The organism is Pantoea sp. GbtcB22, from assembly GCF_019091025.1.
In the GTDB taxonomy this organism is placed as follows: domain Bacteria; phylum Pseudomonadota; class Gammaproteobacteria; order Enterobacterales; family Enterobacteriaceae; genus Pantoea; species Pantoea leporis.
Map to the genome: position 1 here is coordinate 56,440 of NZ_JAGXKB010000008.1, position 57,163 is coordinate 113,602.

At 55.4% G+C, this 57,163-nt stretch carries 55 protein-coding genes and 1 pseudogene (2 of these 56 running past the window's edge); 34 read left to right on the top strand and 22 right to left on the bottom strand.

The genetic code is table 11. From position 1 onward, the window contains the following. Positions 1–217, bottom strand: the start of a protein-coding gene (locus KVT28_RS20420) for a sugar ABC transporter substrate-binding protein (protein ID WP_217549851.1). Its footprint begins 698 nt before the window's first position; 217 of the gene's 915 nt are visible here — the first part of the coding sequence; it begins with the start codon at positions 215–217; its stop codon lies off the left edge, out of view. 410 nt (positions 218–627) lie between these two features. Here KVT28_RS20420 and KVT28_RS20425 point away from each other — a divergent pair, with 410 nt between their 5' ends. From KVT28_RS20425 to KVT28_RS20470, 10 genes are all read left to right on the top strand, one after another. Beyond that, positions 628–2,019 (top strand): MFS transporter, encoded by a 1,392-nt coding sequence (locus tag KVT28_RS20425; protein ID WP_217549853.1) that lies wholly within the window; start codon positions 628–630, stop codon positions 2,017–2,019. A gap of 123 nt (positions 2,020–2,142) precedes the next feature. Continuing rightward, positions 2,143–2,451 (top strand): type II toxin-antitoxin system RelE/ParE family toxin, encoded by a 309-nt coding sequence (locus KVT28_RS20430; RefSeq protein ID WP_101762747.1) that lies wholly within the window; start codon positions 2,143–2,145, stop codon positions 2,449–2,451. Between the two features lie 43 nt (positions 2,452–2,494). Then, positions 2,495–2,827, top strand: coding sequence for a HigA family addiction module antitoxin (locus tag KVT28_RS20435; RefSeq protein WP_101762746.1), 333 nt, complete (start codon positions 2,495–2,497; stop codon positions 2,825–2,827). Positions 2,828–2,983: 156 nt separating this feature from the next. Continuing rightward, positions 2,984–4,147, top strand: a complete 1,164-nt coding sequence (locus tag KVT28_RS20440; RefSeq protein WP_217549855.1) for an HD-GYP domain-containing protein — start codon at positions 2,984–2,986, stop codon at positions 4,145–4,147. 109 nt (positions 4,148–4,256) lie between these two features. Next, positions 4,257–4,346 carry a K(+)-transporting ATPase subunit F gene (kdpF, locus tag KVT28_RS28230; RefSeq protein WP_081113208.1) on the top strand — a complete coding sequence of 30 codons (90 nt, stop codon included), beginning with the start codon at positions 4,257–4,259 and terminating at the stop codon, positions 4,344–4,346. Continuing rightward, positions 4,346–6,025, top strand: a complete 1,680-nt coding sequence (gene kdpA, locus KVT28_RS20450) for a potassium-transporting ATPase subunit KdpA (RefSeq protein ID WP_217549857.1) — start codon at positions 4,346–4,348, stop codon at positions 6,023–6,025. The genes kdpF and kdpA overlap by 1 nt, the downstream gene beginning before the upstream one ends. A gap of 7 nt (positions 6,026–6,032) precedes the next feature. After that, the gene (gene kdpB / locus KVT28_RS20455; RefSeq protein WP_137386708.1) at positions 6,033–8,081 is read left to right on the top strand and encodes a potassium-transporting ATPase subunit KdpB; all 2,049 of its coding nucleotides are present in this window, start codon (positions 6,033–6,035) and stop codon (positions 8,079–8,081) included. An 11-nt stretch (positions 8,082–8,092) separates the two neighbouring features. Then, complete coding sequence (gene kdpC, locus KVT28_RS20460) at positions 8,093–8,665, top strand: potassium-transporting ATPase subunit KdpC (RefSeq protein ID WP_217549859.1); 573 nt, start codon at positions 8,093–8,095, stop codon at positions 8,663–8,665. 89 nt (positions 8,666–8,754) lie between these two features. Next, the gene (kdpD, locus tag KVT28_RS20465) at positions 8,755–11,427 is read left to right on the top strand and encodes a two-component system sensor histidine kinase KdpD (protein ID WP_217549861.1); all 2,673 of its coding nucleotides are present in this window, start codon (positions 8,755–8,757) and stop codon (positions 11,425–11,427) included. A gap of 54 nt (positions 11,428–11,481) precedes the next feature. Next, positions 11,482–11,991, top strand: a complete 510-nt coding sequence (locus KVT28_RS20470) for a TIGR00645 family protein (protein ID WP_101762740.1) — start codon at positions 11,482–11,484, stop codon at positions 11,989–11,991. Positions 11,992–12,141: 150 nt separating this feature from the next. Here the strand turns inward: KVT28_RS20470 and KVT28_RS20475 are convergent, their stop codons facing one another. Next, positions 12,142–13,074, bottom strand: a complete 933-nt coding sequence (locus KVT28_RS20475) for a LysR family transcriptional regulator (RefSeq protein ID WP_137386705.1) — start codon at positions 13,072–13,074, stop codon at positions 12,142–12,144. Between the two features lie 92 nt (positions 13,075–13,166). Between KVT28_RS20475 and KVT28_RS20480 the strand changes: the two genes are divergently transcribed. From KVT28_RS20480 to KVT28_RS20495, 4 genes are all read left to right on the top strand, one after another. Further along, on the top strand, positions 13,167–14,372 hold the full coding sequence (locus tag KVT28_RS20480) for an MFS transporter (protein ID WP_101762738.1): 1,206 nt from the start codon (positions 13,167–13,169) through the stop codon (positions 14,370–14,372). Between the two features lie 53 nt (positions 14,373–14,425). Then, entirely contained in the window at positions 14,426–15,775 is a 1,350-nt protein-coding gene (locus tag KVT28_RS20485) for a sodium:proton antiporter (RefSeq protein ID WP_192236938.1), read from the top strand. Positions 15,776–15,801: 26 nt separating this feature from the next. Continuing rightward, complete coding sequence (locus KVT28_RS20490) at positions 15,802–16,149, top strand: hypothetical protein (protein ID WP_101762791.1); 348 nt, start codon at positions 15,802–15,804, stop codon at positions 16,147–16,149. Between the two features lie 264 nt (positions 16,150–16,413). After that, positions 16,414–17,310: an alpha/beta hydrolase gene (locus KVT28_RS20495; RefSeq protein ID WP_110867672.1), complete on the top strand. Its 897-nt coding sequence runs from the start codon at positions 16,414–16,416 to the stop codon at positions 17,308–17,310. Here KVT28_RS20495 and KVT28_RS20500 read toward each other — a convergent pair. Together KVT28_RS20500 and KVT28_RS20505 are read right to left on the bottom strand one after the other, a co-directional pair. Further along, positions 17,311–17,520, bottom strand: a pseudogene (locus KVT28_RS20500) (bestrophin family ion channel); the annotation flags it as partial. Between the two features lie 207 nt (positions 17,521–17,727). After that, positions 17,728–18,630 carry a LysR family transcriptional regulator gene (locus KVT28_RS20505; RefSeq protein ID WP_101762735.1) on the bottom strand — a complete coding sequence of 301 codons (903 nt, stop codon included), beginning with the start codon at positions 18,628–18,630 and terminating at the stop codon, positions 17,728–17,730. A 95-nt stretch (positions 18,631–18,725) separates the two neighbouring features. Here KVT28_RS20505 and KVT28_RS20510 point away from each other — a divergent pair, with 95 nt between their 5' ends. After that, entirely contained in the window at positions 18,726–19,547 is an 822-nt protein-coding gene (locus KVT28_RS20510) for an SDR family oxidoreductase (protein ID WP_217549863.1), read from the top strand. A 75-nt stretch (positions 19,548–19,622) separates the two neighbouring features. On the opposite strand, the gene KVT28_RS20515 is transcribed toward KVT28_RS20510, so the two are convergent. From KVT28_RS20515 to gorA, 4 genes are all read right to left on the bottom strand, one after another. Further along, positions 19,623–19,991: a helix-turn-helix domain-containing protein gene (locus tag KVT28_RS20515; RefSeq protein ID WP_110867668.1), complete on the bottom strand. Its 369-nt coding sequence runs from the start codon at positions 19,989–19,991 to the stop codon at positions 19,623–19,625. Positions 19,992–20,078: 87 nt separating this feature from the next. Then, entirely contained in the window at positions 20,079–20,354 is a 276-nt protein-coding gene (locus KVT28_RS20520; RefSeq protein WP_101762732.1) for a type II toxin-antitoxin system RelE/ParE family toxin, read from the bottom strand. Between the two features lie 163 nt (positions 20,355–20,517). After that, positions 20,518–21,450: a nucleoside recognition domain-containing protein gene (locus tag KVT28_RS20525; RefSeq protein ID WP_101762731.1), complete on the bottom strand. Its 933-nt coding sequence runs from the start codon at positions 21,448–21,450 to the stop codon at positions 20,518–20,520. Between the two features lie 221 nt (positions 21,451–21,671). Next, entirely contained in the window at positions 21,672–23,024 is a 1,353-nt protein-coding gene (gene gorA, locus KVT28_RS20530) for a glutathione-disulfide reductase (RefSeq protein ID WP_210081399.1), read from the bottom strand. 126 nt (positions 23,025–23,150) lie between these two features. Between gorA and rnz the strand changes: the two genes are divergently transcribed. Then, a complete protein-coding gene (rnz, locus tag KVT28_RS20535; RefSeq protein ID WP_217549865.1) occupies positions 23,151–24,062 on the top strand; it encodes a ribonuclease Z in 912 nt (303 codons plus the stop codon). Here the strand turns inward: rnz and KVT28_RS20540 are convergent. Together KVT28_RS20540 and KVT28_RS20545 are read right to left on the bottom strand one after the other, a co-directional pair. Beyond that, complete coding sequence (locus KVT28_RS20540; RefSeq protein WP_217549867.1) at positions 24,059–24,871, bottom strand: CPBP family intramembrane glutamic endopeptidase; 813 nt, start codon at positions 24,869–24,871, stop codon at positions 24,059–24,061. The genes rnz and KVT28_RS20540 overlap by 4 nt on opposite strands. A gap of 40 nt (positions 24,872–24,911) precedes the next feature. After that, on the bottom strand, positions 24,912–25,754 hold the full coding sequence (locus KVT28_RS20545; protein WP_101762727.1) for a 23S rRNA (adenine(2030)-N(6))-methyltransferase RlmJ: 843 nt from the start codon (positions 25,752–25,754) through the stop codon (positions 24,912–24,914). 330 nt (positions 25,755–26,084) lie between these two features. Between KVT28_RS20545 and KVT28_RS27850 the strand changes: the two genes are divergently transcribed. From KVT28_RS27850 to rsmJ, 4 genes are all read left to right on the top strand, one after another. Further along, the gene (locus tag KVT28_RS27850; RefSeq protein ID WP_254633598.1) at positions 26,085–26,534 is read left to right on the top strand and encodes a hypothetical protein; all 450 of its coding nucleotides are present in this window, start codon (positions 26,085–26,087) and stop codon (positions 26,532–26,534) included. Between the two features lie 127 nt (positions 26,535–26,661). Further along, a complete protein-coding gene (locus KVT28_RS20555; RefSeq protein WP_217549869.1) occupies positions 26,662–27,927 on the top strand; it encodes a hypothetical protein in 1,266 nt (421 codons plus the stop codon). 140 nt (positions 27,928–28,067) lie between these two features. Next, positions 28,068–30,110, top strand: a complete 2,043-nt coding sequence (prlC, locus tag KVT28_RS20560; protein ID WP_217549871.1) for an oligopeptidase A — start codon at positions 28,068–28,070, stop codon at positions 30,108–30,110. 8 nt (positions 30,111–30,118) lie between these two features. After that, positions 30,119–30,868: a 16S rRNA (guanine(1516)-N(2))-methyltransferase RsmJ gene (gene rsmJ, locus KVT28_RS20565; RefSeq protein ID WP_210081396.1), complete on the top strand. Its 750-nt coding sequence runs from the start codon at positions 30,119–30,121 to the stop codon at positions 30,866–30,868. 65 nt (positions 30,869–30,933) lie between these two features. Here the strand turns inward: rsmJ and uspA are convergent, their stop codons facing one another. Then, positions 30,934–31,371, bottom strand: coding sequence for a universal stress protein UspA (uspA, locus tag KVT28_RS20570; protein WP_007889892.1), 438 nt, complete (start codon positions 31,369–31,371; stop codon positions 30,934–30,936). A 418-nt stretch (positions 31,372–31,789) separates the two neighbouring features. On the opposite strand from uspA, the gene uspB reads away from it, so the two are divergent. Continuing rightward, entirely contained in the window at positions 31,790–32,125 is a 336-nt protein-coding gene (uspB, locus tag KVT28_RS20575) for a universal stress protein UspB (protein ID WP_008108136.1), read from the top strand. 69 nt (positions 32,126–32,194) lie between these two features. Here uspB and pitA read toward each other — a convergent pair whose 3' ends face one another. Beyond that, positions 32,195–33,694, bottom strand: coding sequence for an inorganic phosphate transporter PitA (gene pitA / locus KVT28_RS20580; RefSeq protein WP_137386695.1), 1,500 nt, complete (start codon positions 33,692–33,694; stop codon positions 32,195–32,197). A 242-nt stretch (positions 33,695–33,936) separates the two neighbouring features. Here pitA and KVT28_RS20585 point away from each other — a divergent pair, with 242 nt between their 5' ends. The 7 genes from KVT28_RS20585 (at position 33,937) to yfaU (ending at position 40,648) form a co-directional block, all read left to right on the top strand. Further along, a complete protein-coding gene (locus KVT28_RS20585) occupies positions 33,937–35,121 on the top strand; it encodes an NAD(P)/FAD-dependent oxidoreductase (RefSeq protein ID WP_217549873.1) in 1,185 nt (394 codons plus the stop codon). A gap of 51 nt (positions 35,122–35,172) precedes the next feature. After that, positions 35,173–35,520: a hypothetical protein gene (locus tag KVT28_RS20590; protein ID WP_217549876.1), complete on the top strand. Its 348-nt coding sequence runs from the start codon at positions 35,173–35,175 to the stop codon at positions 35,518–35,520. Positions 35,521–35,787: 267 nt separating this feature from the next. Beyond that, positions 35,788–36,324, top strand: a complete 537-nt coding sequence (locus KVT28_RS20595; RefSeq protein WP_192414773.1) for a DUF1640 domain-containing protein — start codon at positions 35,788–35,790, stop codon at positions 36,322–36,324. Between the two features lie 177 nt (positions 36,325–36,501). Continuing rightward, on the top strand, positions 36,502–37,284 hold the full coding sequence (locus KVT28_RS20600) for an IclR family transcriptional regulator (RefSeq protein WP_101762719.1): 783 nt from the start codon (positions 36,502–36,504) through the stop codon (positions 37,282–37,284). Positions 37,285–37,297: 13 nt separating this feature from the next. Beyond that, a complete protein-coding gene (rhmD, locus tag KVT28_RS20605; RefSeq protein WP_217549878.1) occupies positions 37,298–38,500 on the top strand; it encodes an L-rhamnonate dehydratase in 1,203 nt (400 codons plus the stop codon). 47 nt (positions 38,501–38,547) lie between these two features. Further along, entirely contained in the window at positions 38,548–39,834 is a 1,287-nt protein-coding gene (locus KVT28_RS20610) for an MFS transporter (RefSeq protein WP_101762717.1), read from the top strand. 13 nt (positions 39,835–39,847) lie between these two features. Beyond that, the gene (yfaU, locus tag KVT28_RS20615; protein WP_101762716.1) at positions 39,848–40,648 is read left to right on the top strand and encodes a 2-keto-3-deoxy-L-rhamnonate aldolase; all 801 of its coding nucleotides are present in this window, start codon (positions 39,848–39,850) and stop codon (positions 40,646–40,648) included. 110 nt (positions 40,649–40,758) lie between these two features. Here the strand turns inward: yfaU and KVT28_RS20620 are convergent, their stop codons facing one another. Beyond that, positions 40,759–41,250: a helix-turn-helix domain-containing protein gene (locus tag KVT28_RS20620; RefSeq protein WP_101762715.1), complete on the bottom strand. Its 492-nt coding sequence runs from the start codon at positions 41,248–41,250 to the stop codon at positions 40,759–40,761. Positions 41,251–41,567: 317 nt separating this feature from the next. Here KVT28_RS20620 and KVT28_RS20625 point away from each other — a divergent pair, with 317 nt between their 5' ends. Beyond that, complete coding sequence (locus tag KVT28_RS20625; protein ID WP_101762714.1) at positions 41,568–42,590, top strand: alpha/beta fold hydrolase; 1,023 nt, start codon at positions 41,568–41,570, stop codon at positions 42,588–42,590. Positions 42,591–42,620: 30 nt separating this feature from the next. On the opposite strand, the gene KVT28_RS20630 is transcribed toward KVT28_RS20625, so the two are convergent. The 3 genes from KVT28_RS20630 to proP form a co-directional block, all read right to left on the bottom strand. Continuing rightward, positions 42,621–43,592, bottom strand: a complete 972-nt coding sequence (locus KVT28_RS20630; protein ID WP_101762713.1) for a diguanylate cyclase — start codon at positions 43,590–43,592, stop codon at positions 42,621–42,623. Between the two features lie 109 nt (positions 43,593–43,701). After that, a complete protein-coding gene (hemB, locus tag KVT28_RS20635; protein WP_101762712.1) occupies positions 43,702–44,679 on the bottom strand; it encodes a porphobilinogen synthase in 978 nt (325 codons plus the stop codon). A gap of 116 nt (positions 44,680–44,795) precedes the next feature. Continuing rightward, the gene (proP, locus tag KVT28_RS20640; RefSeq protein ID WP_101762711.1) at positions 44,796–46,301 is read right to left on the bottom strand and encodes a glycine betaine/L-proline transporter ProP; all 1,506 of its coding nucleotides are present in this window, start codon (positions 46,299–46,301) and stop codon (positions 44,796–44,798) included. Between the two features lie 360 nt (positions 46,302–46,661). Between proP and KVT28_RS20645 the strand changes: the two genes are divergently transcribed. The 3 genes from KVT28_RS20645 to KVT28_RS20655 all read left to right on the top strand — a co-directional run bounded on the left by KVT28_RS20645 (position 46,662) and on the right by KVT28_RS20655 (position 48,540). Continuing rightward, the gene (locus KVT28_RS20645) at positions 46,662–47,462 is read left to right on the top strand and encodes a hypothetical protein (RefSeq protein WP_217549880.1); all 801 of its coding nucleotides are present in this window, start codon (positions 46,662–46,664) and stop codon (positions 47,460–47,462) included. Next, positions 47,455–47,925 carry a hypothetical protein gene (locus tag KVT28_RS20650; RefSeq protein ID WP_101762709.1) on the top strand — a complete coding sequence of 157 codons (471 nt, stop codon included), beginning with the start codon at positions 47,455–47,457 and terminating at the stop codon, positions 47,923–47,925. The genes KVT28_RS20645 and KVT28_RS20650 overlap by 8 nt, the downstream gene beginning before the upstream one ends. Positions 47,926–48,036: 111 nt before the next feature. Next, entirely contained in the window at positions 48,037–48,540 is a 504-nt protein-coding gene (locus KVT28_RS20655) for a hypothetical protein (RefSeq protein ID WP_217549882.1), read from the top strand. On the opposite strand, the gene KVT28_RS20660 is transcribed toward KVT28_RS20655, so the two are convergent. Together KVT28_RS20660 and KVT28_RS20665 are read right to left on the bottom strand one after the other, a co-directional pair. Next, a complete protein-coding gene (locus KVT28_RS20660; protein WP_217549884.1) occupies positions 48,508–49,467 on the bottom strand; it encodes a D-2-hydroxyacid dehydrogenase family protein in 960 nt (319 codons plus the stop codon). The genes KVT28_RS20655 and KVT28_RS20660 overlap by 33 nt on opposite strands. Then, positions 49,442–51,046: an EAL domain-containing protein gene (locus KVT28_RS20665; RefSeq protein WP_217549886.1), complete on the bottom strand. Its 1,605-nt coding sequence runs from the start codon at positions 51,044–51,046 to the stop codon at positions 49,442–49,444. The genes KVT28_RS20660 and KVT28_RS20665 overlap by 26 nt, the downstream gene beginning before the upstream one ends. Before the next feature lie 227 nt (positions 51,047–51,273). Between KVT28_RS20665 and KVT28_RS20670 the strand changes: the two genes are divergently transcribed. Both KVT28_RS20670 and KVT28_RS20675 read left to right on the top strand, forming a co-directional pair. Then, the gene (locus KVT28_RS20670; RefSeq protein ID WP_101762706.1) at positions 51,274–52,038 is read left to right on the top strand and encodes a class II aldolase/adducin family protein; all 765 of its coding nucleotides are present in this window, start codon (positions 51,274–51,276) and stop codon (positions 52,036–52,038) included. Positions 52,039–52,121: 83 nt separating this feature from the next. Beyond that, positions 52,122–53,000, top strand: coding sequence for an ABC transporter substrate-binding protein (locus tag KVT28_RS20675; RefSeq protein ID WP_254633600.1), 879 nt, complete (start codon positions 52,122–52,124; stop codon positions 52,998–53,000). Between the two features lie 76 nt (positions 53,001–53,076). Here KVT28_RS20675 and KVT28_RS20680 read toward each other — a convergent pair whose 3' ends face one another. The 4 genes from KVT28_RS20680 to KVT28_RS20695 form a co-directional block, all read right to left on the bottom strand. Next, entirely contained in the window at positions 53,077–54,123 is a 1,047-nt protein-coding gene (locus KVT28_RS20680; protein WP_101762704.1) for an AI-2E family transporter, read from the bottom strand. 229 nt (positions 54,124–54,352) lie between these two features. Further along, entirely contained in the window at positions 54,353–54,832 is a 480-nt protein-coding gene (locus KVT28_RS20685) for a type VI secretion system tube protein TssD (RefSeq protein WP_101762703.1), read from the bottom strand. 213 nt (positions 54,833–55,045) lie between these two features. Then, positions 55,046–55,720: a hypothetical protein gene (locus KVT28_RS20690; protein WP_101762701.1), complete on the bottom strand. Its 675-nt coding sequence runs from the start codon at positions 55,718–55,720 to the stop codon at positions 55,046–55,048. A 199-nt stretch (positions 55,721–55,919) separates the two neighbouring features. After that, positions 55,920–57,163, bottom strand: partial view of an iron ABC transporter permease gene (locus tag KVT28_RS20695; protein WP_217549888.1) — the 3' portion only. The gene runs 406 nt beyond the window's last position; only the last 1,244 of its 1,650 coding nucleotides appear in the window; its start codon lies off the right edge, out of view; it ends in the stop codon at positions 55,920–55,922.

The window sequence follows — 57,163 nt, forward strand, 5'->3', positions numbered from 1 at the left end:
AACTCTGCACCTGATCGGTCTGACGTCCCACGTCACCGCGTGCATCTTCAAACTGGATATCAAGCCCACGCGCTTTGGCTTCTTTATCAATCGACTGGCGAATAATGGTGAGGAAGTTTTGATCGAAGTAGGCCATCGACACGCCAATTTTTTCCGCCAGCGCCGAGGCTGACGTTGAGAGCAGGCCGAGCAACACAATCGCCTTGAGGGTTTTCATCGCAGACTCCAGAGTAAGCTTGTTATTAGAATGAATGTTTCATTGAGTTTAAAAATGGCTCAATGAAATCATTTTCAGCCTACGAGCGCGCCACCCGGCTGACAATCGGCAAGGTTGGATTTTGCAGCTAAGCGCACACTTTGCTCTCGGGTGCCTCTTACTTTGCGCGCTCATAGTTGCACTGCGAAGGATTTTCTTAGAGTTGGCGCACATTGCGGTGCAACAGCCTGCTGATTTTTGAGGTTCTGTGCAGCGCCGCACCTTGCTTTGTGCTGGCTGCCAATTCTGGCGCTAATTAGCACTGTCGATTCCGCCATTCGCCCAATGACCACGCCTGAAACCGCTTCCTATAGTTGCTGAACAGGGAAATAAAGCGGTATTCCGGCACGTTCATTTGAGGAATTCAGCCCATGCTAAAAGCCAATCATCGTCCACAGAACAGCCACGTACGCGTTGGGATCCTTTGCCTGATCCTGTTTCTTTCCGTGGTGGCATATGCCGACCGCTCGATCCTGTCGATCTCAGGATCGGCGATCAAAGATGAGTTTGGACTTTCGGCGATCCAGCTTGGTCTGATCCTCTCGGCATTTAGCTGGGCCTATGTGATCGGCCAGATCCCCGGCGGCCTGTTTCTCGATCGCTTCGGCACCAAAAAAGTGTATGGCGTGACGCTGGCGCTGTGGTCGATCTCCACGTTGCTGATGGGCTTTGTCGGCGAGTTCTCCAGCGGCATGACCATGGCGCTCACGCTGATGTTTGCGCTGCGTTTCGCGCTGGGCCTGATTGAAGCACCGAGTTTTCCCGCCAATGCGCGCGCGGTGATCATGTGGTTCCCCAGCGCTGAACGCGGCCGTGCTTCTTCACTCTTTGCCTCGGCGCAATATTTTGCCGTCGCCATCTTTTCGCCGCTTTCCGGCTGGCTGGTGTCGCGCTTCGGCTGGGAATGGCCGTTCTTTGTGCTGGGCGGCATTGGCGTGCTGGCAGTGTTTGTCTGGATGGGCTTTATGCGCAGCCCGCGCCATCATCCGCAGGTCTCGGAAAATGAATTGCGCTACATTGAGCAGGGCGGCGCGCTGGTTGATATCGATTCGGCACAAACGCTAAAAGCGCGTCCGCCGTTGAGCAAAGCGATGTTCAGGAAGCTGCTCAGCAACCGCATGCTGTGGTGCGCCTATATCGGCCAATACTGCATCATCGCGTTGAGCTACTTCTTCATCACCTGGTTCCCGATCTATCTGGTGCAGGCGCGCGGCATGAATATTCTTGATGCCGGTTTTGCCACCATCGCACCAGCGGTATTTGGTTTCCTCGGCGGCATCAGCGGTGGCTATATCTCCGACAAACTGCTGGCAAGCGGCTGGAGTTTATCCTGGGCGCGTAAAACGCCGTATATTGTCGGCATGCTGATGGCGGCATCGCTGGTTCTGGCGGCGGTGATCCCCAGCAACGTCGGCATTATCGCCATGATGTCGTTCGCCTTCTTTGGTAAAGGCGTGGCGGCGGGCGCCGGAACCTGGACGATTGTCAGCGATACCGCACCGAAAGAAGCGGTTGGCCTTGCGGGCGCGATTTTTAACGGCATCGGCAATATGGCGGGTTTTATCACGCCGCTGCTGTTCGGCATCATCGTCGGCTTAACCGGCAGCTACAGCATCGGGCTGGTGTTTGTCGGCGCGCACTGCGTGGTTGCTGCACTGCTGTTTCTGCTGGTGATGGGACCGATTGAACGCGTTGGTGCGGAGCAGAATCTCGTAGCCTCTTATGAAAATCCTGAGAAAGCGCGCGGCATTAAAGCGGTTTAATCATCGGCTCATAAATTTTTGGAATCCCGATCTGAAATTCGTTATGATGTTAAAAAATGCACTTGAGCACAGTGCGTTAGTGCAATAAGTTGCCCACCATGTTTACATCAGGTGTGGTAGTAGATGAAGGGTTCAATTCACAGTTTCAGGGACGATTGGCTGCGATTATTTTTTGTTTATGCAACACCGCATAAGCATATCCCGGCCATGATTGAGTCCGCATTGGCGCGCAAGCTCGACATCATCCATGCCGCAACATCGCATCATGATTTGCGTTCACCACCGGGTAATCGCTTTGAGGCCTTAAGACCTCCGCTATTGGGGTATTATTCAATACGGATAAATGAGCAGTATCGACTAATTTTTCAATGGGTTAATGGCACGGCAAGAGATCTCTATCTCGATCCACACACTTATCGTAAACACCGCTAGCAGCCACTTGTGGCCAACTGCTAACCGTTAAAGAGAAGCAATAATGAAACAGGCGATGCGTAAACCGACCAGCGTTGGCGATGTTCTGCAGTACGAGTTCCTCGAGCCGCTTAACCTCAAAGTGAATGACCTGGCAGAGATGTTGAACGTGCACCGCAATACAGTCAGTGCATTGGTGAATAACAACCGTAAACTGACCACCGAAATGGCCTATAGGCTGGCAGCTGTTTTCGATACTTCAGTCGATTTTTGGCTGAATCTGCAGCGCCATTTGGATCTATGGGAAGTGGAAAACGATGCCAGAACACAGGAAGAGTTGAGCAGGGTAACGCCGTTAAGTGCCTTTCTGGCGCAGCGTTCAGCGGTTGTAGCCTAAAATCATGGTCGCCATAAATGGCGATCCAACGACGTAAAATTCGCATTTATACGTACCTCGCGCGCAAACCTCACCGATCGCACAAATCCACTCTGAAGATTTTTTGCTCAGCTGCCGATACCTCCTTACCACCCACTGATATTAAGGAGCGATATCGTGATAAAGCTGATTAATGTTGACGAACTGCGGCAGGGAATGTTTATCCACAAACTGGAGGTTTGGTGGGTCAAAGATAAGCGCATTCGCAACCAAATGCTGATCACTGATAAACGCCAGATCGCGATGATCCGCAATGAGGGGATCCTGCAGTTATGGATCGATCTCGACAAATCGGTACAGGCACCCGTCACGCCTGCGCCGAAAAAAGAGATTCCTCAAACTTCGTTTTTCCAGGAGATGGATCAGGCGCAAAGCATCTTCAATCAGGGGAAACCGCAGGTGCTGGCGATGTTTAACGAGGCGCGCATGGGGCAAGGCCTCGACCTCGATTACACCCTTGATCTGGTTGATCAAATTGCCGGTTCGATCACCCGCGAACCCACGGCGCTGCTGAGCGTGGCGCGCCTGAAGAATCACGACGATTACACCTATCTGCACTCAATGGCGGTGTGCGGTTTGATGATCTCGCTCGGCAAAAAAATGGGCCTCGATGAGCATCAGCTGCGGCGCGTTGGTATGGGCGGTTTGCTGCATGATGTGGGTAAAGCCGCGGTGCCGCTGGAGATTCTCAACAAACCCGGCAAGCTCAGCGATGAAGAGTTCACCGTGATGCGTCAGCATCCGATTGTGGGCGCGCAGATGCTAATGGAAGCCAATGCCGGTGAAGATCTGCTGGATATCGCGCTGCATCACCATGAAAAGTATGACGGCAACGGTTATCCGCACGGACTGAAAGGCGACGAAATCTCACTGTATGCGCGCATGGCATCGGTATGCGACGTCTATGATGCCGTCACCTCGAATCGTCCTTATCGCAAAGGCTGGACGCCTGCCGAAGCGATGCACAACATGTTGATCTGGCGTGGCCACTTCGATAACACGCTGTTGCACGCCTTCGTACGCACCATCGGCATTTATCCGGTGGGATCGCTGGTGCGACTGGCTTCCGGGCGCGTGGCGCTGGTGGTACAGGCGGGCGAAAAATCGCTGCTCAAGCCCAAAGTACATGTGTTCTGGTCGCTGCACGCGCAGCGCGAAGTGAAACCGGAAGCGCTCGATCTCGGCGACAGCTTCTGCACCGACAGCATCACCGGCGCGGAAGACAGCGGCTTATGGCAGAACATCGATCTGAACCGCATCTGGGCGTTAGAAAGCGCTTAATTCTTCACCATTTTTATACTTTATTTACGCCCGCTTCCCGCCTTTTTACCTCTTCTTTATGCCGCGCCGCGCATGCTTGCAGCACTACCTAAATCCTTTGGAGGTTGCTGTGAGCGTGGGCGTGATAGCCGGCATCGTGCTGGTGTTTGTTCTTCTGGGCTACCTGATTTATGCCCTACTTAATGCGGAGGCATTCTGATGGCGGCGAATGCATTCATGCTAATTGCGGTGTTTCTGCTGGTACTGATGGTGCTGGCACAACCGCTGGGACGTTATCTCGCCCTGTTTGTCGCTGACAAGCCGCTGCTGCCGCGCACCGAAGGCACGCTGTGGCGACTGGCCGGTGCCGACGGCGATGCCATGCGCTGGCCGCACTATCTGCTGGCGATTCTGCTGTTTAACGCGCTGGGTTTTGCCTTGCTGCTGCTGATGTTGATGACGCAGGCTGCGCTGCCGCTGAACCCGCAGCATCTGCCTAATCTCAGCTGGGATCTGGCGCTCAATACCGCTATCAGCTTCGTCACCAACACCAACTGGCAATCCTACGCCGGGGAAAGCACGCTGAGCTATTTCAGTCAGATGGCGGGCCTCACGGTGCAGAACTTCCTGTCGGCGGCGACCGGTATCGCCGTGGCGTTTGCGCTGATTCGTGGTTTTGCCAACCGTTCGCTGGATACGCTCGGCAACGCATGGCGTGACCTGACGCGCATTACCCTTTACGTGCTGCTGCCGATCAGCCTGGTTATCGCGTTGTTCTTCGTCAGCCAGGGCAGTATTCAAACCTTCGAACCGTACCATGCGCTCACCACGCTGGAAGGCGCGCAGCAGACGCTGCCGCTCGGGCCGGTGGCATCGCAGGAAGCGATCAAAATGCTCGGCACCAACGGCGGCGGTTTCTTCAACGTTAACTCGGCGCATCCGTTCGAAAACCCGACGGCGCTAACCAACTTCGTACAGATGCTGAGCATCTTCCTGATCCCGGCGGCGCTCTGTTTCACCTTTGGTCAGCATCTGGGCGATCGTCGTCAGGGCCACATGCTGCTGTGGGCGATGACCATCATGTTTGTGCTGGCGGTGATCACCGTGATGTGGGCCGAACTGCGTGGTAATCCGCACTTCCTCGCGCTCGGCGCAGACAGCGCCATCAACATGGAAGGCAAGGAGACGCGCTTCGGCATTCTCAACTCCAGCTTGTTTGCGGTGATCACCACGGCGGCGTCGTGCGGTGCGGTCAACGCCATGCATGACTCCTTCACCGCGCTCGGCGGCATGGTGCCGATGTGGTTGATGCAGCTGGGTGAAGTGGTGTTCGGCGGCGTCGGTGCTGGCCTGTACGGCATGCTGCTGTTCGTGCTGCTCGGCGTGTTTATCTCCGGGTTGATGATCGGTCGCACGCCAGAGTACATGGGCAAAAAAATCGACGTATGGGAGATGAAGATGACCGCGCTGGCGATCCTGGTGACGCCAACGCTGGTGCTGCTCGGCACCGCGCTGGCGATGATGACCGACACCGGTCGCGCCGGTATGGCCAATCCTGGTATTCATGGCTTCAGCGAAGTGCTGTACGCGGTTTCCTCGGCATCCAATAACAACGGCAGCGCCTTTGCCGGACTGAGCGCTAACACGCCGTTCTGGAACCTGCTGCTGGGCTTCTGCATGTTGGTGGGCCGCTTCGGCATCATCATTCCGGTGCTGGCGATTGCCGGTTCGCTGGCGGCGAAGAAAATTCAGCCAGTCGGCAACGGCACGCTGCCAACGCACGGCCCGCTGTTTATCGCGCTGCTGATTGGCACCGTCTTGCTGGTGGGCGCATTGACGTTCATCCCCGCGCTGGCATTGGGCCCGGTCGCGGAACATCTGCAATTAATTCAGGGATAACGGAATCATGAGTCGTCAACAACTGGCGCTGTTTGATGCGGCGCTAACCCGCGTTGCCATGCTGGATGCGCTGAAAAAACTCGATCCACGCGTGCAGTTCCGCAACCCGGTGATGTTTTTGGTGTGGATCGGCAGCGTGCTGACCTCGGTATTGGCGGTGGGCATGGCCAGCGGCGCGCTCAGCGGTAACGCGGGCTTTACCGCCGGCGTCGCCATCTGGCTGTGGTTCACCGTGCTGTTCGCCAACTTCGCCGAAGCGCTGGCGGAAGGGCGCAGCAAGGCGCAGGCCAACAGCCTGAAAGGCATCAGTAAAACCAGCGATGCGAAAAAACTGGCCGAAGCGCGCTACGGCGCAGCCTGGCACAACGTGGCGGCCGATACGCTGCGCAAAGGCGATGTGGTGCTGGTGGAAGCCGGTGACATCATTCCGTGCGACGGCGAGGTGCTGGAGGGCGGCGCATCGGTGGATGAGAGCGCCATCACCGGTGAATCCGCGCCGGTGATCCGTGAATCGGGCGGGGATTTCTCCTCGGTGACCGGCGGTACGCGCATTCTTTCCGACTGGCTGGTAATTCAGTGCAGCGTCAATCCGGGCGAAACCTTCCTTGACCGCATGATTGCGATGGTGGAAGGCGCGAAACGCCGTAAAACGCCGAACGAAGTGGCGCTGACCATTCTGCTGGTGTCGCTGACAATTGTGTTCCTGCTGGCGACCGCCACGCTGTGGCCGTTCTCAGCGTATGGCGGCACGCCGGTCAGCATCACGGTGCTGGTGGCGCTGCTGGTGTGTTTGATCCCGACCACCATCGGCGGCCTGCTGTCGGCCATCGGTGTGGCGGGCATGAGCCGCATGCTGGGCGCGAACGTCATCGCCACCAGCGGCCGTGCGGTGGAAGCGGCGGGCGACGTCGATGTGCTGATGCTGGATAAGACCGGCACCATCACGCTTGGCAACCGTCAGGCGACGCAGTTTCTGCCCGCGCCGGGTGTCAGCGAACAGCAGCTGGCCGATGCGGCGCAGCTGGCATCGCTGGCCGATGAAACGCCGGAAGGGCGCAGCATCGTGGTGTTGGCGAAGCAGAAATTTAACCTGCGTGAACGTGACTTGAGCAGCATGGGAGCGAGCTTCATTCCCTTCTCGGCGCAAACGCGCATGAGCGGCGTGAACGTGCAGGATCGTCTGATCCGCAAAGGCGCGGTCGATGCGGTTCGTCGCCACATTGAAGCCAATCATGGCCGCTTCCCGTTAGAAGTGAATGCCGCCGTCGAAGAAGTGGCGCGCGCTGGCGGCACGCCGCTGGTGGTGGCCGAAGGCGCGCAGGTGCTGGGCGTGGTGGCGCTGAAAGATATCGTCAAAGGCGGTATCAAAGAGCGCTTTGCCGAGCTGCGCAAGATGGGCATCAAAACGGTGATGATCACCGGCGATAACCCATTAACCGCGGCGGCGATTGCGGCGGAAGCGGGTGTCGATGACTTCCTGTCTGAAGCGACGCCGGAAGCCAAGCTGGCGCTGATTCGTCAGTATCAGGCCGAAGGGCGCTTAGTGGCGATGACCGGCGACGGCACCAATGACGCACCGGCGCTGGCGCAGGCCGACGTGGCGGTGGCGATGAACTCGGGAACCCAGGCGGCGAAAGAGGCCGGCAACATGGTCGATCTCGACTCGAATCCGACTAAGCTGCTGGAAGTGGTGCACATCGGTAAACAGATGCTGATGACGCGCGGCTCGCTCACTACCTTCAGTATCGCCAACGACGTGGCGAAGTATTTCGCCATTATTCCGGCCGCGTTTGCCGCCACCTATCCGCAGCTCAACATGCTCAACGTGATGGGGCTGCATTCGCCGAACTCGGCGATTCTGTCGGCGGTAATTTTTAACGCGCTGGTGATTGTGTTCCTGATCCCGCTGGCGCTGAAAGGCGTGAGTTATCGTCCGCTGAGCGCGGCGGCGCTGCTGCGTCGCAACCTGTGGATTTACGGTGCGGGCGGATTAGTGGTGCCGTTTATAGGTATTAAAGCCATCGACCTGCTGCTAACGCTGCTTGGTCTGGCTTAAGGAGAAGAGAAATGAGTCAGTTACGTCCGGCTATTGTATTGTTACTGGTGCTTACGCTGCTCACCGGCGCGGTCTATCCGCTGCTGACCACCGGTCTGGCGCAGTGGTGGTTCCCATCGCAGGCCAACGGTTCGCTGATTGAGCAGGATGGCGCGGTACGCGGTTCCGAGCAGATTGGTCAAATGTTTAATCAGCCGGGCCACTTTTGGGGTCGACCTTCCGCTACCGGCGATGCGCCTTATAATGCGTTGGCCTCCAGCGGCAGCAATCTGGCAGGCAGCAATCCGGCGCTGGATAAAGCGGTAGCGGAACGCGTCGCCGTGCTGCGTGCGGCGAATTCGCAAGCGCCCAAAGCGGTGCCGGTGGAGTTGGTCACCGCATCGGCGAGCGGATTAGATCCGGATATTTCGCCAGAAGCCGCGTTGTGGCAGGCACCGCGCATCGCCGCCGCGCGCAAGATGGCGCTGAAAGATGTCGAGGCGCTGATTGTGCGCCACACCGAGCGCCCGCTGCTGCCGTTTGTTGGCGAAGAGACGGTAAACGTGCTGCGTCTGAATCTGGCGCTGGATGATTTACAAGGATAAACACCTCGCGCAATGCATTGCGCCGCTACGGTATATGCACGCAATCGTAGCGACGCGATTTATCACGCTGTTTTTACGATGGACGATCGATGAACGACGAAATTGCCCGCCCCGATCCCGATGCGCTGCTGCTGAACCACAGCGACAGCCATCGCGGTAAGCTGAAAATCTACTTTGGCGCCTGTGCGGGCGTGGGCAAAACGTTCGCCATGCTGCAGGAGGCGCAGCGCCTGCGGGCGCAAGGTCTCGACGTGTTAGCCGGCGTGGTAGAAACCCACGATCGTGCAGAGACCGCCGCGCTGCTCAACGGGCTGGCGCTGTTGCCACGGCGTACCACCGGCCGTTCGCGCCATGCCGAATTCGATCTCGATACCGCGCTGGCGCGCCATCCGGCGGTGATCCTGATGGATGAACTGGCGCACACCAACGTGCAGGGTTCGCGTCATCCCAAGCGCTGGCAGGACATTGAAGAGCTGCTCGAAGCGGGCATTGACGTCATCACCACCGTTAACGTCCAGCATCTGGAAAGCCTGAATGATGTGGTCGGCGGCGTCACCGGCATTCAGGTGCGTGAAACCGTGCCCGATCCCTTCTTTGATAGCGCCGACGAAGTGGTGCTGGTGGATCTGCCGCCGGACGATCTGCGTCAGCGGCTGAAAGAGGGCAAAGTCTACGTCGGCGACCGCGCCGAACGCGCCATCGAAAACTTCTTCCGTAAAGGCAATCTGTTCGCGCTGCGTGAGCTTGCGTTGCGTCGTACCGCCGATCGCGTGGATGACCAGATGCGTGCCTGGCGCGATCGGCAAGGCCGCGACAAAGTGTGGCACACGCGTGATGCCATTCTGCTGTGCATCGGCGACGATACCGGCAGCGAAAAGCTGGTGCGCACCGCCGCGCGTTTAGCGGCACGGCTCGGCAGCGAATGGCACGCGGTGTATGTGGAAACGCCGCGCCTCAATCGGCTGCCGGAAGCGCGCCGTCGCGCCATTTTACGCACGCTGCAACTGGCGCAGGAACTTGGCGCTGAAACCGCCACGCTCTCCGATCCCGATGAAGCGCGCGCGGTGCTGCGTTACGCGCGCGAGCACAATCTCGGTAAAATCGTGACCGGCCGTCAGCCACAACGGCGCTGGCGGCGCGACAGCTTTGCCCAGCGCCTCGGCGAACTCGGCCCGGATCTCGATTTGCTGGTGGTGGCGCTGGATGAACCGGTGCGCGATGCGCCGCATCCGCTCAGCGGCCAGCGCGCCAGCAACGAAAAATGGCGGCTCTATCTGCGCGGCTGTGTGATGGCGCTGCTGCTGTGTATTTTGGTCACCGGCGTCGGCCGCTGGCTGCTGGTGGCGTTTGATCCCGCCAACAGCGTGATGATTTATCTGCTGGCGGTGGTGCTGGTGGCGCTGCGCTATGGCCGCTGGCCATCGGTGTTCGCCACGGTGATCAACATCATCGCTTTCGACCTGTTCTTTGTCGCGCCTACCGGCACCGTGGCGGTGTCGGATTTGCAGTATCTGGTGACCTTCGCGGTGATGCTGGCGGTGGGCGTGATTGTTGGGAATCTGACAGCGGGCGTGCGCTATCAGGCCAAAGTGGCGCGCTACCGTGAACAGCGCGCGCGGCATCTGTATGAGATGGCGAAAGCGCTCGGCAGCGATTTGACGCCGCAGGATATCGCCACCACCAGCCAGCGCATCATCGATGTCACCCTGCAGGCGCGCAGTTTACTGCTGCTGCCGGATGAGCAGGGCGAGCTGCAAACCGTGGGCGATACCGCGATCGGTACGCCGCCGGATCTGGCCATCGCCAAATGGAGTTACAGCAAAGGCCAACCGGCGGGCGCGGGCACCGATACCTTGCCCGCGGTGCCGTACCAGATTCTGCCGCTGAAAAGTGGTAATCACTGTCGCGGCTTGCTGGTGGTGGAACCGGAAAACCTGCGTCAGCTGATGATCCCCGAGCAGCAGCGTTTACTGGAAACCTTCACCGTGTTGATTGCTAACGCGCTGGAACGCATGGCGCTGTCGCACAGTGAGGCGGCGTCGCGGCTGGCCGCCGAGCGCGAGCAGCTGCGCAATGCGCTGCTGTCAGCGCTGTCGCACGATCTGCGCACGCCGCTGACGGTGCTGTTTGGTCAGGCGGAGATGCTGATGCTCGATCTCGCCAGCGAAGAGTCGAAGTATGTCGGCCAGGCCAATCAGATTCGTGAACAGACGCTGAGTACTATCCGGCTGGTGAGTAACATGCTGGATATGGCGCGCATACAATCCGGTGGACTCAATCTGCGCGAAGAGTGGGTGGCGCTGGATGAGGTGATTGGTGGCGCGCTGAGCAGCATGGGGCCGTCGCTGAAGGGCCATGAATTTATCCTCGATTTACCCGAGATGGTGCTGATCAAAGGCGACAGCGCCATGCTGGAGCGCGTGTTTACCAATCTGATCGAAAACAGCCTGAAATACGCAGGCAACGCGGCGCAGCACGGTATTCGGGCGTGGCGCGATCGCGATCGGTTGGAGATTGCGGTGTGGGACAGCGGTCCCGGCATCGCGCCGGAGAACCTCACGCGTATTTTTGACAAGTTTGCGCGCGGTGATAAAGAGTCGGCGGTGCCGGGCGTCGGCTTGGGTTTGGCGATCGGTAAAACCATTATCGAATCCCATCGCGGGCGCATCTGGGCGGAGAATCGGCCGGAAGGCGGCGCGGTGTTCCGTTTGTCATTGCCGCTGCCCGCCGCGCCTGAAATTTCTGAAGAAGGGCTGAAATAACTTCACATAAGTTCGGTTATACTCGCCCACTTGTCTGTTGATTAATGGGAACTTATGGAACGTTTTATCGAAAACCTGATGTATTCATCGCGCTGGCTGCTGGCTCCGGTTTACATGGGACTTTCGTTGGGCCTGCTGGCGCTGACCATCAAATTCTTCCAGGAAATTTTTCACCTGTTGCCGCACGTCTTCAGCATTGCGGAGAACGATTTGATTCTGCTGCTGCTGTCGCTGGTGGATATGACGCTGGTCGGCGGTTTGCTGGTGATGGTGATGCTCTCGGGTTACGAGAACTTTGTCTCCAAGCTGGATATTGATGAGCACAGAGAGAAGCTGAGCTGGCTCGGTAAAATGGACTCCGGCTCGTTGAAAAACAAAGTCGCGGCCTCGATTGTGGCGATTTCGTCGATTCACCTGCTGCGTATCTTTATGGACGCGCGCAACATCGAAAACGATAAGCTGATGTGGTACGTGATTATCCACCTGACGTTTGTGCTGTCGGCCTTTGTAATGGGCTGGCTGGACAATATGTCGAAGGGGGATAAGAAAGCGGTGAAGATGTAGTTTGTGCGCGCTGTCCCTCACCCCAGCCCTCTCCCGCAAGCGGGCGAGGGGGCTGAGGGTGCTACCATCGGCACAAGCGGGCGAGGAGGCCGACCGCGCTACCATCGGTTCCCTCTCCCGTTGGGAGAGGGTTAGGGTGAGGGACAACCGCTACCGCGTCGCTGGCTGCGTCCCGGCTAACTTCGGCATCACGTCCCGAATCATGGCGAAAAACTTCTGTAACCGCGCCGGATAGTAGCTGGCCCACGGATAAGTTAGCCACACCGGCAGCGGCGGCGCTTGCCACTCCGGCAACAGCTGAATCAAATCCCCTTTCGCTAAATCCTCCTGCACCACCCACGATGACACCACCGCCGCGCCCATCCCGGCAACGGCGGCTTTGCGCACCGCGTATAAACTGTCGCTGGCGAGGCGCGGGGCAATCGCCAGATTCACCGGCTGACCATCGTTAATACGCTGCAGGGCGATTTCGTTGCGATAAAAACTGGTCAGCGCCAGCCAGGGCAGGTTGGTGAGCTGCGAGACGTCCTCAATCGGCGGGTGCGCGGCCAGCAGCGACGGTGCCGCCACCACAAAGCGCGGCACTTCCGCCAGCAGCACCGCCACGATGGACGCATCGCTGGGCGCACCGACCTGAATGGCGCAGTCGATGTTTTCGCTGATGAAGTCTGGCGTGCGGTCATTCAGCGTCCACTCCACGTTTAAGCGTGGATAGCGATGTAGATAATCAATTAACGGTTCAATGAGCTGATCCTGACCAAACGCATGCGGCGCCCGCACGCGCAGCGTGCCAATCGGGTCGTCGCTGGCGCCGGTGAGATCATCCTCCAGCGCGTGCCAGGTCGCGACCAGCTGACGCGCCTGCGCATAACAGCGTTCGCCATCGTCGGTAAGTTTCAGCGCATGCGTGGTGCGCATAATCAGTTTGAGACCGAGCCGCTGCTCAAGCGCCTGCAGCCTTCGGCTGATGGTGGGCTGCGTGGTGCCGAGCTGGGCGGCGGCGGCGGAGAGCGAGCCGCTCTCGACGATGCGAATAAAGGTCTGCATCAGTTCGATACGATCAAGGCTGGATGGGTTGTTCATACGCACCACGCATAACAGTTCTGTGTTTGAGCAGTCTACCGCGTATGGCGGCAACGCGCTTTAATAAGCGCACTTTCACGGGGGAATCCACTATGTCAGCTATATCAACGTCAGCCATGCCAGCTGAAAAACTGCCCGCGCCGCTGGTCTTTACGCTCGCGGCCGGTGCCGGACTCAGCGTCGCATCGATTTACTACAGCCAGCCGATGCTGGATATCATCAGCAAACAGTTCAACGTTGGGATTGGCAGCGTCGGCATGGTGCCAATGCTGACGCAAGCCGGTTACGCGCTGGGCATTTTGCTGCTGGCCCCGCTCGGCGACCGCCACGATCGCCGTACCATTATCCTGATTAAAGGTTTGCTGCTGGTTGCCGCGCTGCTGCTGTGTGGCTTCTCGGGCGGATTGAACGCCTTGCTGATTGCCAGCTTCGTCACCGGTTTAACCGCCACCGTGGCGCAGGACATCGTGCCCGCTTCAGCGGCGTTAGCGCCGGAGCGCAGCCGCGGCAAAATCGTCGGCACGGTAATGACGGGATTGCTGGTGGGGATTTTGCTATCACGCGTGGTAAGCGGCGTGGTGGCGGAGTATTTCGGCTGGCGCACCATGTACATGATTGCGGCGGCGGCGGTGTTGCTGATTAGCGTGGCGCTGTGGCGCGTGCTGCCGCGCTTTACGCCGGGCACTTCGGTGAGCTATCCGCGTTTGCTGCTGTCGCTGGCGCATCTGTGGCAGCACCATCAAACGCTGCGCCGCGCCGCGCTGGCACAAGGTTTGTTGTCGGTGGGCTTTAGCGCCTTCTGGTCAACGCTGGCGTTGATGCTGAGTCAAAACTTCCATCTGGATAGCGCGGTCGCTGGCGCATTCGGCCTTGCGGGTGCGGCAGGTGCTCTAGCCGCGCCGTTAGCGGGCAGTGTGGCGGATCGCATCGGTCCGGCGCGTGTTACGCAGTACGGTGCCACGCTGGTGATGGTGTCGTTCGCGCTGATGTTCCTGCTGCCGCTGCTGCCGATGCCGGCTCAGCTTGGTCTGATTATCATCAGCACCATCGGTTTTGATTTGGGGGTGCAGGCCACGCTGGTGGCGCATCAGACGCTGGTTTACAGCCTGGCGCCAGAAGCACGCAGCCGCCTTAACGCCTTGATGTTTACCGTTGTTTTCATCGGCATGGCGACCGGCGCGGCGCTGGGTAGCCTGGCGCTGGCACATTGGGGCTGGACCGGCGTGGTTGCACTCGCAACATTGGCCGCTGCGCTTGCCCTGATGATTCGCCTCGCAAGCCGTCATCTGAAAAACTGATCGCCTAACATGTGCCAGGCTTAAAGGAGAATGTTATTTAAAAACGGAGCGTTATGAATTTCCTGGCCTGGACCGCCGCCACCGGCGGTCTTTTACTTCTTATGTCACTGGCTTCCGGTTGGATACACCGCGGGCCAGTGACCTCATTTGGTCTCTACCTGTTCGCGGGCATTCTATGTGGCCCGTGGATGCTCAATCTGCTGCAAGTCGACATCATCGGTCACGCCAACCTCGCCGCGCATCTTACTGAAATCGCGATGGCAGCATCGCTGTTTATTACCGGGCTGAAACTGCGCTTACCGCTCAATGCGCATGCGTGGCGGCTTGGCGTCAGGCTGGCGTTTCCCGCGATGCTGCTCACCGTCGGCGGCATGACGGTGCTGGTGCACTGGATCACCGGCTTTGACTGGGCGATGTCGCTGGCGTTTGGTGCCATTGTCGCGCCGACCGATCCGGTGCTCGCCAGCCTGATTTCAGTGAACGATGCGCGTGACGACGATGCCCTGCGCGTGGCGCTCTCCAGCGAAGCGGGCATGAACGACGGCTCGGCGCTGCCGCTGCTGATGCTGGCGATTTTGCTGTTGCAGCCGGGCGAACTCAGCACCGCTGCGCTCGGTGAATGGTTCGCCAAAGATGCGCTGTGGGCGATTGGCGGCGGGCTGGGAATAGGCTTTGCGCTGGGCTGGCTGATCGGCCAGCTGGCGACGCATTTACGTACCGCCAATCAGGATCTGGCACCCAACGATCTGTTCGCGCTGGCGCTGATTGCGCTCAGCTATGCCGCCGCGCAGTCGGTGGATGCGTCGGGCTTCCTCGCCACCTTTGCGGCTGGCGTCGGTTTACGTCGTGCGGAATTGCGCGTGGTGAAGCACTATCCGCAAGATGAGATGTCTGAAGAGGAGCGTTTCTTACCGGCTGAAGCGCGCGTAAATACCGGTCAGCGGATGGCGCAGGGCAGCAGCGGCATGGTGAAATCGGTGGGTTTGGTGATCGGCGATGCGCTCTCCTTTGGTGATACTATCGAGCGTTTGCTGGCGGCGGGCATGATGGTGGTGCTCGGTATTACGCTGGCGCAGCACTGGAATCTCACCGGCATTGGCCTGGCGCTGCTGCTGTTTGTGGTGGTGCGCCCGCTGGCGGTGTGGATCACCACATGGCGCTGCGATATTCCGCTGATGCGACGCTTGCTAATTGGCTGGTTGGGTATTCGCGGCATCGGCAGTATCAATTATATTGCCTATGCATGGGTGCACGGCATGCGTGGACCGCAGGCGGAACAGATGGTGGACATGGCGCTGACGTTAGTGGTGTGCAGCATTGTGTTGCACGGCATCACGGTCACGCCATTGTTAAACTGGCGTGCTGCCCGTCAGGCCGCCCGCGCCGAACAGAACGAAAAATGATTTATTGGAAATTATTGGAGCCTATTATGAAAGCGTTATTACTCGCCCTCGTTGGGCTGTCGCTGTCGGCCGGTGCGTTGGCTGCCGACGGTGACAATAATCAGGAAGAGAATGTTTATGCCAGCCAGCTGTGTCATCTGGTGAGCAGTGAAAAGAAGACCAGTGATTTGGATGGTTACACCGAGAAGCTGAAGTCGCAACTCGCGGCCAGCCAGTCTTCATCGGCCATGCAGCAGCCTGAATTTAATGAAGAAATCGCGCAGGAAGTGATTAGCGCGTGGCTGGAGTTGGGCGAAGATGAGCGCGGCAAACTGCGTAAAGATCAGCAGCAGTGCGAACAAACGGTAATGACCCAGTTCCAGCAACAGGACTAATACCCGTCATACTTCAAGCTGCAGGTGCGTTGGCTGCGTGTGTTCACCCCTTTTGTAAGCTCCTGGGGATTCACACCCTTGCCGCCTTCCTGCAGCTCGAATTATTTAGGGTATTCGAAAAAGCTCGCGCCTTTTTAGGCGCGTTTTTTATGGCTTTTTTGTACGATTTACGTACATAATCGCCAACGTCGAAATCAGACACGCGTCACATAATGAGATTCAGCTGTTGAAGCTGGCATTTTTTGCATACTGGCACTGGGCAAGATGATTACACGTCGTCACTTTTTGTTGGCTACTGGAGCAACCGTTCTCTCGATGACCGCGGGCAAGCTGTTTGCCCGCGATGACGTCATTCCGTTGTGGCCCGACGATCCGCCGGGCGGCGGCGGTCCTTCCGGCTTGCTTAAAGTGAATTCGCACGGCTCCTGGACCAATATCGTTTCACCCGCCATTCAGCGTTTCCGCCCGGAAAATCCCAACGGCGAAGCGGTGATTGTGGCGGCGGGCGGCGGCTATCGTTTTATCGGCATGGGCCGCGAAGCCTGGCCGGTAGCGCGCTGGCTTAATGCCAACGGTTATACCGTGTATGTGCTCAGCTACCGTTTGCCGGGTGAGAAGTGGCAGGCGGGCAATCTGGCACCGCTGCAGGACGCGCAGCGCGCCATTCGTCTGGTGCGTTCGATGGAGCGCAAAGTGCATGTGCTGGGCTTTTCTGCCGGTGGCCATCTACTTGGCATGGCGGCGGCGCGTCCGGATTTCGAATCCTATCCGGCGCAGGATCCGCTTGACCAGATCAGGCCGAAGGTGGATAGCGTTGGCCTGATTTATCCGGTGATCACCCTTGAAGCGCCATATCAGCACACCAACACGCATCTGATGATGGTGGGGAAAAACGCCACGCCAAGCCAGGAAGCCAACTGGTCAGTGCAAAATTACGTCACACGTCAATATCCCCCGACGTTCCTCGCGCAGGCCGAGGACGATCGCACCTCCAATCCTCATAATACTGAACTGATGCGCGATACCTGCCGCCGCATGCGCGTGCCGGTTGAGCTGATTGAGCTCAGCAGCGGCGGTCACGGTTTTGGTCTCGGCAAAGCGGGCACGCCTGCCGCATTGTGGGATCAGGCGTATGTGCGTTGGTTGGATAATCAGAGTTGATTACGTCAAATTGAAATGCGCATCCGGCTGCAGTGGTTCCGGTAGCGGCATATCGCCATTCATCGCTTTCAAATTGCGTTCGATAGTGACGCACAGCGCATCGAGCGGCAGATGATTCGGTGCGGTGCCAAACGGATGTTCCAGCTCCTCCGCCAGCGCTTCCAGCGATAAAAAGGTGTAGGAGATAAACATCGACACCAGCGGCGACATCAGCAGGTTAAGCGACAGGCGGAACACGATGTTGCTGAGCACCGATCCATGCCAGTCAAACAGCCGGAGAAACCAGTGTTGGTGAGGACGTACAATCATTTTGCGATGGTGTATTTTTTAGGTTTTGTGGCGACAGGTTACGCCGCCGGGCATCAAAGGATCAACGCCATTGCCAAAGGTTTTAAGACAAAAGCCGTGCTGCTCGCCTCACGCATGACGTGGCAGGCCGACTTTCAGCGCATCGATAAACAGCCGTAGCGCCATGGATTGATGCCGGTTGGGCGGGAACCACAGCGCAATCCCCGCCGATTGCACCCGCCAATCGGCCAGCAGCTCCACCAACTGGCCGCTGCGCATCTCCTTCTCGACATACAGCGACGGCACATAAGCAATGCCTAAACCGGCGAGAGCGGCCTGCGCCATCAGCGCGTTGCTGTCCAAAGTCAGCGTGCCTGGCACGTCAATCTCCTGCTTTTCTTCCGCCTGCGCATATTCCCACTGATAACGTTTTCCGCTCGGTAAGCGCTGGCGAATGCACTGTTGCTGTAGCAGATCGCGCGGATGATTAACCGCCGCGTTTCTCGCCAGATAAGCGGGCGCGGCGACGGTGACAAACGTCAGCGGGCCGCCAAGCGGAACGGCCACCATATCCTGCGGCACATCCTCAATCAGCCGAATGCCGGCATCAAAACCGGCGGCGGTGATATCCACCAACGCACCTTGCGCGGCAAAATCGAGCTGGATATCGGGATAGCGCGCGCTAAAGTCCGCCACCACGTGCTCCAGCAGCAAAGCGATCGCGGCATCGCTGGCGCTGATGCGCAGCGTGCCGTAATGCTGATGGCGGCTGGCGGAGATGTCGTGCAGCACATCATCCATCTGGTTCAGCAGCGGCGAGAGTCGATCCAGCAGTTGCTGCCCGGCATCGGTGAGCGACACGCTACGTGTGGTGCGTTGAAACAGCTGTACGCCCAGATTGTGCTCCAGCGTTTTCACCAGATGGCTGAGTGACGAGCGCTTGAGGCCGAGCATTTCAGCGGCACGGCGAAAGCTGCGCTGCTCGCCCAGCGTTTTAATGGCCTGCAGTTCGTGCCAGGAAGGACGTCTCATTGGTGGTTTTTCCTCACCGGGTCATGCGCGATTAGGTGGATTATCTCCACCAGTAAAGCGATCTACCATCAGGTTTTCAATATGAGGAGCACAAGATGAAAACCTGGTTGATTACCGGCGCCAGCAGCGGGCTGGGCCGATTGATGAGTGAACGTTTACTGGCGCGTGGCGATCGCGTAGTAGCGACGGTGCGGCGTGAACAGGTGATGGCCGATCTGCAGCAAACCTATGGCGAACGGCTGCAGGTTATTACGCTCGATCTGGCGCACACCGCCAGCATCGCGCCCACCATTAAACGCGCCTTTGCCGCCATCGATCGCATTGATGTGGTGGTGAGCAATGCCGCTTACGGCCTGTTCGGCGCAGCTGAAGAGTTGAGCGATGCGCAGATTGATCGGCAGATCGCCACCAATCTTACCGGCTCAATCCAGCTGATTCGCGCGGTGATCCCGTTCCTGCGCCAGCAAGGCGGCGGGCGCATCGCACAGGTTTCTTCGGAAGGCGGCCAGGTTGCTTATCCCAATTTCAGCCTGTATCACGCCACGAAATGGGGGATTGAGGGATTTGTCGAGGCGGTACGCCAGGAAGTCGCCAGTTTCGGTATCGATTTCCTGCTGGTCGAGCCGGGCCCCACCGCAACCCATTTTGGCGCCGGGCTGGACGTGGCAGATGCGCTAGAAGTTTATCGTGAAAACGCTGCAGGCCAGCTGCGCCAGGCAATTCTTTCAGGCGATTTCACCATTGCTGGCGATGCCGGGAAATGCGTCACGGCGATGATCGCCACGCTGGATCAGGCCAGCATGCCGCTGCGTTTAGCGCTTGGCAGTACGGCGTATCAGAACATCGAAGCGGCGCTGGAAGGGCGGTTGGCGGAGCTGCGCGGGCAACGCGATGTGGCATTCGGCGCGGATGTGTAATCGTATAATTTAAAAATCACGCGAGTGCCATGCAGAACGCGTGGCACAAAAAAGCCGGGAAGACCGGCTTTTTGTTTAATCATCGGTAAGTTGTTCTGGCATGCACTCGTAAAGCTCAGCGAGCTTGGCGAGATTAAAATCACGCGGTTTTTCGCTTTTTTCCATCGCAGAGACAGACGCTTGCGTGATGCCAAGCGCTTCAGCAACCTGCTTTTGGGTCAGTTTACGATAGATGCGCCAAGCGGCGTGAAGAGTGACACCCTTATTAATGGCGATGTCTACGACGTCACCTGGAATCAAGGCGTCATCATTAATACCGGATTCGTAAGGGATTGATTCCCATAGTTCAGTGAAATCAGCATGTTGAGTCATTTTTTCGAACAGCTCGATGGGAACAATTGCCGCTTTGCGGTTGCCAGCACTGTCAGTGATGAATTCGATCATAGGATGTATGTTCCAGTATTCAGCGTTATCAGTTTTTTGAAAACGAGTTGAGAATCTGTGAATTAAGGCAGCAAATCTCTACCTTGATTATTTATATGTTCCGCTGGTACGTCTCATTACCTGCTGAATAGCGATGATTTTCGGTTCCTCGCCTTTGTTGTAGTCGAACAAAACACGATAATTTCCCCATCTAAGCCGATAGTCAGCCTGACCATTTTTCAAAGACTTAACATCCAGATTGGGCGGAACAAGCGGAAACTTTTTTAACTCATTCACTTGCTCATTCAGCTTCTTCCTTTCGTTAGCGTCTGCAATGGCTCGCATCTGCTTCAGAGCAGCTTTGCGCCAATGTAGCTCTGGCATTCCCTTACCTCACTTGTTACAAACACTCCTCACTGGATTTAGATATTATAGATATTCTTTTCTATATTTGCAATGTATATAGATTTTTACTGTGTTTTAGTTCTATATAATCACAAAGCAGAGGGTTTGGCGGCTATCCATCATCAACGCTTTTGAGCCATCATCAGAATAGAATGGCGTGCACCGTCGCACGCAGCGCAATACCGAGCAGAATGCCAGGTACGGCAAAGCGGAACAGGCGCGGGAATCGGCTCGACAGGCCAAGGTAAATCCCGATGCCGGGCAGGTCAAAGGTCTGAATCAGTAATCCCGCCGAGGCGTTGATGTTGTGCGCACTGTATAATCCTTTCTCCACCAATCCCGCCACCACGCCGTAATAGGCTGTGCCGCCCGCCAGACATTTGGTCAGCGCCGGAAGAATATAGACTTCGGAAATATTCAGCTTATCCAGCAGTGGCGACACCAGACGCGTCAGCATTTCAATCCCGCCCGCTTCTTTCAACATGCCAACCACCGATAATGAAATAATCAGCATCGGCAGCGAACCCAGCGCCAGACGAATCGCATCGGATCCGGCGCTATTAATGATGCCAATCAGCCCCATTTTATTTTCACTGTTGGTAACGGCCTCATCTTCATTTAATAGCGCCGCATCGGAAAGTTTGCGGCCAAACAGGTGATAGGTTGCCGCCGCCGCTAATACACCGCCGCAGATCGAAATAATTAGCGCTGTGCTCCAGTGTAATCCCGCCGGAATCAGGGGATAAAAGGTGCTGGCCTGGCCCATCGCAAACAGCATCGCCAGCGTGGCCGCCATATGACGATCGGACGTACCGCGCTTTTCCATGATGGCCAGCGCCGCCAGCGGTGCCGCGAAGCTGACGAAATTAAGTTGAATCATGGCAAAAAATGCCAGCCCGGTAATACCGAAGGGTTTTAATAACGGTGTGGCATGACGTACAACAAAATCCAGTACGCCTTTGACCTCCAGATATTTCATGATGAATAACATCACTACCATAATCGGAATCAACGTGTAGAGCGCCACGTCTACCGAGGCTTTGCCTGCGGACATAATGATATCAATAATATTCATGCCCGATTCCGACCTTTGTTCACACCGTTCTCCCCGTAAAAATAAATAAGCTGGCAATGCCATGAAGTTTGCGGTGCGCATTAATGCGCACCCTGCAGCAAAGAAATAAATCTTATCCTGTGCGTGGATTATTGAGTAGTGAAGAAAAAGGAATGTAAATTGCAGCCATAAAAAAACCAGCCATGAATAAATGGCTGGTTTTTCAATTCCGGCGGAAAATATTAACGCATCGTCACAAACTCTTCCGCCGCTGTTGGGTGGATCGCTACGGTGTTATCGAAGTCTTGCTTGGTTGCGCCCATTTTCAGCGCCACCGCGAAGCCTTGCAGCATCTCATCCATACCGTTACCGATACCGTGAATGCCGACAATCTTCTCTTCCGGGCCAACGCACACCAGCTTCATACGGCACGGCTGGCGATGCTGGGTAACGGCGGTATACATCGCGGTGAAAGAAGATTTATACACTTTCACCTGATCGTCGCCGTACTGTTCGCGCGCCTGCGGTTCGGTCAGGCCCACGGTGCCAATCGGCGGATGGCTGAACACCACGGTCGGCACGTTGCTGTAATCCAGATGCTCGTCCGGTTTGTTGTTGAACAGGCGCTCGGAGAGACGACGACCTGCCGCCACGGCCACCGGCGTCAGTTCCACCGCGCCGGTGTTATCGCCCACCGCGTAGATGCCTTTCACGCTGGTGTTCTGGAACTTATCGACCTTGATGTAACCTTTGTCGTTCAGCGCCACGCCGGTTGCTGCCAGGTTGAGGTTGTCGGTCGCCGGCTCACGGCCAATCGCCCACACCAGGCAATCTACGGTTTGCTCGTGGCCGCTTTCCAGCTGCAGCGTCAGGCTGCCGTCGGCGTTTTTAATCACGGCTTTTGGAATCGATTCGGTGTGCAGCGTTGGGCCTTCGGCCTGCATCACTTCTACCAGCGTATCGACGATCAGCGGATCGAAGCTGCGCAGTGGCGCATGCTTACGCACGAAGAGATGCGTTTCCGCACCCAGCGCATTGACCACGCCCGCCAGCTCCACCGCGATGTAACCCGCGCCCACGACCGCCACGCGTTTTGGCAGCGCATCGAGTTCGAAGAAACCGTCAGAATCGATACCGTATTCCGCGCCCGGCACGTTTGGATGGCTTGGACGCCCGCCGGTGGCGATCAGAATATGATCGGCAGTGAGTGTTTCACCGTTCACTTCCACGGTGTTGGCATCGATAAAGCGCGCGAAACCTTTGATCACCTCAACCTTGTTTTTACCCAGCACGTTGTCGTACGAGCTGTGAATGCGGTCGATGTAGGCGCTGCGGTTTTTCACCAGAATTGACCAGTCAAACCGGTTTACCGTGGTATCAAAGCCATAATCTGGCCCATAAAGATGAATAGCTTCAGCGATTTGCGCCGCATGCCACATAACCTTTTTCGGTACGCAGCCGACGTTGACACAGGTGCCGCCCAGCTCTTTGGCTTCAATCAGCGCGCACTTCTGGCCGTGCATCGCGGCACGGTTAATCGAGGCGATACCGCCGCTGCCGCCGCCGATGGCGAGGTAGTCAAAATGTCTGGTCATCCGTTATGTCCGTCTGTTGGAAGAAAATTGGCATAGAGTTTAACGCTATGACGATTATTGACGCAAAGATTGCACCTATGATTGTAATATCATTGATTTTTATGTCCGATTACAGGGAAGCATAGCATGCAACTAACATTCCTCGGCACCGGCGGCGGTGCGCCCAGCCTGCAACGTAACGTCACGGCGATAGCGCTGACGCTGTCGAAACGCGGCGACACCTGGCTGTTTGACTGCGGCGAGGCGACGCAGCATCAATACATGCGCTCTGCGCTGAAGCCGGGCAAGCTGGAGAAAATCTTTATCACCCATCTGCACGGCGACCACATCTTTGGGCTGCCGGGCTTGCTCACCAGCCGCTCCATGGCCGGCATCTCCGAACCGATGACCATTTACGGGCCGAAAGGTATTCGCCAGTTTATCGAGACGGCGCTCAGTTTGAGTGGCTCGTACACCTCTTATCCGCTGGAGATTATCGAGATCGAAGCCGGTTTGGTGCTGGATGACGGCGAAGTGCGCGTGACGGCCTGGCCGATGAATCACGTGATTGAGTGTTATGGCTATCGCATCGAGCAGCACGATAAAGCGGGCTTCCTTGATGCGCCGCGCCTGAAAGCCGAAGGCGTACCGCGCGGGCCGTGGTATCAGGATTTGAAAGCGGGTAAGCGCATCCAGCTGGAAGATGGTCGCGAGATCAACGGCGCGGATTATCTTGGCCCGGCAACCAAAGGCAAAGTGCTGGCGATATTTGGCGATACCGCGCCCACCGACGTGGCGCTCCAGCTGGCGGCGAATGCCGATGTGATGGTGCATGAAACCACGCTGGAGGCGGCGCTGCAGGAGAAAGCCAATGGACGCGGCCACTCAACCACCATTCAGGCTGCGGAGGTGGCGAAACAGTCGGGGGCGAAGCGCATGATCGCCACGCATTTCAGCTCGCGCTATTTGTCTAAGGATCGGGAAAAACTGCTGGCGGAGTGCCAGTCGGTGTTTGCGGCGACCGAGCTGGCACATGATTTCGCGGTGTTCGAGGTTTAGTGCTGTAGCGCCGGATAGGTGAAGAACAGCAGATGCGTCATGTTGAACAGGAAATGGATGCCGGTGGCGACCCACAGGCGTCCGCTCCACTGCCACGCCAGGCCGTAAATCAATCCGGCGAGCGTTGCGAAGATCATCAGCAGCGGCCCGCCGGGGAAGTGCGCCAGACCAAACAGCAGCGACGTCAGCAACAGGGCCGCCACGGCACCAATGTGCTGGCGCAGACGCTGTTGCAGATAGCCACGAAAGAACGCTTCTTCTGCCAGTGATACGAAGAACAGGTTCGCCAGCATAAAACTGCCCAACCATTCCGGCCAGTGGGGTTCAACGGCCAGGCCACCTAACTGCACCGCGACATACAGCAGCAGCGGAATCGCCGCCAGCAGCGCCAGCCACAAAATTTTAAGTCGCGGCGGCGCGGATTGGGTGCGGAACAGCTGCGGCAAGCAGATGAGCAGCACAAACGGAATCAGCGCTTTATCGAAGTTGTACGAGAAACTAAAGGGCAGGCTGAGCGGCCCGGCCTGCACATCTTCCACCTGGGGCGGATTTTTGAAGCCCGGGAAAAAGTGTACAAACAGGCCGATGGCAATGGCAACCAGCGCGACTTCACTCACCCACTGAATCCAGCGCGCGTTATTTTCCACGCGAATCCAGGCGATGACGGCAATGGCGCCGAGCAGCACCATCGCCGGCCAATCCAGCACATCCTGGAACAGCCCAAGAATGGTGGCGAGCGTGAGCAGCAGTACCGAAAAACGTTTGGCGGGCGACAGCATAGCAAGCGCGCCAGCCAGAATGATCCACATGATAATAGTCCTAATAGGCTGGCGACGCGGTAAGGCGAATTTATTCTGGCACGATCTGCGTGACGCTGAAGTGACCGGTTCCGGCTGGCACCAGCTTCTGATGCAGCCACGGCAGCAGCTCTTCCATCTGTGCTTTCAGCTTCCACGGCGGGTTAATCACGATCATGCCGGAAGCCGTCATGCCGCGCTGATCGCTGTCTGGACGCACCGCCAGTTCAATCTGCAGAATGTTGCGGATATTGGTGGCCTGCAGATCTTTAACCATGTGTTTGATCTGCTGACGCATCACCACCGGATACCACAGCGCAAACACGCCGGTGGCGAAACGCTTGTGACCTTCCTGAATGCCTTTCACCACATCCTGATAATCGCTTTTCAACTCATATGGCGGATCGATCAGAATCAGGCCGCGACGGCTCAGCGGCGGCAGCTTGGCTTTCAGCTGTTGGTAGCCATCACCACGCGCCACGCGCGCACGGGAATCTTTGCTGAACTCGGTGCGCAGCAGCGGGTAATCGCTGGAGTGCAGCTCGGTCAGCTCCATTTTGTCTTCTTCACGCAGCAGGAAGCGGGCAATCAACGGCGAACCAGGATAGTACTTTAAGGTGCCGTGCGGATTGAGATTACGCACCGCCGAAAGATACGGCTTGAGCAACTCAGGTACATCCGGCTGCTGCCAGATGCGGCCAATGCCTTCCAGATATTCACCGGTACGCTCGGCGTGCTCTCCGCTCAGCAGGTAACGTCCGGCACCGGCGTGGGTATCCAGATAGAGGAAAGGTTTTTCCTTCTCCATCAGAGCGGTGAGGATCAGGCTTTCAACGGTGTGTTTCAGCACGTCGGCATGGTTGCCGGCATGAAAACTGTGGCGATAACTCAGCATAAAAAAAGGGGGTCCGCGGTTGCATCAAAGGGAGTGAAAACATCGTGTGTGGCGCGATTATAGCCGCGCTGCATAAAAATTGCTGACGTTTTGGCTGCCGCTTAAGTTTTGCGCCCATGCGCCGCTATAGCCCGGTGCGATCAGACTTCTTGCCGGTAAATTTGCTACGGAATGACGTGATACTCGAAATTTCATTACGGATTAAGTAAGTTAGTTTCCGATAACGAAGCGGTCATGAGCGAAATGCCAGGTGGTTCTGGCAGGAAACTTTCCGGTGAAGACCGTATAATTTTTTGCTTAAAGCATCTCAAACAACTCCTGGTGACAATAATGAAAAAAATGACTGGTGTCGCGGTGGCAAGCCTGATGGTACTGACTGGCTGCGCGAAACAACAACCCGTTCATAGTTTAGTAACGCCGCCGACTGCGGACGAACAATCCGCCGCGCAAACCGCGCCAGAGCAGCAAGGTACGCCATTTGTGGCTTCAGCGCTGGCGCAACCCGCGACGGCTTCACTCAGTGACGACCGTTCCAGCAACATTCAGCAGTGCCGTAAAGAGCTCGACGCGATGCGTCTGTATAGCCAGGCGTCATATGATAGCTATCAGGCCGAATTCCAGAAAATCGGTGCCCAGACCAATAAATATCTGCAAATTAAAGATTCCATTGGCGCGGATATTAACGACTTAGTGATGCCGCGTTATCAATTCCAGATTCGTGAATTGTGCTTCCGTATTAAGACACGTCTGTCACAGCTGATTATTCGTCAGGCCGGTTAAACCATAACGATTTAACTGCATTCGCTAAGTAGCAGCGCGAAATTTCGTGCTGAGGATGGGCTTCATCTCTATTTTATTAATAGAGATGAAGCCTTTTGTGTTCTTAAGGCTGTTACAGGAGATTGTGATGACACAGCGTCATCTGCCGTTTGTCTTTATTATCATCGCATTGTTCTTCCCTGCTCTGGCCTGCGCGGCCGCTGAAGATGATGTATTGCAAGCGTTTGGCGATGCAGCCCGCACGTTGCCTCCTGTTCCAGTGCAAAAGCCAAAACCTCAGCTAAAACCGGTAGCGCCAAAATTAGCTGAGAAACCTGCCGTAAAATCGAAAACGCCGGAGCAGCTTCACCAGCTCCGTGCGCAAATAAGCGAGCTTGAAAAACAGAAAGCCGCACTGCAACTAAAGAATGAACAGCATGAAAAAGCGCTGAAAGAACAGCAGGCGAACAGCGATAACAAACGGGCGGCGCTGGATGAAGAAAAACAGCAGCAAACACTAAATATCATCCGGCTAACTCAAGAGCTCAAAGCCGCACAGCAGCAAACGACGGATGCAACCGCGCTACGTAAGCAACTTACCGCAGCGCAGGCTGCTGCTAAGCGCGATCAGGATGCGCTAAAAACTCAGCTGGCCGAAAGTGAAAAAATGTCGCAGGCACTACAAAAACAACAATCTGAGAGTGAGAAAAAGCTCGCGTCACTGAATGAAGTAAAAGTGATGCAGCAGCAAAACATAGTGAAACTCACCGCTGAACTGGAGGCTGCGAAAAAGCAGCCAGCAGCAGTGGTTGCAGCCGCAGAACCCAAAACCGATGCTGAGCGCGATGGCTATATGCTGGGGCAATCGATCGCCAGCAATGCGGTCGTTCAACTACAGATGGTAAAAGATACCGGTCTCACCATCAGCATTGATCAGTTGATCGCGGGATTCAGCACGCAGTTACAAACTGGCACTTCGGTAATGAACAGTGAAGAGATGTCACGGCGATATGCTGCGATGCAGGAGACGATCAATAAAAAGATGGGATCGCTGATTGAGAAGGGCTATGACCAGCTCAACAAACATTTAGAACAGCGCAAAGCGTTAGTGACGCAAAATGGTGTGCGTTGGTTTGCCGTAAAAACAGTCAAAGCTAAGCTTATTCCTGACCAGCAAGTGGAAGTCAGCGTGAAAGTCAGTACCTTAGGCGGCAAAGTGATTAACGATTTTGCTGATGACAAAGTGCCGTTTGATAACAATCTGCCTCCCATGTTGTATGAAGGGATGTCGTTAACGGGAGCCGGCGGCGCAGTAGAAGGCTGGGCACTGGCAAAAGATATCATCGAACGCGAACCGCTGCCGCCGTGGGTAGCGCCCTACGATGTGATTCACTATCAACTCGCGATTAAATAACCTCCAGCCCGCCTTCTGGCGGGCTTTTCTTCATAAGTCCAGGCTCAGTGGCATTGATTTTCCTGTCATCAAGCCGCATGTTAGTAAAATGCGTCGCGCGAGCATTCGCGCCACTACTTCATCATGAAAGGACTGCGCTTATGACCAATCCGTTACTCACGCCTTTTTCGCTGCCCCCGTTTTCTGCTATCAAACCTGAACATATGGTTCCTGCGGTTACCGAAGCGCTGAACGACTGTCGCGCAGCGGTGGAGCGCGTTGTGGCGCAAGGCGCGCCTTACACCTGGGAAAATCTGGTGCAGCCGCTGGCTGAAGTTGACGATCGCTTAGGTCGCCTGTTCTCGCCGGTCAGCCATTTGAACTCGGTGAAAAACAGCCCGGAACTGCGCGAAGCTTACGAGCAAACGCTGCCGCTACTGTCCGAATACAGCACCTGGGTCGGCCAGAATGAAGGTTTGTATCAGGCCTATCGCAACCTGAAAGAGGGCGATAGCTACGCGGCGCTGGATACCGCGCAGAAGAAAGCGGTGGATAACAGCCTGCGTGATTTCGAGCTGTCCGGTATCGGCCTCGATAAAGAGAAGCAAAAGCGCTACGGCGAAATCGCGGCACGTCTTTCTGAATTGGGTTCGACCTACAGCAACAACGTGCTCGACGCCACCATGGGCTGGAGCAAGCTGGTGACCGATGAAGCGGAGCTGGCGGGTATGCCGGAAAGCGCGCTGGCCGCCGCCAAAGCGCAGGCCGAAGCCAAAGAGCAACAAGGCTGGCTGCTGACGCTGGATATCCCAAGCTATCTGCCGGTGATGACTTACTGCGACAACGCTGCGCTGCGTGAAGAGCTGTACCGCGCGTATTCAACGCGTGCTTCCGAACAGGGCCCGAATGCCGGCAAATGGGACAACGGTCCGGTGATGGCGGAAGAGCTGGCGCTGCGTCATGAACTGGCTCAGCTGCTGGGCTTCGACTCTTACGCCGACAAATCGCTGGCAACCAAAATGGCGGAAAATCCGGCGCAGGTCATCGACTTCCTGACCGATCTGGCGAAACGCGCCCGTCCGCAGGGTGAAAAAGAGCTGGCTCAGCTGCGCGCCTTCGCGAAGAAAGAGTACGGCGTCGACGAGATGAATCCGTGGGATCTGACGTATTACGGCGAGAAACAGAAACAGCATCTCTACACCATCAGCGACGAGCAGCTGCGTCCGTACTTCCCGGAAGCGCGCGCGGTAAGTGGTCTGTTCGAGGTGGTTAAACGCATTTACGGCATCACCGCTAAAGAACGTAAAGACGTCGATGTTTACCATTCAGACGTGCGCTTCTTCGACCTGTTCGACGAAAGCGGTGAACTGCGCGGCAGCTTCTACCTCGATCTCTACGCACGTGAACACAAGCGTGGCGGTGCGTGGATGGACGATTGCGTCGGCCAAATGCGTAAAGCCGACGGCAGTCTGCAGAAGCCGGTGGCCTATCTCACCTGCAACTTTAACCGTCCGCTGCAGGGCAAACCGGCGCTGTTCACGCACGATGAAGTGATCACGCTGTTCCATGAATTCGGTCACGGTCTGCATCATATGCTGACGCGCATCGAAACGCCGGGCGTATCTGGCATCAGCGGTGTGCCGTGGGATGCCGTCGAGCTGCCAAGCCAGTTTATGGAAAACTGGTGCTGGGAGCCGGAAGCGCTGGCGTTTATCTCCGGCCACTACGAAACCGGCGAACCGCTGCCGAAGGAACTGCTGGATAAAATGCTGGCGGCGAAAAATTATCAGGCGGCGTTGTTTATCCTTCGTCAGTTGGAGTTCGGCCTGTTCGATTTCCGTCTGCATACCGAGTTCGATCCCGCGCAAGGTGCGCGCATCCTCGAAACCCTGCGTGAAGTGAAGAAGCAGGTTGCCGTGGTGCCAAGCCCGGAATGGGGCCGTTTCCCGCACGCCTTCAGCCACGTCTTTGCTGGCGGATATGCGGCCGGTTACTACAGCTATCTGTGGGCCGACGTGCTGGCTGCCGATGCCTATTCGCGCTTCGAAGAAGAGGGCATTTTCAACCGTCAGACTGGTCAGTCGTTCCTCGACAACATCCTGACGCGTGGCGGTTCCGAAGAGCCAATGGAGCTGTTCAAACGCTTCCGTGGTCGTGAACCGCAGCTCGATGCGATGCTGGAACACTACGGAATTCAGGGATAAACCGGCTAGTGAAAATTGGTCTAATCGATGAAACGGGCGCCGGAGACGGCGCCTTATTACATTTAGCCGAGCGCTGGGGTTTGCAGCAGGACGAACAGGCGACGATGGCGCTGGTGTTAACCGCAGAGCATCTTGAGCTGCGTAAACTGGATGAGCCGAAACTCGGCGGCATCTTCGTGGATTTCGTCTCGGGCGCGATGGCGCATCGGCGTAAGTTTGGCGGCGGTCGCGGCGAAGCGGTGGCAAAAGCGGTCGGCATCAAAAGCGGTTATCTGCCAGACGTGGTTGATGCAACGGCCGGTTTGGGGCGCGATGCGTTTGTGCTGGCGGCGCTGGGCTGTCGCGTGCGCATGCTGGAGCGCCATCCGGTGGTGGCGGCCTTGCTGGACGATGGTTTGCGTCGCGGTTATCAGGATGCGGAGATTGGCGGCTGGCTGCGCGATCGGCTGACGTTGCTGCACGCTGTTAGCCAGCAAGCGCTGTGTGATGTCACGCCCGCGCCGGATGTGGTCTATCTCGACCCGATGTATCCGCATCGCCAGAAAAGCGCGATGGTGAAGAAAGAGATGCGGGTGTTTCAGTCGCTGGTCGGTGCGGATGATGATGCTGATGCGTTGCTGGAACCGGCGCGCCGTCTGGCGAAGAAGCGCATTGTGGTGAAGCGTCCGGATTACGCGCCGCCGTTAGCGGGCGTGGTGACGCAGGATGCGGTGGTCACCAAAAGCCATCGTTTTGATATTTATCCGCCGCTGGGGTAATAACGCAAACAATACGCAATACATTGCGCCGCTACAAAAATCAGGCCGGTAACCCGGCCTGATTTTTATTCTTCGTCCTCGTCGCGCAGCGGCACAATCAACATGTCGATATGCACGGTGTTAATCAACTGGCGAGCCGATGACATCAGCTTGCTCCAGAAGTCCTGATGGTGACCACACACCACCAAATCCACATCATATTTCTTAATCGCATCAACCAGTACCTGGCCAAGATCGCCGCTGCCGCTCAGGGTTTCACTGATCGGATAACCGGCGTTAATCGACAGCTCTTTCAGCGCGGTGTGCGTCTCTTCAGAAATACGCTTCTGCATGTCGCCCAGATTGACATCAATCAGCCCGGTGTAGAGGTCTGAATAGTTCACATCAACGTGGATCAGCGAGATTTTTGCATCATAAGGACGGGCCAGCGAAACGGCTTTATCAACCAGCAACTGGCTTTCCGGGGAAAGGTCTACTGCAATCAGGATGTGTTTATAAGCCATGATAAAACTCCTTTCTCAAGATTCGGGGCAATCTTCCTGCTTTCACGGTCGGCGATTCCTTTGCGCGAGACGGCGATGAAGCGCCACCAACCAACTATTTCAGCCTTGCAGGCGGTTTTTGTTATGTCCTGAGTATAGCCAGAGTTGTTAACAAATGCTGCAAGCGCAAGTTCGCTTGTGAGGAAGATCAAGCGTTATCGGCTTTTTCACTCGCCCTGAACGAAAATCATCGCTGGAAAAAAATTCAACAGATCTCCTACACTGAAAATAAGTGCCACTGCCATATGCGTTGCGCACTCAGGTTCGCATAACAACAATGCAATCGACATCATTCAATGGCTGGTTTATTTCCCGTGCGGCGTCTACAGCAATTCCCCGCTGCGTTCGACGTCGTTGCGGCTCCAGCCGGGAGGGGAACATGATCAGCACTATCGCGCTTTTTTGGGCTCTGTGTGTGGTTTGTCTGGTGAATATGGCGCGCTATTTCTCTTCTTTGCGCTCACTTTTAGCCGTTTTGCGCGGTTGCGATCCGCTGTTATATCAATACGTGGATGGTGCGGGTTTCTTCACGTCGCACGGGCAGCCGAGTAAGCAGGTGCGGCTGGTGCGCTATATCTGGGAGAAGCGCTATCACGATCATCATGACGACGAGTTCATTCGCCGCTGTGAGCGCGTGCGCGGACAGTTTGTGCTGACCAGCGGGCTCTGCTTTTTGGTGGTGGTGAGTTTGATTGCGATGGCGATCTGGCAATAAAAAGGGCAATAAAAAAGGGCAATAAAAAAGGGCGACATCGCGTCGCCCTCGAATATTTCTGCGCTTTGCTTAGATCAGTTTCAGTGCAATCCAGTAGAGCGAACCCGACAGCAAAATACACACCGGCAAGGTGAACACCCACGCCATAGCGATATTTTTGATGGTGCGACTCTGCAATCCACCGCCATCGACCAGCATAGTACCGGCCACCGACGACGACAGAATGTGCGTGGTAGAAACGGGCATACCGGTGTAACTGGCCACGCCAATCGATACCGCGGCCGTCACCTGCGCCGACATCCCTTGCGCATACGTCATGCCTTTCTTACCGATTTTCTCACCAATGGTGGTGGCAACACGACGCCAGCCAATCATGGTGCCGATGCCGAGCGCCAGCGCCACAGCCACAATAATCCAGATCGGTGCGTACTCAACGGTGCCCAGCAAATCGCTTTTCAGCTTGTTGAGGAAGCGCTTATCGTCCGCGCTGGTTTCCGGCAGCTTAGCCACTTTATCCACGGTATCGGAAACGCACAGCAGCAGGCGACGCATCTGGCTGCGTTGATCAACCGTCAGCTGATCGTAGCTCTGCAGATTGTTCAGCAGCAGCTGCGCACGATCGATAGCCTGCAGCGCACGGCTGCTGTCGCAATGGAACTCCTGCGGACCGCCAAGCGATTCATCTGGCGTTGGCACCACAGGCGGCGCCATCTGCACCATGTGCGTCAGTGATTCGTTGTGCTGCTGATAATACTGCTCCAGATGGTTTACGGCATCGCGCGTGCGGGTGATGTCATAACCCGACGCATTCAGGTTCACCACAAAACCAGCCGGCGCAACGCCGATCAGCACCAGCATAATCAGGCCAATGCCTTTCTGACCATCGTTAGCGCCGTGTGAGTAGCTCACGCCAATCGCGGAAACGATCAGGGCAATGCGCGTCCAGAACGGGGGCTTTTTCTTGCCATCAATCTTTTCACGGTCAGCAGGCGTCATGTGGATGCGTGAACGCTTGGTGGTTCCGCTCCAGTAGCGACGCAGGATAAAGATCAGACCGCCAGCAATCACCAGACCTACAATCGGCGAAAGAATCAGGGACATGAAGATATTGATGACTTTCGGCAGGTTGAGCGCGTCAACCACCGAGGTGCCGGTCATCAGGGCGTTGGTGAGACCAATACCGATGATGGCGCCAATCAATGTGTGAGAACTGGACGCCGGCAAACCCAAATACCAGGTGCCAAGGTTCCAGATAATCGCGGCCAGCAGCATGGAGAAGACCATGGCGAGTCCGTGGGCCGAACCGACATTCAACAGTAAATCGGTCGGAAGCATGTGAACGATGGCATACGCCACGCTCAATCCACCAAGCAAAACACCTAAGAAGTTGAAAACACCCGCCATGACAACCGCCAGTTGCGCCCGCATCGCACGGGTATAAATGACAGTCGCGACCGCGTTAGCAGTGTCGTGAAAACCGTTGATTGCTTCGTAAAACAATACAAACAGCAGAGCAAGAATCAGTAACAGGCTGGTACTGAGGTCGAGACCAGCAAACAGATGTAGCATAAACGTTACGCCATTTTGGGAGGACATGAACGCGGCGCATTATCTGCGACAACGTGCGCGATATGAAAGAAAAATATAGCTCTTTATTGTCTTAAAATTGTAATGCAGCGTATAGATTTAGCTGAAAACAGCTTAAAATTAGTAAGTTACATTATGACACATTTACGGCATTTTTTTGAAGCTGGCGCTAAAAGCCGCAAATCCCTACAATCAGCGCCTTTCGGGCAAGGCGGATAAAAGCAGTGGAAAAGTTTGACGTTATCATTGTTGGTGCAGGCGCAGCCGGCATGTTCTGCGCGGCGCAGGCAGGGCAATTGGGTCGCCGCGTATTGCTGCTGGATAACGGCAAAAAAGCCGGTCGCAAGATTTTGATGTCGGGCGGCGGTCGCTGCAACTTCACCAACATGCACACCGAACCAGCGGCGTATCTGTCGCACAATCCGCATTTCTGCAAATCGGCGCTGGCGCGCTACAACCAGTGGGATTTCATCGATCTGGTCAATCGCCACGGCATTGGGTATCACGAGAAAACGCTCGGGCAATTATTCTGCGATGACTCCGCACAGCAGATTGTCGATCTGCTGTTGAAAGAGTGTGATGCCGGGCAGGTGACGCTGCGCCTGCGCAGTGAAGTGCTGAGCGTTGAGCGCGACGATAACGGTTATACCTTGCAGCTGAACGGCACATCGGTGCAGGCAGAAAAACTGGTGATCGCCAGCGGCGGGCTCTCAATGCCAGGCCTCGGCGCCACGCCGTTTGGCTATAAAGTGGCGGAACAGTTCGGCCTGAAAGTGTTCCCGACGCGCGCGGCATTGGTGCCGTTCACGCTGCATAAACCGCTGCTGGAACAGCTCAACACGCTGTCGGGCGTCGCGCTGCCCACCACCATCACCGCGCAGGACGGCACCTTATTTAAAGAAGCGATGCTGTTTACCCATCGCGGCTTATCGGGGCCCGCCGTGCTGCAAATCTCCAGCTACTGGCAGCCGGGTGAATTCGTCACCATTGATTTGTCACCTGCCACTTCGCTGGATGATTTCATTCATGTGCAGCGCGAGGCGCATCCCAATCTTAGCCTGAAAAACAGCCTGGCGAAAATTCTGCCAAAACGGTTGGTGGAAGTGCTGCAGGAGCTAAAGCAGATTCCTGACGTCACGCTGAAGCAGCTAAACAGCAAGCAGCAGGGCGAACTGGTCAGCACGCTACATCAATGGCGCGTGCAGCCAAACGGCACCGAAGGCTATCGCACCGCCGAAGTGACGCTAGGCGGCGTCGATACCACCCAACTGTCGTCAAAAACCATGGAAGCGCGCGATGTGCCAGGTTTGTTCTTTATCGGCGAAGTGGTGGACGTTACCGGTTGGCTGGGCGGCTACAACTTCCAGTGGGCGTGGAGCTCGGCCTGGGCGTGCGCGCAGGCGCTTTAACTCACGTCGCTATGATGGCGCATTTCCTTTCTCCAGCGGATGAACCTATTGATGTTAAAACTCAAATTTATTGTGCCGTTGCTGATCGTCATCAGTGCCGCCGTTTGGTGGCTGATGCCGCATTACAGCGATGAGGACAAAGGCTATTACATCGCCATGTTCTGTACGCTCACGCATGATGGACGCGGCAATGCTCCGCAAGATATGCAGCAGATTATTGAAGGCAGTAATTCCGATTACGCATTACAAAAGGTGCATTTCCAGCAAGCTTTGGCAGAGCATCTGCAAACGGTTTGGCAGGATTTGTCGCCAGAACAGCAGCAGCAGGCGCGGCAGGAAAATCTCTCCTGCCGCCGTTTGATGTCTGAGAAATTACTACCGGGCCAGCCGGTTCAGTAATTATTGAACGGGCAGCGCAGGGATTAAAAGCTGCGCCGCCATTTCAAGAAGCCGCTCAACACCTTCCCGCTCCCATATTGCAAAACGTTTCGCGACAGAATCTGACGCCAATTTTGCGAGACGCCCCGCATCCGCTTGCACGTTACTTGTTGTACTAATTGATATTTTTCGCAGCGCCGCGCAAAATACACACAGTCACATGGTGCAGCAATCGCTCGCTGAGCATGATGTTGGCACGCGCCTCACATCAACTCAGGAGCTTCACGGATGACACTCGCGATGATGAACACACACAAAGCCTTTAAAGCACTGCAGTTGGCCGGCGTCAGCGACCAGCAGGCCGAAGCCATGGTCGAGATCTTTACTGAGATGCAGCAGGATAATGCGTTATCTCGTGCTGATTTAATGAAGGCCGGAGAAGGAATTACAGGGAGCATTAAAGAACTGGATGTTAGACTTACCGGCGATATCAGAGAGCTGGATATTCGGCTTACTGGTGCGATTAAAGAACTGGATAAGCGGCTGAGTGGTGCGATTAAAGAGCTGGATGACCGGCTTAGTGCTGCTATTCGAGAACTGGAGGTTCGGCTTACTAATCTGGATGTTCGACTGAGTAGTGAGATTAAAGCAGTCGATGTTCGCCTGACCAGAGTCGAAGCTCGCCTTGATCGCATAGAAAAAGACATTGAAGTTATCAAAGCCGATGTCTCTGCTTTAAAAACCGATATGCGCTGGATCAAACGTTTGCTAATGGTGATGACCACCACGATGGTCATTGCAGCGATCAAATACATTTTCTCTTAGATCTTGTGCTCCTGCGGCAGGAGTACAGTCGGCTGTACTCTCAGCGCGGCGCGATTCACATTCCCGCACACGCGCTGCCAGCAAACGCGCTCAGCGCCGCGTAATTTGAAGCGGCGCACACTTATCACGAAGTAAAACTACAACACTGCGCTCCAGATCATCAGACTGGAGTCCAGCATGTTGGAAATTACGCCTGTCCCCGCGCTGACGCGCGCCATTGCGATTCTCGACTTTATTGCCCAGCACGGACCGTGCAGCGCCGCCGAGATCATTGAAACGCTGGCGCTTCCCAAAAGCAGCGCCTACCTGCTGTTCGCTGAACTGAAAAAACAGCGTCTGATCACTATCGATCGCAACAACAACTATTGCCTGTGGACGCGGCTGGTGGAGTTTGCCGGTCATGCACTGCAGCGCATGGATATCCGCGATATTGCGCGTCCACCTCTGACACGTTTAATGCAGCAGACCAATCTGCTGTGCCACCTCGGCATCCTCGAGGGTGGTCACGCCTGTTACATCCTCAAACTCGAATCCGCCGCCACCATCAGCGTGCGCTCGCACGAAGGCAAAAGCCTGTCGCTGTATCGCTCGGGCATTGGCAAGTGTCTGCTCGCCTGGCAGCAACCTGAAGAGCAGGAACGCATCATCAGCGGCCTGCGCTTTGTGGCGGTGACGCCAACCTCGCTGCGCAATGCCGACGCGCTGCGTACCGAGCTGGCACGCATTCGCCGTCAGGGCTGGAGCTTTGATAACGGTGAAGATTATCCCGATGTGCGCTGCGTCGCCGCGCCGATTTTCAATGCCCGCCAGCAGCTCGTCGCCGCCATTTCGCTGGTGGGCACCCGACTCGACATTGACGACGACAAACGCGATTACCTTGCTGGCCAGGCGATTGCCTGCGCCCGCGATATTTCCCGTCTGCTGGGCTGGCGTAGCCCGGCGGAAAAACACGCCTCGTAACCAGGAGAAGAGCATGTCCCTACCTAAAATTAAAACTGTCCGCGCCTACTTTGCCGGTGGCGCTACCGCGGATAAAGCAGCGGCTGGCGGTGATTATCACGATCAAGGTGCCAATCACTGGATTGACGACCACGTCGCCACGCCCATGAGCAAATACAAGCAGTATGAGCAGTCGCGTCAATCCTTTGGCATCAACGTGTTAGGCACGCTAATTGTCGAAGTCGAAGCCGATAACGGTCAAACCGGTTTCGCCATTACCACCGGAGGCGAAATGGGCTGCTTCATCGTGGAAAAGCATCTCAACCGCTTCCTTGAAGGACGCTGCGTCAGCGACATCAAACTGATTCACGACCAGATGATGAACGCCACCCTGTATTACGCCGGATCGGGCGGCCTGGTGATGAACACCATTTCATGTGTCGATTTGGCGTTGTGGGATTTGTTCGGCAAAGTCACCGATCTGCCGGTGTACAAACTGCTGGGCGGCGCGGTACGCGATGAACTGCAGTTTTACGCCACCGGCGCACGTCCGGATCTGGCGCAGCAGATGGGCTTTATCGGCGGCAAAATGGCGGTGCAGTGGGGACCGCACGATGGCGATGAAGGCATCCGTAAAGAGGTGGCGCGCATCGCTCACTATCGCGAAAGTTGCGGCCCGGATTTCTGGCTGATGCTTGATTGCTGGATGAGCCAGGACGTCAATTTCGCCACCAGGCTGGCCCACGCCTGCGCACCTTATAACGTCAAGTGGCTGGAAGAGTGTTTGCCGCCGCAGCAGTTCGAAGGATACGCCCAGATGAAACAGCAAGCGCCGCAGGGCATGTTGATCACCAGCGGCGAACATCACGGCACGCTGCAATCATTCCGCACGCTGGCTGAAACCGGCATCGATATTTTGCAGCCCGATGTCGGCTGGTGCGGCGGCCTGACCACGCTGGTGGAAGTGGCGGCGCTGGCGAAATCACGCGGCCAGTTAGTGGTGCCGCACGGCTCCTCGGTTTACTCGCATCACGCGGTGATCACCTTCACCAACAGCCCATTCAGTGAATTCCTGATGACCAGCCCGGATTGCAGCACGCTGCGCCCGCAGTTTGATCCGCTGCTGATCAACGAACCGGTGCCGGTTAACGGTCGCATGCACAAATCGGTGCTGGATAAACCGGGCTTCGGCGTGGAGCTGAATCGCGATGGACTGAAGCGTCCTTATCAACACTAATCGCAGCGGCTGCGGCGACGCGTCGCAGCCCTGCGTGAGGGTTTACCATGGATAATCTGGTGTTAAGCGCGGTTAAAAAGAATCGCGCACGTCTTATTCCTTTCATGTTGATGCTCTACGTGCTGGCGTTTCTCGATCGCGCCAACATTGGTTTCGCCAAAGAGGCATATCAACTCGATACCGGCCTGAGTAATGAAGCTTACGCGTTAGGGGCTGGGATCTTCTTTGTGGTGTACGCGCTGCTTGGCGTGCCGGCCAATTTGCTGATGCGACGCTTTGGCGCGCGCAGCTGGATTGGCGGCACCACGCTGCTGTGGGGATTGCTTTCGGCGGCGATGGCATTTGCTGATACCGAAGCCAAATTCCTGCTGGTGCGTACCTTGCTCGGCGCCGCTGAGGCGGGTTTCTTCCCGGGCATGATTTATCTGACCTCGCTGTGGTTCCCGCAACAGCAGCGCGCTAGCGTCATGGGACTGTTCTACATGGGCGCGCCGCTGGCGTTGACGCTGGGTTCACCGCTCTCTGGCGCACTGCTGGAAATGCACGGCGTGCTAGGCCATCCCGGCTGGTTCTGGATGTTTATCATTGAAGGATTACTGGCGGTGGCAGCCGGCGTTTTCACTTTCAGCTATATCGACGACACACCGGCGAAAGCGCGTTTTCTCAGCGCCGAGGAGAAGCGGGCGCTGCAACGTCAGCTGGAGAGCGAAGAGCAGCAGAAGCCGACTTCACATCTGCGTGATGCGCTGCGCAATGGTCGCGTCTGGCAGCTCGCCATTATCTATATGACCATTCAGATTGCGGTTTATGGCCTGATTTTCTTCCTGCCTTCTCAGGTCGCAGCGTTGTTGGGCACCAAAGTCGGTTTCCTCGCCTCGCTGGTGGCGGCGATTCCGTGGGTGGCCGCGCTGTTTGGCACCTGGCTGATTCCGCGCTATTCCGACCGCAGCGGCGAGCGTCGCCGGGTCGCGGCGTTCACCTTGCTGGCTGCTGCCGTCGGGATTGGTTTGTCCGGATTGGTTTCGCCGCTGTTGGCCATCATTGCGCTTAGCGTCGCAGCGGTGGGTTTTATTGCCGTGCAGCCGGTGTTCTGGACCATGCCGACGCAGCTGCTTTCTGGCACTGCGCTGGCGGCGGGCATCGGCTTCGTCAATTTGTTTGGTGCTGTAGGTGGCTTCCTGGCGCCGCTGATTCGCGTAAATGCCGAAATGCACTTTAACAGCAGCGCTGCCGGATTGCTGGCGCTGGCGCTAATTGCCGCCATCGGTTCACTCATTATCCTCAGCCTGAAAGTGGAGCGTCAGTTGCCACACTCTCAGCAGCCAAGTCATTAAGTAAGGAGCAGCTATGCAGGATCCGTTAAATAATCCCTTCAAAGCCGGATTGGCGAAAGGCGAAACGCAGATTGGTTTGTGGCTGAGCAGCACATCGTCGTATCTGGCCGAAATTGCTGCCACCAGCGGCTACGACTGGTTATTGATAGATGGCGAACACGCCCCGAATACCGTACAGGATCTCTATCATCAATTGCAGGCCGTTGCGCCTTATCGCAGCCAGCCGGTGATACGGCCAATCGAATTCCAGACCGCACTGATCAAGCAGGTGCTGGATATCGGTGCGCGCACCTTGCTGGTGCCGATGATCGATACCGCTGAGCAGGCACAGGCGCTGGTGAAGGCGACGCGCTATCCGCCTTACGGCACGCGCGGCGTCGGCGCAGGCGTGGCGCGGGCGGCACGTTGGGGGCGCGTGGAAAATTATATGGCGCGCGCCAATGAAGAGTTATGCCTGCTGATTCAGGCCGAAAGCAAAACGGCGATTGATAATCTCGATGCGTTGCTGGAGGTTGAGGGCGTTGACGGAATCTTTATTGGTCCGGCTGATTTGTCAGCCTCATTGGGCTATCCCGATAATGCCGGGCATCCTGAAGTGCAGAAAGTGATTGAGCAGAGTATCAAACGCATCCGCAGCGCAGGAAAAGCGGCCGGTTTTCTGGCGGTTAATCTGGAGATGGCGGAACGCGCTATTCGTTGGGGAGCTAATTTCGTTGCCGTCGGTGTGGATACCATGCTGTATACCGATGCGCTGGATAATCGGCTCGCGCATTTTAAAAAGAGCGTAAATGCGCTGAATAAATCGAGTTACTAATTGAGAAACGGATGGCATACCATCCGTTTCTATTCAATTAAAGCGTTCATGAATTGGAATGAGGAAGTCTGTTGGCGTCAAATGGCGCCAAAAAAAGAGTCAATTATTTATCAACGCATCGCACAACCAATTCGCGGTATATATTTATCGTTACGTACCGCGGGCGTGATAATTGCTTTATTGCGTTCCGTGGCGTCAAATCCCGCCTGACGGCAAAGCACACAGGGATCGCTACTTTCACGCATTGCAAGTTTGGTTTCCTCATCCATCTGGCGCTTACGGCAATAAAGAGGCGTGCAGCCCAGCACATGTTTAAATGAGCGCGTGAAAGATTGCTGGCTTTCAAAATGATATTTCACTGCCAGGCTGATAATTGGCACATTGCTGTCTTTTAAGTCATTAATGCAATGAGCCAGTTTCTTTTTTCGGATGTAGCGTGCCAGCGTCTCATTATGATAGCGGGCGAACAGTTTCTGTAAATACCATTTCGAATAGCCAGACTTCAGTGCAATATCATCAATCGTTAAACGCTGATCCAGATTAGCCATAATCCATTCGGTTACCGAATCAATTACCCCTTCATTATATTTTTGCTGTGTCATCATAGTCCTCCATTAACAGTGGCAGAGTGTAATTTAATTAATCTTTCCAATCTGCAATTAATGTAAAGTTTTCTGGTTATTTGGCTGTTTTAATATTTGTCATCAAGACTGGTCTTGGTTTTCGTGAATTTACAGGTTTTCTTGTTGTGATGATGTTGAGTATTTATCGTAATAACGGGCGTTATTATTAACTCAAATTTTTCATCGCTTCGCGGCGCTTAATAGTAAAAGGTGTGCTTTCTGGCGGCACACCTCATCAATACTTAACGCGGATTAACGTGCCACACTGAAGGTTTTCACTGTTGAGGAATCACCTAATGGGTTTTCGTTTCAAACCAAAACAGTCACTTGCCGTGATTCTGGCATCAGTGGCGTTAGGCGCTGTTGCTCCGGCGCTCGCCGCCAATGTGTATGGTGAACAGCTCGAAGGCTTTAACTATCCCTATCCGCTGCAGCACTTTAACTTCTCCTCGCAGCAGCAAGCGCTGAGTATGGGTTATATGGATGTCAAACCTACGCAGCAGGCCAACGGTGAAACCGTGGTGCTGATGCACGGCAAGAACTTCTGTGGCGCAACCTGGGATGACACCATCAAAGCGCTGAGCCAGAAAGGTTATCGCGTCATCGCGCCAGATCAGATTGGCTTCTGCAGCTCAACTAAACCAGCTAACTATCAATACACCTTCCAGCAACTGGCACAGAACACCCATCAACTGTTGCAGCAACTGGGTATCGACAACGCCATTATGGTTGGGCACTCGACCGGCGGCATGCTGGCGACGCGCTATGCGCTGATGTATCCCAGACAAACGCAGAAGCTGGTGCTGGTCAATCCCATCGGCTTAGAAGACTGGAAAGCCAAAGGCGCGCCGTGGCGCTCGGTGGATCAGTGGTATCAGCGTGAACTCAAGCTGGATGCGGCGGGCATCAAGAAATATGAACAGCAGACATATTACAGCGGCCAGTGGAAGCCGGAGTATGACAAATGGGTCGATATGCTGGCTGGGCTAAATAGTGGGCCAGGCCACAAGAAAGTGGCGTGGAACTCGGCGCTCATCTACGACATGATTTTCACTCAGCCGGTGTATTACGAGTTTAAAGATCTACGCGTGCCGACCACGTTGATGATTGGCACCGCAGATACCACGGCGATTGGCAGTGATATCGCGCCGCCGGAAGTGAAAGCAAAACTCGGGCATTACAATGTATTGGGTAAGCAGGTGGCGCAACTGATTCCCGGCGCACGCTTAATCGAATTCCCGGGCATGGGGCACGCGCCGCAGATGGAAGAACCGCAGACGTTTAATCAGGCATTGATCACGGATTTAGTGGGTCATTAATTGCAGGGTCGCCATTCACGGCGACCAACATCAACTCAACTTCTTTTTCCCGTTCTTAGCGGCGTACATCCGTTCGTCGCTACCTTCCAGCAGCTGTTCCAGCGACTGCGGATGATCGGGATCGAACTCAACAATGCCCGATGAGAAGTGCAGAGCGTAGCGGCGCTCGAGGTTCTGGGTTTGCTGTTGCAGGAAACCATCAAAGCGCGCCAACACACCTTCGGCATCGGCTTGCTGCAAGCCATTAAACAGCACCACAAATTCGTCGCCGCCCAAACGAGCAAAGATATCCGCATGGCGAAAACTCACCTTCATGGCGTTGGCAAAGTCCATTAATGCGCGGTCGCCTTCGCGATGACCGAGCGTATCGTTAATGGCTTTAAAGCGATCGAGATCGAGGAAAGTCAGGCTGGCCGGTAACTGCTTCAGCTGGCACTCATTCAGCGCCAGCTGGCCGAGCGTCATAAAGCCACGGCGGTTGGTGATTTGCGTCAGTTCATCGGATGTTGCGGTCTGGAACGCCACCAGCTCCGCTTCCGCCATTGCGGCTAAATCACGCAATGTATGGATATCATCCGCATCGAACTGGCGCGCATGATGATCGATAATGCACAAGGTGCCGACTTTCGCACCAGCCGGCGTGCGCAATGGGCAACCGGCGTAGAAACGCACCGGATTTTCGGCATTTTTAACCAGTGGATTATCGAAGAAGCGCTCGTCATCAAGCGCGTTTTCTACCACCATCACATCATCCTGCAGCACGGCGTGGCCACAGAAAGAGGTATTGCGCGGTGCGGTGATATCGCTTGAACCCGCAGTGGATTTGAACCACTGATGGTCCTCTTCCAGCAGGCTGACCAGCGCAACGGGTACACCAAACAAACGACGGGCAAGGCGGGTTAAACGGTCGAAACGCTCTTCGGCAGGCGTGTGCAGAATGTTGAGCGCACGTAACTGGGCCAGACGATATGACTCGTCCGCAGGCAGTGCAGGTGCTTTCATCGCGTTACTCTTATTAATTATGGAATTACAGAAACACTGGTATTTAAGCCACAAAGGCTGAAAGCGCCTGGCAACGGTATGCGATGTCCGATGCCAGGCGTAACGATAATCAGAGCACTTTTTGCTCAGCGAGATCAAGGGCAAAATAGCTGAAAATGAGATCCGCGCCGGCACGTTTAATCGCGCCAAGGCTCTCCAGAACCACATTACGTTCGTCGATGGCACCCGCCTGCGCGGCGAATTTGATCATCGCGTACTCACCGCTCACCTGGTACGCAGCGAGCGGCAGCGTGGTGCGTTCGCGGATATCGCGCAGGATATCGAGGTAAGCGCCAGCCGGTTTTACCATCAGAGAATCTGCACCTTCCGCTTCATCAAGCAGCGACTCGCGCAGCGCTTCACGGCGGTTCATCGGATTCATCTGGTAAGTCTTACGATCGCCTTTCAGCGCGGTGCCTGCGGCTTCACGGAACGGGCCGTAGAAGGAGGACGCGAACTTCGTCGAATAAGACATGATGGCGGTATCGGTGAAGCCGGCGGCGTCGAGCGCCTGGCGAATGGCTTTCACCTGGCCATCCATCGCGGCAGAAGGAGCGATAAAGTCTGCGCCGGCTTGTGCCGCAACCACGGCTTGCTTGCCGAGGTTAATCAGCGTTTGGTCGTTATCGACGCCGTGATCGCACAGCACGCCGCAATGGCCGTGGCTGGTGTATTCGCAGAAGCAGGTATCAGACATCACGATCATTTCTGGCACGGTGTCTTTGCAGATACGCGACATACGCGCCACTAAACCGTTTTCATTCCAGGCATCGCTGCCGGTGGCGTCGGTGTGGTGGGAAATACCGAAGGTCATCACTGAACGAATGCCCGCTTTGGCAATACGTTCAATCTCATAAGCTAAACGTTTCTCGGGAATACGCACCACGCCCGGCATGGCGTTAATGGGCACATAATCGTCCACGCCTTCTTCAACGAAAATTGGTAGTGCCAAATCGTTGATGCTGAGGTGAGATTCCTGGAACATTTCGCGCATTGACGCGCTTTTGCGCAGCCTTCTTGGGCGCTGGATCAGATTAAATTCAGACATGCTCTACAACTTATGCAGGTTAAAAAAGTGGCAATAGTTTACCCCTTTTCGCGGCTGCGCATGAAGGATTGTGTGCGGAAACGAAAACTCCCGCCGGGCGGCGGGAGTAGGGAAGATTACTCGTTGATGTCCGGATGCTGCTGCACCAGGTTTTTACGTTTCGCCTCAAGCTTGGCGATCTCGTCATCAATATCTTCGATTTTCTGCTCGATGTTGTCGTGATGCTCCTGCAGGATCTCACGTGCTTCATCCATGTCCGACGCGGCTGGCGTGGCACCGCGCAGCGGCTTATTGGCGGTCTCTTTCATGAAGATACCGGTAATCAAACCAATCACCGCGACAACCATCAGGTAGTAAGCCGGCATATACAGATTGTTAGTGGCTTCCACTAAATAAGCGGCGAATGTCGGCGTTAGACCGGCAATCAGCACCGAAATATTGAAGGCACTTGCTAATGCGCTGTAGCGAATGTGGGTTGGGAACATCGCAGGTAGCGAGGATGCCATTACACCGGTAAAGGCGTTTAAGATCACAGCCATCAGCAACAGACCGGCAAAAATCAGACCCAGCACGCCACTGTTAATCAGCATAAAGGCCGGAATCGCGAAGGCAAACAGGGCGATACTGCCGATGATGACAAACGGACGACGTCCAAAGCGGTCACTCAGCATGCCCATTACTGGCTGCACAAACAACATACCCATCATAATGGCGATGATGATCAATACGCCGTGATCTTCCGAGTAGTGCAGGTTATGTGACAGGTAACTCGGCATGTAGGTCAGCAGCATGTAATAGGTCACGTTGGTGGCGATCACCAGACCGATACAGGCCAACAGGCTTTTCCAGTGTTTGGTCGCGATCTCTTTAAACGACACTTTCGGGCCGTCGCGCAGACCTTCACGGTCGCCTTGTTCCAGCTTGTCAACGTGTTGCTGGAACGCCGGCGTTTCTTCCAGGGCATGACGCAGATACAAACCGATAATGCCGAGCGGCAGCGCAATAAAGAACGGAATACGCCAGCCCCACTCGAGGAATTTCTCTTCACCGATAATGGTGGAGATCAGCACCACGACGCCCGCACCGAGCACAAAACCGGCGATGGAGCCGAAATCAAGCCAGCTGCCCATAAAGCCGCGCTTGCGGTCAGGCGAGTACTCGGCAACGAAGATCGATGCACCGGTATATTCACCGCCGACCGAGAAGCCCTGCGCCATTTTTGCCAACAGCAGCAGAATCGGTGCCCAAATACCAATTGAGGCATAGGACGGTATCAAGCCGATACAGAAGGTACTGATCGACATGATAACGATGGTAATAGAAAGGATTTTCTGGCGACCATATTTATCGCCCAACATGCCGAAGAACAAACCACCGAGTGGACGAATCAGGAACGGAACTGAGAACGTACCCAGTGCAGCAATCATCTGTACACTTGGAGAAGCATCCGGGAAGAACACCTTACCCAGCGCGTAAGCCACAAAGCCATAAACACCAAAATCAAACCATTCCATCGCGTTGCCCAGCGAAGCCGCGGTAATGGCTTTACGTAAACGGGAGTCATCGATAATGGTGACATCATCAATCCCGATAGGTTTTACACGCTTCCTACGTAGTTTCATGCAGATACCCTGTATTGGAATTCGAAAAATCCTCAACGCTGCGGACTCAAACAATGCCAACAGTCCGCGGCGTTGAGAAAATTAAAGCATAACGGGGAAATAACGCTTTTTCCCTGCCCTGCCGGGCAATTATTAGGAAAGTAATGATTGCCAACCGCGACAGAGTATACCGATTTTGTGTGATATTTGTCATGTTCTCACCATTAACTGGCTATTTTTTAGCTAATGCTGTGGCCTGTTAGCGCTTAAAACGCGTCGAAAAAAGGCCACAATTTCACGCAGCGATTTGCAGTAAGCGTGCGCCATCTCGCGAAACTACATATACTTGCGTGAGTTGCTTTTTTGGAAATCAGGTTTCATATGGCGCGCTTTGTTTTATTTGCCAAAAGTCTCTGTTTTGATGCCGACCAACAGGTGTTTTATCCACTCAATTCTCCCGCTCAACGCGTGGCATTAAGTCCGCTGCAAAGCGCGGTATTACGTCGCGTGCTCAATGCCCAAGGCAAGCTGGTGCGTAATCAGGCATTGCATGTGCTGTTTCAGCGCGAACCTTCTGAGATCCCCTTTGCCGATCGCTTAACGTTGACCATTGCTGAGATCAATCGTCTGGCGCAGCAGGCGCACGCGCCAGGTGCATTGGTACATCAGGTGCCGCTGATTGGCTGCGTGCTGGCCGAGCAGGTCGATGTCGAATCCTTCAATGAGGTCGCTACGCCTGCTGCTGAAGCTGAAAAGCCGGTCACGGTGCAGCCCGAACCTGCTGTGAAAGCGGTCGCCGTGAAGAAAAAATCCTGGCTGTGGCGTGGCGTACTGGCGGGATTATTACTGCTAAATGTGGCGCTGGCACTGATTATCCGTCAGGAGTTTGCGCCAACCGAACATGATGGCATGCAATTTAAATTTTATGGTCAGGAAGCGCAGACGCAGGTCTTTATCAATGAAAGACTTTCTGCCGATTCTTTTGTCGTTCAGGATGCTATGCGCCGATTCCGCGAGTTAAAACCGCGCCTGCCGGATGGCTCAGTCCCGCCGTTGCTGTACATCAACCGTTCACGCATTCGTGCCTTCAGCAGTGCTTTCCTTTGCCTCCAACCCATCGAGCAAAAGAATAATGAATGTATTTCATGGTTGATATCTAATCAGGAGCTACCTGATGCGTAAGTCATTACTCACATTGGTTGTTATTATTGCGTTCATTCTTCCCTGGGCGTGGGTGCTGTTGGTCCGCCCAACCGTTGTGGTACCCGAATGGTGTGATGTTCCCTATCGCATTGATAATGAAGGGAAGCCAACGGGTACGCTGGATGCGACGGTACGCACACGTTTTAAAGCGGATGGTAGCGGCGCATCAACGCTAATCGGCACGGTAACATTGCCGGATCGCCAATATCGCTTAAATCGCGTTTCTGTCAGTAGCTGGCATCGTCAGGGCGATTTTATGCTGGTGAATACCCGTAAAGTGCAGGCGATGGCCGATGATACGGTGCCCGAGCCACTCGCTGCGCAGATACTTTTCACCTCGGCGCGAGAATCCCACAGTGATTATTATCAGATGTATCAACTCCCCAATGGCGATCAAATAATCAATTATTCTGGTATGCCGCGGCTTTATTGCCATACCTGATTGATGCGCACATAAATAAGAAAAACTTACCATTAAGCGAGGCGGCAACCTCTGCTTGCCAGCTCCAAAACATTGGGTAATACTCTGCCGCCGTGCTTTGGTGGAGTGTTCATGTCGAGGATAAACGCCCATTCTTTTAAGAATCCCTGGCTGTCGATGAGCGACAGTGTAGAAAGCAATCTTATCAATCTTGTGCCTGCGGCACAGCGTACGACTGCCGTTTCCATTAGCTCGGTGGCGTGGATTAACTGTGGCGAACGAACCGATGCGCAGCTGGCATTATTGGCGCAACAACCCGATGAACTGCTGCAGCGCCTGAAAAGCTGGCGTCAGGCCGGATTACTCTCCCGCCAGGCGACCGAGAGCTTGCGTCAGCTGCAACGGTTGACGCAAACCAGCATCGCATGTAACCAACCCATCACGCAGCTTGATGAATATCAGCAGTTGGTGGGGCAGTTAACGCCGACGCTGGAGCGCATTAATCAACGTCTCAATGCCCAGCGCGATGTGCCGAATGGCGCGCTGGCGGAAGACAGCCTTGAAGTGGCGCTGCGCATTGCGGAAAAACGGCGCGCAGGCCGTTCAGAGCAGCGAGCGCAGTGGCGCACCCGTTAACCATCCCTGAATATCTTCCACCGCCTGCGTGAAGTAGGTGCGATAATTGCTGTCGGCGACATAGCCGAGATGCGGCGTCGCCAGCACGTTCGGCAGCTGACGCAGCGGATGATCGGCGGGCAGCGGCTCCTGTTCAAACACATCTAATCCCGCACCGGCTAACTGACCCGATTGCAGCGCGGCGATCATCGCCTGTTGATCGACAATGCCGGCGCGCGATGTGTTAATCAGCAGCGCGCCGGGCTTCATCTGCGTCAGCGCCGCTGCATCAATTAAATGGCGTGAGCGCTCGCTCAATACCAGATGAATGGACACCACATCGCTGCTACTGAGCAGCGCAGCCAGCGATGGCGAACGTTCTGCGCCACATTCGGCGGCACGTTCGGCGGTTAAATTCTGGCTCCACGCACACACGCGCATCCCGAACGCCTGCGCCACTTTTGCCATCTCGCCGCCGATTTTACCCAATCCAAGTAATCCCAGCGTTTTGCCCTGCAGGCCCATGCCAACGGTGTGCTGCCACGCGCCGTTGCTGCGCAGCGCCTGATTCTCCGGCACGATATGGCGCGCCAATCCCAGCAACAATCCCCACGTCAGTTCCAGCGGTGCCGCGCTGCTGCTGGCGGTACCGCACACCGCGATATAGCGTTCCGCGCAGGCATGTAAATCGATGGAGGCATTACGCATGCCGGAAGTGACTACCATTTTCAGATTGGGCAAGCGGCCAATCAGCTCGGCGCTGAGCGGCGTGCGTTCGCGCATAACCACCAAAATATCGGCGTGCGCGATGCGCTTAACCAATTCATCCTGGTCGGCGAAATGTTCAGTCAGGGAAGTGGTGTGCACCAGCGGGGCGAGAGACGCCCAATCGGCAAGCGACTGGGCGACGTTCTGGTAGTCATCAAGAATGATGCAGTTCAGGCTCATAATGTTCCTCAACGAGAAGTGGCTTGTGCCCTTGCTCGCTGAGCCAGGCACGCAGCCGGTCATTATCCAGCGGACGGGCATAATAGTAGCCCTGAATAAATATCACACCACGCTGCCGCAGGTACTCAAATTGTGTTGCGGTCTCGACGCCTTCGCCCAGCACATCCAGTTCCAGCTTGTGGCACAGATTAATAATCGCATCCAGCACCGGTGTTTCTACGTCGAGGCCTTCAATGGCATTGATAAAGCCGCGATCGATTTTCAGGTAGTCCAGCGGGAAGGTGAGCAGGTAGGTCAGTGAACAGTGGCCGGTACCGAAATCATCAATCGCCACCTTCATGCCCTGCGCGCGCAAATGACGCAGTTTACACGCCACCTTTTCACCCTCTTCAATCAGGCTGCGTTCGGTCAGCTCCAGCGTGATGCACAGCTGTTTATCTTTGATGCGCTCAGCAAACAATTCAATATCGGCCACGAAATCGTCATGCTGCAGATGCTCCGCCGCCAGATTCAGCCCGAGGTGAAATCCGGGCTCGACCTGCCAGCTCTGGATATCTTCGGCCATCAACTCCAGCAGATGCTGCGTCAACGGCACAATCATCCCTTCGGCTTCAGCGGCGCTGATAAAGATATCCGGACGAATCATCACGCCGTTGGGCCGTTGCCAGCGCAGTAAGGCTTCAACACCGGCGCAGGCGTGCAAGGTATTGCTGTATACCGGCTGATAATGCACTGAGAACTGGCGGGCGCGGATGGCGCGACCAATCTCATCGTGCCAGGAAATACGACGACGCAGCCAATTGGCGGTGAGGATCATCAGCAAAATCGAGAAAATCGCCGCCATCGGCAGGAAGATGAACAGCGCCTGACGCCAGGCTTTGAGCAGCTCAGAAGCCGGAACGGTTACATTAACGGTGATGGGATAGCGGCTGGAGTCGGCCTGAAAAGATTCACTTTTCATATACAGCTTTGGCTGCATGTCAGCTGGTCCGCTGGCGATCACTGCGCCACCGCTAAATTGCAGGCTCATGTAGTAACCGCGTGAACCGCCAATGGCGTTCATGAAATCCATCAAATATTGGCCGTCGATGACCGCCCAAAAACCGCTGGTATCGGGAAGCTGACGCATAAACACCACCGCCGGACGATTCGGCACGCCAACCGTTCCGTGCACCGAGATGCTCCACCAGGCTTTGCCGGTTATCGGCGGCGGCTGCATCATCATCTCGGTCAGGGTGCCATGCCGCAGGCCAAAGGCGGACGAGCAAATGATGTCATTGCCTTTCAGCATACCAATGGATCGAAAATAGGGATTAAGCGTACCGGCGCGCTGCAGCTGATCTTCGATTTGTGCACAAGGCTGGTACTGATACTGGCGCATCTCAGTGATCATATTCCAGGCGTTGTCACTCATCTTTTCAGCCTGAGTAATCAAGGTATTGGCGGTTGAGATCTGCTGTTGGCTGACGGTGTGACGCGCTTCGATGGCCGTACAAAGGATGCCGAGCACCAATGGCAGCAACCCGGCACAAACGATTAAGACCCAATCAAAATCGTGATGTCGTTTTTTCAGTGGCACCAGACAATCCTCAGTCGGTTTAAGCTGCGCTTGCGGCGTCAGCAGCATACCATTTTCACAGGGCTGTGTAGGGTAGCGATTTAAGAATAAACCGGTCTGATACAGGTCAATGATCAATCTCACTTTGCATTTAATGACATTGTTTTGCCGTTATTGGCATTTCCCAGCGGCAAAAACGCTATGCCACGATGTTAGGTAAGCACATTGACCTGAAATGAGGAGCGGAAATGAGCACGGAAACCCTGGATGTCACATCATTACGGCAGCGCATCAGCGAAGGCGAATGGCAGGCGCGCATCAAACTGGCGCAGGCTTATCATCTGGCGGCGAAGCTACGCTGGACCGACCATATTTACACCCATTTTTCCCTGCGCGTACCGGGCGATCAGCCGCACTTTCTTATCAACGCTTTCGGGCAAACCTTCGATGAAATCCAGGCGGAAACGCTGGTTAAAATCGACATCGACGGCAATATTATTGACGACCCAACCGGGCTGGGAATTAACCTTGCCGGGTTTGTTATTCACAGCGCGATTCACCGCGCGCGGCCAGATGCCCATGCGGTGCTGCATACGCACACCGCGGCGGGCATTGGCGTTTCGGCGCAGCGGAACGGCCTGCTGATGATTTCGCAACACAGCACGCGTTTCCATAATCGCCTCGGCTATCACGATTACGAAGGTATCGCGCTGGATCTCGACGAGCAGCAGCGCATCGTTGCCGACCTCGGCGATCTTAACGCGCTGATCCTGCGCAATCACGGCCTGCTGACCAGCGGCGGCAGCATTGAAGAAGCTTTCTATAACCTCTATTACCTCGAGCGCGCCTGCCAGGCACAGTTGGCGGCACAATCGGGTGGCGCGGATCTGATCATTTTGCCGGACGCCGTTTCAGAGAAAGCCGCGCAGGCGTTTGATAACAGCATCCGTAATCGCAAATATCAGCTGCACTGGGATGCTTACATCCGCCAGCTCAACCGCAACGCACTCTGAGAATCTCCCCGCTGAAATGGCTAAAACCGGTAGTTTCTGCGCTGCTGCTGTGCGCGGCGTTTGGCAGTCAGGCGGCGCCTGATTTGAGTAAAGTCACGCTGGTGCTGGGCGATCAGGCACGCAATCTGCGTTCGCTGATCGAAGCGGCAGATGTCATGAAAGACGCGCCTTATCACTATCGCTGGGCGAATTTCCAGGGCGCGGCGCCGCTGTTTGAAGCGCAGCGTGCGGGTGCGGTCGATACCTCGTACGCTGGCGATTTGCCGGTGCTGATGGCGGCGTCGGGCGGCGTACCGCTGAAGATCATCGCCACCAACGTCGGTGACGCCGGTTCGAACGGGCTGATCGTGCCCGCGGATTCGCCGATCCACAGCGTGAAAGATTTGGCTGGCAAGCAGGTTGTCGTCTCGTCGGCGCGCGGCAGTATCTCGCAGCACTTGCTGTATGAGGCGTTGGAAGAGGCGAAAGTGCCACGTGATACGGTGCCGGTGCGTTTTGTGTTGCCAACCGACGCCAGCGCGGCGTTTAACTCCGGGCAGATTACCGCATGGGCGACCTTCGATCCCTATTTAGGTATTGCGGAAAAGCATGGCGCGCGTCTGCTGCGTGACGGCAAAGGGCTGACAACCGCGCTGTCGTTTGTCACCGCCACGCAAAGCTCGCTCGACGATCCCGCGAAGCGCGCGGCGATTGCGGATTTCACCCATCGTCTGGCCAAAGCGCGCGAGTGGGCGCTGGCGCATCCGCAGCAGTATAACGAGGTGTATGCGCAGTTAACGCGCCTGCAACCGGCGGACGCGCAGCAGATTACTGCGCGTATTTCCCACGGTGTACGTGGCGTGACGCCGGATGATGTGGCGAAGGTGCAGAAGGTGTCGGACTTGTTTAGCGAGTTGAACATCCTGCCAAACAAAGTTGATGTCCAGGCGATTACCGACAACAGCGTGTTTCAAACGCAATAACGTAAAATCACGCCGCTACGGCATGCACTGAATCTGTAGCGGCGCAATTTATTGCGCGACCTTGAGTGAAAGAGCCTTAACGCGCCCGTTTACCCGGCCGTCCATTACCCAACATAATCGCCAATCGGCTTCCGCCCGGCGTGGTTTCCATCAAAATCTTGGTCACGCTGGTGAGCGGCACCGACAGCAACATGCCGACCGGACCCAGCAGCCAGCCCCAGAAAATCAACGACAGAAACACCACCAGCGTCGAGAGTCCCAGCCCGCGCCCCATCAATCTTGGCTCCAGCATGTTGCCGAACACCATATGAATCGCGCTGAACAGCGCCGCCACCAGCATGGCGTCATAAATATCATTTAACACCAGCGCCTGAATAAATGGCGGAATACCGGCGATGATCGGGCCAATGTTGGGGATGAAATTAAGGATGAACGCCACCACGCCCCAGAACAGCGCGAACTTCACGCCGAGCAGCAGCAGCGACAGCCAAACGGCCACGCCGGTAATCAAACTCACCAATGTTTTCAGTGCCAGATAGTGCGTCACACCTTTCAGCGCGCGGTGCAGACCGGCGATACGGATCTGCGGATTAACCATCGCATTGCGCATCTTGTACGGCAGATGACGCACCTCAAACAGCATAAACACCACGGTGAGGATCAGCAGCAGGACGTTGGTCATCGCGCCGGACAGCTGTTTTAGCACCGATGTTGCCATGTCCATCACCACGTTGGGATCGAGGCGTGCCGCCAGCGCTTCGGTAGAGATGTTGATATGAAAACGCGCGGCAAAATGTTGCACCACCGCCAGTTTCTGCTCCAGCATGGCGCGGATTTGCGGATAGGTATCGCTGAAGTCACTGGCCGAGCTGGCGAGTACAGCAATGAGTAACAGTACGACGATAAAAATCACGGTGATCACCAGCGTAATCGCCAGGCCACGTTTGACGCCGCGTCGCATTAGCATCGTAACCAGCGGATTGAGCACAATAGCTAAAAAGCTGGCGAGTAAGAAGGGCACCAGAATGTCCGAGGCGGCGCGAATGCCCGCCAGAATAATCACCAGCATCGCCAGTTTTACCAGGATGTTCTGGCCAATTTTTTCCTGAAGCAGGTTATTCATTCTCTCTCCTGAGACAAAATTTCTCAGGAGAGTGTAGTTGATGAAAATTAACCATCTGTTTTTTAAGATAAAGAGAAATTTTTACAACACGCAACATCCGTAGCTACCTGCATGAACGTCAAGCGGTAGCTGTGAAATTTTCACACCTCGGCTTACCGTGCCGACATCAATACTTATTTAAACATCGGCACAGACAAACAGCGAGCAAGGTAAGGTGTTAACTATTTAATTAAGCGATCATTCGTTCATTCCAACCATCTTTAAACTGAATATTTCCATCGACGTATTTCCACATAATAGTTTCATAACGAATCTCGACATTTTCCATATGTGTGCTTGCTATGCCTGCTGGTACGAGTGATGGAGTAATGCTGGTTATTTTTACGTTTTCAAGAACAATGTTAAAGTATTCTGTTTCAATTCCTGCCTCATTAATTCTATACATTTTTATCGTGGCTGATTTAAGTATTCTGCCCTGACACAGCGCGCGAAATAATAATGGCGTCGTCTGGTCAAATTCTTTCTGGAAAACTATTGGGGCATGGATTCTTGCTGCTGTTAACTTTCCGGTATGTCTGTCGGCTGGAACCGATATGTTATGCGTTAGAGTGCGCATTTCAATTGAGCCGAGTCGTGTAGGCATCAGGCATCCACCCGCGATAGGGGATCCGTTTTCATCTGTTAGCCATAAATGAGCTGGAGTTGACATAGTTAAGTTCCTTTTAATTTTAACGAGGGCGGTTAAACCAGACAACAAACGCAAAGGTAATGATTATCAAAACCCCTATGGCCTGAAGTGCGTAGGGGCGAAAGTACGTTACTGCAAAAACACCGAAAGTAATAATTAAAACAAGCGGAACGTAGCCCCAAAAGAAATATGATGCCTGCGCCTTTAACCATTGTTTTAGAAAATTACGCATGCCTACTTCACCATGTTAATTATTGCATTGGTAATGTCACTCTCAAATGCTTGAGCTTTCATAAAAGTCGGCTCGACGAGGAAATACATCATTTCGAGTCTTTGCATGTGCAGGGCTTGATAATACATCGGCGCTTGCAGCCTAAGCCTTTCAGCACTATCAGCAGCTTGTTGTACGATGCCGTATAGCCCTAGCCCGGTAACAGTTAGCGCGGCGGTCTTTCCTGTCCAGGCGACGATGGATGAGTTAAAGCCTATGCCAAGGCAAACAGCTGTTGTTATTCCAATGACAAAAGTCTGGTTGTTTAGTGTGTTAGAGGAGATGATCACGCCTGCTTTTAATAAACCGGAATTGATTGCTGAAAGTTGTTCGCGTGTTTTGAATCTGAAAATTCCTTCAAAATAGATGTGAACCAGCCTAAAGATAATGTCACGTCTTTTGACCACTTCGGCAATGCCATCCAGGAAGCGCAAGTCTTCTTCTTTTAGCTTTGCACAGACATCTTGATAGTTATCGGTGAAGCAAGATGTGTAATACACCAAGCGTGTTGCTCCGTCGCCAATTTTACTGGCTTGCTGAAGTACCTGGTCTTTTACACCTATAAGAGCTTTTTCAAGCTGTGACGCCATCAACTCATCGGCTTTGATGCCCTTGAGTATCAAATCACTGTGATACATGCCGTTTCCTTACGGTTAGAAATCATCCCTAATCGAAACTATAATTTACCCATTTAAAATGTAAGGTCAATGCGGCATGGACATGGGTTTTAAAATATGTGGATAAGATGACAGTTAAACTCACAATCACGGCTTAAATAATGTTAATCATCAATGTCATATTTATGCGTGATGAATCACGCCGCTACGGTATGTATGACTATTTTTCATGACGCCGCATCAGCACCGTGGCCGCCAACATCAAACTCAAACTGGCGCAAAGCGTCAGCGTGGCCATCGCCATACCTTGTCCCACCGAGCCCTGTTCGAACTGACGCCAGATAAAGATCGCCACGGTTTGCGTGCCTGCCGGAGCCAGCAGCAGCGATGTCACCAGCTCGCGCGACGCTACGGCAAACACCATCATCATCGCCGCCAGCAGGCTGGGCGCGACTAGCGGCAGCACAATCAGACGCAGCGCCCGCACACGTGATGCGCCGTGCACGCGCGCCGCTGGTTGCAGCGTGGGTGCCAGCTGGCGCAGCGCGCTACTGACATAACGCACCGGCCACGGCAGCAGCAAACAGCTGTACGACAGCAGCAGAATAAACATCGTGTTGTAGGGCGAAAACGGCCAGAAACCGCGGTTCCACAGCAGAATCAACCCCACGCCCACCACCACGCCGGGCATCGCCGCAGGCAGCAGCGCCAGGCCATCCATCATCGCCAGCAAACGGGTTTTCCCTTCCGATACGCGCCAGGCGATCAGAAAACCCAGCGCGCCGGTCAGCAGCGCCGCGCCGAGCGCCAGGCCAATGCTGGTGGAGAAGGCCGCCAGCGCATCGCCTTGCTGGCTGAACAGCGCGCCGAAGTGGCGTAGCGTCAGATTACTCAGATGTAATCCGCCGGAGAGCGTATTCAGCAAGCCGCTCAGGGTCATCGCGCCGAGCGGCAGCACCACCGCCAGCAGCACGGTGACAGCAAACGGCAGCAGCATTAAGATTTGTAAGCGTCCCGCATGCGCCAGTTCCTGACTCACCGGTTTGCCACCAACCGCCGTCACATCGCTGCTGCCGGTCAGTTTGCGCTGCAGCAGCCACGCCGTGAGCGCCATCAGGCTCAGCATCAGTGACAGCGACGCTGCGCCAGGCAGATCGATCGGCCAGTCGGCGAGTTTGGTTTCAATACCGACGGTCATCAGCGTCAGCTTCGCCTGCGCACCGAGCGCCGCAGGCACGCCGTACTCCTCAATCGCCAGCGTAAACGCCAGCAGCACGCCACCCGCCAGTGCCGGTAAGGTGAGCGGCAAGGTGATGTGCCAGAAGCCGCGCCACGCCGATGCGCCATGCACGCGCGCCACCCAGGCAAGACGTTGCCCGCTGGCCAGCAGCGAACGCGACACCGCGAAATAGACCACCGGGAAGATGTTCAGCGTCATCACGCCAATCATGCCGCTGCTGCTAA

Excerpts from the sequence above, each read along its gene's own strand:
- KVT28_RS20490 (WP_101762791.1), top strand. The coding sequence starts at position 15,802 with ATGAAAGCGTTATTACTCGCCCTCGTTGGGCTGTCGCTGTCGGCCGGT.
- kdpD (WP_217549861.1), top strand. The coding sequence starts at position 8,755 with ATGAACGACGAAATTGCCCGCCCCGATCCCGATGCGCTGCTGCTGAAC.
- KVT28_RS20595 (WP_192414773.1), top strand. The coding sequence starts at position 35,788 with ATGACACTCGCGATGATGAACACACACAAAGCCTTTAAAGCACTGCAG.
- proP (WP_101762711.1), bottom strand. The coding sequence starts at position 46,301 with ATGAAACTACGTAGGAAGCGTGTAAAACCTATCGGGATTGATGATGTC.
- KVT28_RS20660 (WP_217549884.1), bottom strand. The coding sequence starts at position 49,467 with ATGAGCCTGAACTGCATCATTCTTGATGACTACCAGAACGTCGCCCAG.
- KVT28_RS20495 (WP_110867672.1), top strand. The coding sequence starts at position 16,414 with ATGATTACACGTCGTCACTTTTTGTTGGCTACTGGAGCAACCGTTCTC.
- KVT28_RS20655 (WP_217549882.1), top strand. The coding sequence starts at position 48,037 with ATGTCGAGGATAAACGCCCATTCTTTTAAGAATCCCTGGCTGTCGATG.
- KVT28_RS20475 (WP_137386705.1), bottom strand. The coding sequence starts at position 13,074 with ATGAACAACCCATCCAGCCTTGATCGTATCGAACTGATGCAGACCTTT.
- KVT28_RS20435 (WP_101762746.1), top strand. The coding sequence starts at position 2,495 with ATGAAACAGGCGATGCGTAAACCGACCAGCGTTGGCGATGTTCTGCAG.
- KVT28_RS20520 (WP_101762732.1), bottom strand. The coding sequence starts at position 20,354 with ATGCCAGAGCTACATTGGCGCAAAGCTGCTCTGAAGCAGATGCGAGCC.
- KVT28_RS20625 (WP_101762714.1), top strand. The coding sequence starts at position 41,568 with ATGGGTTTTCGTTTCAAACCAAAACAGTCACTTGCCGTGATTCTGGCA.
- KVT28_RS20650 (WP_101762709.1), top strand. The coding sequence starts at position 47,455 with ATGCGTAAGTCATTACTCACATTGGTTGTTATTATTGCGTTCATTCTT.
- KVT28_RS20590 (WP_217549876.1), top strand. The coding sequence starts at position 35,173 with ATGTTAAAACTCAAATTTATTGTGCCGTTGCTGATCGTCATCAGTGCC.
- KVT28_RS20485 (WP_192236938.1), top strand. The coding sequence starts at position 14,426 with ATGAATTTCCTGGCCTGGACCGCCGCCACCGGCGGTCTTTTACTTCTT.
- KVT28_RS20545 (WP_101762727.1), bottom strand. The coding sequence starts at position 25,754 with ATGCTGAGTTATCGCCACAGTTTTCATGCCGGCAACCATGCCGACGTG.
- uspA (WP_007889892.1), bottom strand. The coding sequence starts at position 31,371 with ATGGCTTATAAACACATCCTGATTGCAGTAGACCTTTCCCCGGAAAGC.
- rnz (WP_217549865.1), top strand. The coding sequence starts at position 23,151 with ATGCAACTAACATTCCTCGGCACCGGCGGCGGTGCGCCCAGCCTGCAA.
- KVT28_RS20610 (WP_101762717.1), top strand. The coding sequence starts at position 38,548 with ATGGATAATCTGGTGTTAAGCGCGGTTAAAAAGAATCGCGCACGTCTT.
- KVT28_RS20670 (WP_101762706.1), top strand. The coding sequence starts at position 51,274 with ATGAGCACGGAAACCCTGGATGTCACATCATTACGGCAGCGCATCAGC.
- gorA (WP_210081399.1), bottom strand. The coding sequence starts at position 23,024 with ATGACCAGACATTTTGACTACCTCGCCATCGGCGGCGGCAGCGGCGGT.
- pitA (WP_137386695.1), bottom strand. The coding sequence starts at position 33,694 with ATGCTACATCTGTTTGCTGGTCTCGACCTCAGTACCAGCCTGTTACTG.
- KVT28_RS20470 (WP_101762740.1), top strand. The coding sequence starts at position 11,482 with ATGGAACGTTTTATCGAAAACCTGATGTATTCATCGCGCTGGCTGCTG.
- KVT28_RS20690 (WP_101762701.1), bottom strand. The coding sequence starts at position 55,720 with ATGTATCACAGTGATTTGATACTCAAGGGCATCAAAGCCGATGAGTTG.
- uspB (WP_008108136.1), top strand. The coding sequence starts at position 31,790 with ATGATCAGCACTATCGCGCTTTTTTGGGCTCTGTGTGTGGTTTGTCTG.
- KVT28_RS20555 (WP_217549869.1), top strand. The coding sequence starts at position 26,662 with ATGACACAGCGTCATCTGCCGTTTGTCTTTATTATCATCGCATTGTTC.
- prlC (WP_217549871.1), top strand. The coding sequence starts at position 28,068 with ATGACCAATCCGTTACTCACGCCTTTTTCGCTGCCCCCGTTTTCTGCT.
- KVT28_RS20515 (WP_110867668.1), bottom strand. The coding sequence starts at position 19,991 with ATGATCGAATTCATCACTGACAGTGCTGGCAACCGCAAAGCGGCAATT.
- KVT28_RS20510 (WP_217549863.1), top strand. The coding sequence starts at position 18,726 with ATGAAAACCTGGTTGATTACCGGCGCCAGCAGCGGGCTGGGCCGATTG.
- KVT28_RS20680 (WP_101762704.1), bottom strand. The coding sequence starts at position 54,123 with ATGAATAACCTGCTTCAGGAAAAAATTGGCCAGAACATCCTGGTAAAA.
- KVT28_RS20505 (WP_101762735.1), bottom strand. The coding sequence starts at position 18,630 with ATGAGACGTCCTTCCTGGCACGAACTGCAGGCCATTAAAACGCTGGGC.
- KVT28_RS20685 (WP_101762703.1), bottom strand. The coding sequence starts at position 54,832 with ATGTCAACTCCAGCTCATTTATGGCTAACAGATGAAAACGGATCCCCT.
- KVT28_RS20645 (WP_217549880.1), top strand. The coding sequence starts at position 46,662 with ATGGCGCGCTTTGTTTTATTTGCCAAAAGTCTCTGTTTTGATGCCGAC.
- rhmD (WP_217549878.1), top strand. The coding sequence starts at position 37,298 with ATGTCCCTACCTAAAATTAAAACTGTCCGCGCCTACTTTGCCGGTGGC.
- KVT28_RS27850 (WP_254633598.1), top strand. The coding sequence starts at position 26,085 with ATGAAAAAAATGACTGGTGTCGCGGTGGCAAGCCTGATGGTACTGACT.
- KVT28_RS20480 (WP_101762738.1), top strand. The coding sequence starts at position 13,167 with ATGTCAGCTATATCAACGTCAGCCATGCCAGCTGAAAAACTGCCCGCG.
- KVT28_RS20430 (WP_101762747.1), top strand. The coding sequence starts at position 2,143 with ATGAAGGGTTCAATTCACAGTTTCAGGGACGATTGGCTGCGATTATTT.
- kdpC (WP_217549859.1), top strand. The coding sequence starts at position 8,093 with ATGAGTCAGTTACGTCCGGCTATTGTATTGTTACTGGTGCTTACGCTG.
- KVT28_RS20540 (WP_217549867.1), bottom strand. The coding sequence starts at position 24,871 with ATGTGGATCATTCTGGCTGGCGCGCTTGCTATGCTGTCGCCCGCCAAA.
- yfaU (WP_101762716.1), top strand. The coding sequence starts at position 39,848 with ATGCAGGATCCGTTAAATAATCCCTTCAAAGCCGGATTGGCGAAAGGC.
- KVT28_RS20620 (WP_101762715.1), bottom strand. The coding sequence starts at position 41,250 with ATGACACAGCAAAAATATAATGAAGGGGTAATTGATTCGGTAACCGAA.
- kdpB (WP_137386708.1), top strand. The coding sequence starts at position 6,033 with ATGAGTCGTCAACAACTGGCGCTGTTTGATGCGGCGCTAACCCGCGTT.
- hemB (WP_101762712.1), bottom strand. The coding sequence starts at position 44,679 with ATGTCTGAATTTAATCTGATCCAGCGCCCAAGAAGGCTGCGCAAAAGC.
- KVT28_RS20425 (WP_217549853.1), top strand. The coding sequence starts at position 628 with ATGCTAAAAGCCAATCATCGTCCACAGAACAGCCACGTACGCGTTGGG.
- KVT28_RS20630 (WP_101762713.1), bottom strand. The coding sequence starts at position 43,592 with ATGAAAGCACCTGCACTGCCTGCGGACGAGTCATATCGTCTGGCCCAG.
- kdpA (WP_217549857.1), top strand. The coding sequence starts at position 4,346 with ATGGCGGCGAATGCATTCATGCTAATTGCGGTGTTTCTGCTGGTACTG.
- KVT28_RS20525 (WP_101762731.1), bottom strand. The coding sequence starts at position 21,450 with ATGAATATTATTGATATCATTATGTCCGCAGGCAAAGCCTCGGTAGAC.
- KVT28_RS20600 (WP_101762719.1), top strand. The coding sequence starts at position 36,502 with ATGTTGGAAATTACGCCTGTCCCCGCGCTGACGCGCGCCATTGCGATT.